The organism is Pseudomonas ficuserectae (assembly GCF_024584585.1).
Taxonomy (GTDB): Bacteria; Pseudomonadota; Gammaproteobacteria; order Pseudomonadales; family Pseudomonadaceae; genus Aquipseudomonas; species Aquipseudomonas amygdali.
The window spans coordinates 4,406,716-4,462,562 of sequence record NZ_CP085684.1 but is presented as its reverse complement, the minus strand read 5'-3'; the positions used below and the strand labels follow the sequence as shown (position 1 = coordinate 4,462,562).

Genomic DNA, 55,847 nt, shown 5'->3' with positions numbered 1-55,847 from the left:
CTGCTGCGCCACCACCTGAGAACCCGTCTGACCGAAGCGGGGCATGTGGTGGAAGCGGTGGCCAACGCTGAGGAAGCGTTGTATCAGGTCACGCAATTCAATCACGACCTGGCCGTGATCGATCTGGGCTTGCCGGGCATCGGTGGGCTGGACCTGATTCGGCAGTTGCGCACCGTGGGCAAGGCGTTTCCGATTCTGATCCTGACCGCGCGCGGCAATTGGCAGGACAAGGTCGAAGGGCTGGCGGCCGGCGCTGACGACTACGTGGTCAAACCCTTCCAGTTCGAAGAACTGGAAGCGCGGCTCAACGCCCTGTTGCGGCGTTCCAGCGGCTTCATTCAGTCCACCATCACGGCTGGCCCGCTGCTGCTGGACCTCAATCGCAAGCACGCCGCGCTGGCTGAACAACCGCTGGCGCTGACCGCCTACGAATACCGCATCCTCGAATACCTGATGCTCCATCACCAGCAAGTGGTGCCCAAAGAGCGCCTGATGGAGCAGCTGTATCCTGATGACGACGAGCGCGACCCAAACGTGATCGAAGTGCTGGTCGGCCGCCTGCGTCGCAAGCTGGACAGCAACGTGGCGTTCAAACCTATCGAAACCGTGCGCGGCATGGGCTATCTGTTCAATGAGCGCTGTACGTGATTCGTTCGCTTCGCCTGCGCCTGATGCTGGGTGCCGCCACTCTGGCGGTGATCTTCATGCTGCTGATGCTGCCTGCTTTGCAGGGGGCGTTCAGCCTGGCGCTGCGCGGGGCGATAGAGCAACGCCTGGCTTCCGACGTGACCACCATGATTTCGGCGGCGCGCGTCGAAGACGGTCATCTATTGATGCCGTCCGTACTGCCGGGCGAACAGTTCAACCTGCCGGGCAGCCGTCTGCTGGGCTACATCTATAACCGCCAGGGGCAGATGGTCTGGCGCTCACTGTCCACCGAAGGCGAGAACATCGACTACCGCCCGCAGTATGACGGGCAGGGCAGCGAGTTCACCAAGATCAAGGAAATCAACGGCGATGAGTATTTCGTCTATGACGTCGAGATCCGGCTGCTCGGCGGGCGCAATGCCGCGTTCAGTATCGTCGCCGTGCAGCCCTTGCGTGGCTATCAGGAAACTATCGACGGTTTGCGCCGCAAGCTCTATCTGGGCTTTGGCGCAGCACTGGCGGTGCTGCTCGGGTTGCTGTGGATGGGCCTGACCTGGGGGCTGCGTGCCTTGCGCGGCTTGAGCCAGGAACTGGATCAGGTGGAAGCCGGCGTGCGCGACAGCCTGAGCGAGGAGCATCCCAGCGAACTGCTGCGTCTGACCGACTCGCTCAACCGCCTGCTGCGCAGCGAACGTGAACAGCGGATTCGTTACCGCGATTCGCTGGATGACCTGGCCCACAGCCTGAAAACACCGCTGGCGGTCTTGCAGGGGGTCAGCGAAAACATCGCCAAGCGTCCCGAGGATGTCGAGCAGGCGTGGGTGCTGCAATCGCAGATCGAGCGCATGAGCCAACAGATCGGCTATCAACTGCAACGGGCCAGCCTGCGCAAGAGCGGTCTGGTGCGCCATCACGTCATGCTGCGGCCTGTGGTCGAAAGCCTGTGCAACACACTCGACAAGGTGTATCGCGACAAACAGGTCAAGGCCACGCTGGACCTGCCGGAGCATTGTCAGGTGCACATGGAAGAGGGCGCGTTGCTGGAAATGCTCGGCAACCTGCTGGAAAACGCCTATCGGCTGTGCCTGAGCGAAGTACGCGTGAGCTTTACCCGCTCAGCGGACGGCGATGAACTGTGCGTCGAAGACGACGGCCCCGGCGTTCCGCAAAGCCAGCGCGCGCGCATTCTCGAGCGTGGCGAACGCCTGGACCGCCAGAACCCTGGGCAAGGCATTGGTCTGGCGGTGGTCAAGGACATCATCGAAAGCTACGGCGCACAACTGACCCTGGGCGATTCCCCGCTGGGCGGCGCGGCGTTCAGGATTCATTTTCTGGCGCAGTAAGGGTGTGTTCACCCCAGTTTCAAGAGCGTCCAGAACGGCATGCCAACGCGGAGCATTGGCACGATAGTGTTATCACACCTGTCGTTCCTCACGCTCCAGCGTCGGAATGCCGTGCGTGACGCTCTGCGTCACACCTCTGCGCGTCACCGAGCACTCCTGTCACCACAGAAAAACGGCGGATACCCGCCACTGTGTGCCCATTTTTCCCACCATACGGCGGAAAACCGCCACGTCTTTTTCGGTTTGCGTCTACCGTTACCCGTCTGCGCCTTGTAATGCGGGGTTTTGATGGCTATTTGATTCTATGGCACGCCTATTGCTATCTACATGGCAGAGGCCTGCCTTGCGCAGCTCGACAAAACAAATCCCTCCAGTGCAGGAGGGTTAGCGCTTTATAGGCTCGCGTGCATCAGGTGAAGATGCCGACGACGCCCTTGAGGAAAACTGCAATGACGACTCGTCAGCCCATCTACAAATCCCTCTATTTTCAGGTAATCGTTGCGATTGTCATCGGTATCCTGATCGGTCACTTCTACCCGGACACCGGCAAGGCTCTAAAGCCGCTGGGTGACGGGTTTATCAAACTGATCAAGATGGTTATCGCGCCGATCATCTTCTGTACCGTCGTCAGCGGCATCGCCGGCATGCAGAACATGAAGTCGGTCGGCAAGACCGGCGGTTATGCGCTGCTGTACTTCGAGATCGTTTCGACCATCGCTCTGCTGATCGGTCTGATCGTCGTCAACGTGGTTCAGCCGGGTGCCGGCATGAACATCGACGTCAGCACGCTCGACGCATCCAAGATCGCGGCTTATGTGACTGCCGGTCAGGATCAGAGCATCGTCGGCTTCATCCTCAACGTGATTCCGAACACCATCGTCGGCGCGTTTGCCAACGGCGATATCCTGCAAGTCCTGATGTTCTCGGTGATCTTCGGCTTCGCCCTGCATCGTCTGGGTTCGTACGGCAAGCCGGTTCTGGACTTCATCGATCGCTTCGCCCACGTGATGTTCAACATCATCAACATGATCATGAAGCTGGCACCCATCGGTGCGTTTGGTGCCATGGCCTTCACCATCGGTGCCTACGGCGTTAGCTCGCTGGTGCAGTTGGGTCAGTTGATGATCTGCTTCTACATCACCTGCGCGCTGTTCGTGGTGCTGGTGCTGGGTGCCATCTGCCGCGCTCACGGTTTCAGCATCTTCAAGCTGGTTCGCTACATCCGTGAAGAGCTGTTGATCGTACTGGGTACTTCCTCGTCGGAATCGGCCCTGCCGCGCATGCTGATCAAGATGGAGCGTCTGGGCGCCAAAAAATCTGTCGTGGGTCTGGTTATCCCGACGGGTTACTCGTTCAACCTCGACGGTACGTCGATCTACCTGACCATGGCTGCCGTGTTCATCGCTCAGGCGACCAACACGCACATGGACATCACCCACCAGATCACTTTGTTGCTGGTGTTGCTGCTGTCCTCCAAGGGTGCTGCTGGCGTAACCGGTAGCGGCTTCATCGTTCTGGCTGCAACCCTGTCGGCTGTCGGCCACCTGCCGGTTGCCGGTCTGGCGCTGATTCTGGGTATCGACCGCTTCATGTCCGAAGCCCGCGCCCTGACCAACCTGGTCGGTAACGCTGTTGCCACCGTTGTGGTTGCCAAGTGGGTCGGCGAGCTGGACACCGACAAGCTGCAATCCGAGCTGGCTTCCGGTGGCAGTGCCATCCTGGAAACCCGTCCTGAAGACGACCTCGGCGTTGCCGAAGGCCCGACTCCGGCCAATGCGGTGAATACCACCAAAACCGTCTGATTAACCGTCAGGCCATAAAAAAACCCATCTTCGGATGGGTTTTTTTATGCCTGTCGTTTGCGCGGGGGTTATTCCGTGCGCGTCTCGCCGCTGAACACCAACGGCTCGCGGCAGCGGCGGCACAGGTAGCGCCGGCCCTTGCGAACCATGCTATGACGCTGGGCAGTGAACGGAAAGTCGCTGTCCGGGCAAGGGCAGCGGTAGATGTAACGGATCACGCTGCGTCGCTTGACGGCGTAGGTGTGGCAGCGGTTGGGTGGCAGTTCATAGACGCCGCGCATGATCAGTTGCCATTCTTCGCCATGTGGCTGGATGCTGCCGCCAAACAGCTGGTGGGCAATCAGGTGCGCGACTTCGTGCGGCACGGTCTGGCGCAGGAAGTCTTCGGCGTTTTCCTTGTAGAGCTGCGGATTGAAGCGCAGCAGGTTTTCGTGCAGGTGAGCGACACCTGCCTTCTGGCCGCGCAACTGGAAACTGACCACTGGGCGTTTGAAGGTGCGTTTGAAGAAGGTTTCGGCTTGTTGGTAACAGGTTTCAACGCGTGAATTGAGTTGGTCGGGCATGCTTTAGGATTCTCCAGTGCGCCAAGTATGCCGCAATGTGACTACGCTCTGAAAATGCTGGCCGCCCGGTGGTCGTTTTTGATCAAGGGCGATTGCCAGCCTGAACAGCACGCGCGCAGCATATTTAACCAAAGGTCGGTTATAGGTAAAATGCCCGGCTTTTCTCAAGCTACCGTCAGCGGATATTTCCATAAATGGGCACCCTTTCAGTCAATCAGAACAAACTGCAGAAACGTCTGCGTCGGCTGGCCGGCGAGGCCGTTGCCGACTTCAACATGATCGAAGAGGGTGACAAGGTCATGGTCTGTCTGTCCGGCGGCAAGGACAGTTACACCATGCTCGATGTGCTGATGCACTTGCAGAAAGTCGCGTCGATCAAATTCGACATCGTGGCCGTCAACATGGACCAGAAGCAGCCTGGCTTCCCCGAGCACGTGCTGCCTGCGTATCTGAAAGAGCTGGGTATCGAGTACCACATCGTCGAGAAAGACACCTATTCAGTGGTCAAGGAATTGATTCCTGAAGGCAAGACGACCTGTTCGCTGTGTTCACGGCTGCGTCGTGGCACGCTGTATACCTTCGCTGATGAAATAGGTGCTACCAAGATGGCACTGGGGCATCATCGAGACGATATCGTCGAGACGTTCTTCCTCAACATGTTTTTCAACGGCTCGCTCAAGGCCATGCCACCCAAGCTGCGTGCCGACGATGGCCGTAACGTGGTGATTCGTCCATTGGCGTATTGCCATGAAAAGGACATTCAGGCCTATTCGGACCTTAAACAGTTTCCGATCATCCCGTGCAACCTCTGCGGCTCTCAGGAGAACCTGCAACGTCAGGTGGTCAAGGACATGTTGATCGACTGGGAGCGCAAGACACCGGGTCGCACGGAAAGCATCTTCCGCGCCCTGCAGAACGTACAGCCCTCGCAACTGGCTGACCGCAACCTGTTCGACTTCAGCAACCTGCGCATCGACGAAACCGCTGCGTCGCGGTTCGTCAATGTGGTGAATATCTGAGGGTGCTCAGTGGTTGACGGTGAACGCCAGCATGGCTGACAGCTGGCACATCGGCCGACCGCTTTCTGCGTGCCATTGGTTGAACACGTCCTGCACAATCGCCTGATCGCGTTTGCTGGTGGGCACGCGGTCGACGATATCCTGCGCGTTCAGCGCGGCCACCACGTCCCAGGTCGGAATGAACGTGTCCTTGCCGATCATGCGCAGAAAGCGTGGCGCTGACAGTCCGCCCATCTGGTTGCCGTGTTTGGCAATGTACTGCCACAAGCCAGTGATGTTATCGACCGGCCACTCGGCGATGAATTTGCCGAAACTGCCGTGCTCCTGTTCGATGTCCAGAATCAGTTGCGCATTGCGCGGCACGCTCTTGAGTTTGCCCAAGTGACGGATGATGCGCGCATCCTGCATCAGCCGCTCCAGGTGATCAGCCCCCATCAGCACGACTTTTTCCGGGTCGAAGCGGAAGAAGACTTCTTCGAATGCCGGCCATTTAGAGTCCACCAGGCTGTGTTTCAGGCCTGCGCGAAACACGCGCAGGGCCATGGTCGACAGATAGCGGTCGGCGCTGATGGCTTGCAGTTGTTTCGGTGTCTTCGGGGTGGGCAGGTGGGCTTCCAGTGCTTTGGCGGAGCCGAATCGATTCAGGCAATACTCGTTCAGCCATTTGTAGTCTTGCATCGGTTCTCCAAAGAAATTCAACAGGCAGGTCAAGGGTTCAGACCGACCCTTGCGCTGCAAGTTTGCGATTTAACTGAAAGCGTCAGACCACGCCCTGCCGATTCAGCTGCGTGTTGTGTCCAGCTGCAAGGCAGTTTTGGCCAGGCGCTGGCCTAGTGCACGGCACAGGTCAGTCTCATGGCGGTCCAGCGCGCGCTTGCCATCGGCACCGGCGTGATGACTGGCACCATAAGGCGTGCCACCCCCGGCGGTTTCCAGCAGCGCCGATTCACTGTAGGGCAGACCCATGATCAGCATGCCGTGGTGCAACAACGGCAGCAGCATCGACATCAGCGTGGTTTCCTGGCCGCCGTGCAGGCTGGCAGTGGAAGTGAAGACGCCTGCGGGTTTGCCGACCAGTGCGCCGGTCAGCCAAAGGTTGCTGGTACCGTCGAGAAAGTATTTCAGCGGGGCGGCCATGTTGCCGAAGCGCGTCGGGCTACCCAGCGCCAGGCCTGAGCAGTTTTTCAGGTCGTCGAGGGTCGCGTACAGCGCGCCGTTTTCCGGGATCTCAGGGGCGGTCGCTTCGCAGTCGGCGGAAACGGCAGGAACGGTGCGCAGCCGAGCTTCCATGCCGCCCAGTTCGATGCCGCGGGCAACCTGCCGGGCCATTTCGCTGGTGGAACCGTTGCGGCTGTAATAGAGGACCAGAATGTAAGGTGTGCTCACGGCAGCAGCTCCAGGATGTTCTCGGGTGGGCGGCCAATCACAGCCTTGTCGCCTGCGACCAGAATTGGCCGCTCGATCAGTTTGGGGTGCGCGGCCATGGCGGCGATCAGTTGCTCGTCGCTCAGGCTCGGGTCGGCCAGGTTGAGTTGCTTGTAATCATCTTCGCCGGTACGCAGCAGTTGCCGGGCAGTGATGCCCAGCTTGCCGAGCAGATCGCGCAAACGCTCTGCGTCGGGCGGGGTTTCCAGGTACAGGGCGATATCGGGCGTCAGGCCGCGGGCCTGAAGCAGTTCCAGCGCGCCGCGGGATTTGCTGCAGCGCGGGTTGTGATACAGCGTCAGATCGGTCATTTGCACGTCGCATCTTGTGTGGGGTGGCGTATTCTAACCAGCGATGGCACTGTCCGACATATCGAATGGTCAATAGTCGTAGCCTGGATATAAGTGATTGCAGGTTGAACGGGGCGAGGAAGGAAACAAATGGCAAGGCGATTAACAGCAGCAGTGATACTTTTCGGCAGCTTGCTGCTCAGCGGATGTGGCGTGGACCTGGGCAATGACCAGAACGGCCAGAAGGTGGCCAGCGAGCGAATCAAGGGGCATTGGCTGGTGGTGAACTACTGGGCCGAATGGTGTGGCCCGTGCCGTACCGAGGTGCCGGAATTCAACGCATTGTCCGAACAGCTCAAGGACAAGAAGGTCACAGTGCTGGGTGTCAACTTTGACAATCTGCAGGGCGACGAGCTGAAAAACGCTGCCAACGCACTGGGTATCAAATTCACCGTGCTGGCTCAGGACCCAGCCGAGCAGTACAGCCTTCCGCCCTCCGAAGCGCTGCCGGTGACCTACATCATAGACGACAAGGGCAAGATGCGCGAGCAACTGCTCGGTGAGCAGTCAGCCGCGACCGTGATCCAGAAGCTCAAGGCATTGCGCGGGGAGGGGTGATCGGATCGATTTTCGACGCTCTGCGCCGCAGCGAGGACGCGGAGCGTCCAGAACGGCATGCGACGCGGAGCGTCGCACGATAGTGAAATGCGCGAGCAGTCGGCTGTGATCCAGGCGTTGCGCAGAACATCGCACGATAGTAGGGATTATCGTTCCCTGCGCTCCAGCGTGGGAATGCAGGTCGCGACGCTCTGCGCCGCAACGAGGACGCGGAGCATCGCACGATAGTGAAATGCGCGAGCAGTCGGCTGTGATCCAGGCGTTGCGCGGGGCGTCGCAGGATAGTGATCGTTCCCTACGCTCCAGCGTGGGAATGCAGTTCTAGACGCTCTGCGTCGCAAGTTACGCGGAGCTTCGGATCAGCTATCTTCCAGCCAGAAGCGCAGCGGCTTGCCTTGGGCTGGCCACAGGCGCAGTTGCTCGATGGGCGAGATGTCCCAGCGTTGCACGCTGCTGATGGCTTTGATGAAGCGTTGTTCCTGCTCCATCAGCGCGGGGGCGCACATTTTGCGGGTTTTGCCCACCGGACCGAAGCTGATGCTGTGGTCGTTCAGCGTATACGGCGCGAACCAGTGGTTGCAGCCTGCATTGCCATATGCGCGGCCATCGGCGCCCAGGGTCATGGTCAGGCGGCTGTTGTCGATGAGTGGACGTTCGCCAATCCATTCCATCACGTAGCTGTGGTCCTGACGGATCGGCAGCGGGTCAGCGGTACAACCGGCCAGCAGCGCGCCGCCGATCAGGCTCAGGAGCGCAAACTGTTTCATGCCGCTTTCTCCTGGCACTTCTTGCAGAGGTGCTTCTCGCCTTCGGTTTTCCAGCCCAGCTCCGCGATGCGCGCGATGGCGGCAGGTTTCTGCGCCTTGACGCCCAGCTTGCTCTCTACCATGAACTCGAAATTCAGTTCGGCGGCGCAGCTGTCGCAATTCACTTTCCACTGATGAATCGCCAACTCGTCGAACACCGGACCTTTGGCCACTGCAATCCATTGGCCCGGCGGGTTGATCAGGTGCCGGACTTTCTCGACGGTCAGGCGCATGTGCAGGCTTTTGCTGCCTTTGATCGTCACCAGCAACTGGTCGTTGTCGTGAATCGAGCCGCCGTTACCGGTGACCTGATAGCGACCGGGCGCCAAAGTGCGGCATTCGGTCAAGGTGTGCTGCGGGTTGAGCATGCTGTAGCGAAAATCGTGTTCGACCATGGGTCCTCCAAAATTGCGCGCATCCTATCATGCTCCACGCCTTCAGGACCGGACGCAGGGCACCCACAACGATAACGGCATTGCTGCGCTGAAGTGTGAGGAGCGAGCGTTACCATTACGCTGTCACCCGCGCCTCGGATTCCAGGCGAATGATGGCTTTGTCCAGATCGTCCAGAGCTTCTTCGGTGTGCGCGGCGTTCTGCTTGAGCAGGGTTTCAGCGCGTTGACAGGCGGTGCGCAGCTGCGGGACGCCGCAGTAGCGCGTTGCGCCGTGCAGACGGTGAATGCGTTCGATCAGCGCCTGTACATCCTGGTTGGCCCGCGCCGCACGGATGGCCTCGCGGTCGGCGGCCAGCGAGGCCAGCAGCATGGCCAGCATGTCGGCGGCGAGATCCGCCTTGCCCGCAGCCAGGCGCAGCCCTTCTTCATGATCGAGCACCAGCGGCCCGACGTGCCCTTCAGGTGCTTCGTTCTGGCGTTCTGGCGCAGGGTTGCGCAGTGCCAGCCCCGTCCACTTGAGGACCACCTGTGCCAGCTGCCGCTCGCTGATCGGTTTGGTCAGGTAGTCATCCATGCCACTTTGCAGCAGCGAGCGTTTTTCATTGGCCATCGCGTGGGCGGTAAGTGCCACGATCGGCAGTGAGCTCTGGTTGCGTTCAGCTTCCCAGGCCCGAATCGCCTCGGTGGCCTGGCGCCCGTCCATACCGGGCATCTGCACGTCCATCAACACTAGATCGAACGCTTCCTGCTGCACCGCGTTGACCGCTGCATAGCCGCCCTCGACGGCCACGACTTCTGCGCCCATGTCTTCGAGCAGGGTCTGCACCAGCAGCAGGTTGGCCGGGTTGTCATCCACGCACAGCACCCGCGGCGCGCGGCTAGACAACGGCGGACCAATATCGGCGCGGATCGCCCGCGGCGCGATCAGTTCGGACAGCGCTTTTTGCAGTTTGCGGGTACAGGCGGGCTTGGCCTGCAATTGCGTGTAGACATCGTGGACCGCCAACTGGAACAGCGCGTGCTCGGTGGTCGGACATAGCACCATGACCTTGCAGTTGAGGTTTTCCAGATCCCAGATGTGCTGGCGCAACCGTTCCGGGGAAATTTCCAGCGCCGTCACGCCGAGCACCGCCAGATCGATGGCCGACGGGGTCTCGTGCGCCGCCGTCACCCCGTTGAGCAGGTTTTCCAGGTTGTTGAACACGATGGTTTGCAGACCGCAGTCTTCCAGCTGATGCTCCAGCGCCTGCCGCGCCAGGTCATGGTGTTCAAGCACTGCTGCGCGCAGCCCTTCCAGCGGGATGTTGAACGATTCTTCCTTGTCTTCGCGGGCCTTGGGCAGTTTCAGGCTGATCCAGAACTCCGAACCTTCGCCCGGCGTGCTGTCGACACCGATTTCGCCGCCCATCTGTTCGATCAGGCGCTTGGAAATCACCAGGCCCAGACCCGTGCCGCCCGGCTGGCGCGATAGCGAATTGTCGGCCTGGCTGAAGGCCTGGAACAGCGCCCGCACATCCTGGCTGGACAGGCCGATGCCGGTGTCCTGCACGCTGATGCGCAATTGCGCGTGCTCTTCGGTTTCGTCTTCAAGCATGGCGCGGGCGACGATGGTGCCTTCGCGGGTGAACTTGATCGCGTTGCTAACCAGGTTGGTCAGAATCTGCCGCAGGCGCAACGGGTCGCCGGACAGCGCCAGTGGTGTATCGCGGTACACCAGACTGACCAGTTCCAGCTGTTTGGCATGCGCCGCCGGGGCGAGGATGGTCAAGGTGTCCTGCAGCAGATCGCGCAGGTTGAACGGGATGTTGTCGAGCACCAGCTTGCCAGCCTCGATCTTCGAAAAGTCGAGAATCTCGTTGATGATGCTCAACAGGTTGTCGGCCGACTTCTCGATGGTGCCCAGGTAGTCGAACTGACGCGGCGTCAGCTCGCTTTTTTGCAGCAAATGGGTGAAACCCAGAATGCCATTGAGCGGCGTGCGGATTTCGTGGCTCATGTTGGCCAGGAATTCGGACTTGATCCGGCTCGCTTCAAGGGCTTCCTTGCGAGCCAGGTCCAGCTCGATGTTCTGGATTTCGATGGTTTCCAGGTTCTGGCGTACATCCTCGGTCGCCTGATCGATGCTCAGTTGCAGCTCTTCCTGCGCGTTCTGCAAGGTCGCCGCCATGCGATTGATGCCTGACGCCAGTTCGTCCAGTTCCCGACTGCCCAGCGGCGGCAGGCGGGTTTCGAGGTTGCCGTCCTTGAGCTGCGATACCGCCTGCTTGATCTGGCTCATCGGCCCGTTGATGGTGCGGCTCATGCGTACTGCAAGAGTCGCGGTGCAGGCCAGTCCGGTCAGGATCAGCAGCAGGCTGGCAAACAGGCTTCGATAGCCGCGCAACAGCGTGCCGTTATGGGATATTTCAAGTTCGACCCAGCCCAGCAGGGTGTCGGCTTCGGCCGGAATGATCGGGCTGGTCAGGTGGCGTTGATTGCCGAATACCGGGAGCAAATAACGCGTGGCGTCGGTGCCGGTCGAATTGAGCAACTGCGAGCCGCTGCCAATGGGCGAAGGGCTGATCATCGTCGGTCCGGCGTGGGCCAGTGGCGTGCGATCGACGTCGAGAAACGACACGGCGCGCACGTCGGTCTGCTCCAGGGTCTGGGTCGCGATGCGGCTTAGCAGGACCTTGTCCTTGCGCCCCAATGCGTTGGCGGCCAATGGCGCCAGATCCTGTGCGATCATTTCGCCGCGTTGCAGCAATTGGCTTTGCAGTTCGCTCAACTGCATCCAGGTGAAATAACCACCAAGCATTGCGGCCATCAGGCTGGCAGGCAAAATAGTCAGTAGCAGCACACGGCCTTTTATACCCAGCTTGGTCAGCACGCTCGTTCTCCGGCAACACGTATCAGTCCGTCGATATCAGGCATCGGCTGCCTGGCTGTATCGGCACAAGGGGTTGAGTTTAGCCATTTACCGCCAGCATGGGCACCTAACTCTCTGTGGAGGACTAGGCCTCAGTGGAAAAAAAACAGTGTTTATTCTTTTTGGGAATAAGCAGCGCACTTTGCGTGATATGGGCTTTGGCCGTTTGCCGTTATGATAGGCACCCCCCGCAGTCTGGATTGCGAAGACGCCATGACCCTGCAGTATCAAACCATTGCCGATTGCGTCGGCAACACTCCGCTGGTGCGTCTGCAACGCATGGCGGGTAATACCAGCAATACCCTCCTGTTGAAGCTTGAAGGTAATAACCCCGCTGGCTCGGTAAAAGACCGTCCGGCCCTGTCGATGATCACCCGTGCCGAGTTGCGCGGCCAGATCCATCCGGGTGACACGCTGATCGAAGCGACTTCCGGCAATACCGGGATTGCACTGGCCATGGCCGCAGCGATAAAGGGTTACCGGATGATTCTGATCATGCCGGACAACTCAAGTGCCGAACGCAAGGCCGCAATGACCGCCTACGGTGCCGAGCTGATCTCGGTGAGCAAGGACGAGGGCATGGAAGGTGCCCGTGATCTGGCCGAGCGCATGCAGGCCGAAGGCCGCGGCAAGGTGCTCGATCAGTTCGCCAATGGCGACAATCCCGAGGCGCATTACACGTCCACCGGTCCGGAAATCTGGCGGCAGACGGGCGGTACCGTGACCCATTTCGTCAGCTCGATGGGCACCACCGGCACCATCATGGGCACCTCACGCTACCTCAAGGAGCAAAATCCCGAGGTGCAGATCGTCGGTCTGCAACCGATGGAGGGCGCTTCGATCCCCGGTATTCGCCGCTGGCCGCATGAATACCTGCCGAAGATTTACCAGTCGGACCGCGTCGATCGCATTATCGACATGGGCCAGACCGAGGCCGAAGACACCATGCGCCGACTGGCGCGCGAAGAAGGCATCTTCTGTGGCGTGTCGTCCGGCGGCTCGGTCGCTGGAGCACTGCGCATTTCCCGTGAAGTCGAAAATGCCGTGATTGTGGCGATCATCTGTGACCGAGGCGACCGCTACCTGTCGACTGGCATCTACGATTCGCCCAACTGATGGCCAAGCATGAACGAGGTCTGCGCTTTCAGCCCACGGGCGGCGTTAAGACCGTGCAGATTCCTGCCGGTAAAAAACAGCGGCTGACCATCGAGCGCCTGTCCGATGACGGTCGCGGTATCGCTTTTCTCGACGGCAAGACCTGGTTTGTCGCCGGCAGTCTGGCGGGCGAGGAGGTCGAGGCGCGGGTGCTCAATGCGCGCGGCAAGGTCGTCGAGGCGCGCACCGAGCGGGTCTTCAACGCCAGCACCATGCGTCGCGCTCCGGCCTGTGAGTATTTCGGTCGCTGCGGCGGCTGCAGTGTTCAGCATGTGCCCCACGAAGAACAGCTTGCCCTGAAACAGCGCATGCTCGCCGAGCAATTGTTGCGCGTGGCGAATGCTGTGCCGGATGAATGGGCGGCGCCGTTGAGCGGTGCCGAGCTGGCCTATCGTCGACGCGCGCGGGTCGCGGTTCGCTGGGATGCCAAGGCCAAAAGGCTGGACGTGGGGTTCCGCGCAGCCGCCAGTCAGGACATCGTCAGCATCGAACACTGTCCGGTGCTGGTACAGGCCTTGCAACCCATCATGAATGAGTTGCCTGGCATGCTGAAAAACTTCAGCAAACCGCAGGCGCTGGGTCACGTCGAGTTGTTCAGTGGGGTTGCGACTGCCGTGTTGTTGCGCCACACCGCGCCGCTTGCCGAGGCCGACCTGACGTTGTTGCAGGCGTTTTGCTCCAAGCACGGCGCGCAGCTGTGGCTGCACGGCGAGGGCGAGCCCCAACCGGCCAGCCCCGGCGATACGCTGGGTTACCGGCTGGAGCCGTGGAACCTGCAACTGGCCTGGCGACCGGGAGATTTCATTCAGGTCAACGCGGCGGTTAACACCGCGATGATCGAGCAGGCTCTGCAATGGCTGGCGCCTGCCAAAGATGAACGGGTAATGGACCTGTTTTGCGGTCTGGGCAATTTTGCCTTGCCACTGGCGGGTCCGGCGAAGGAAGTGGTGGCGGTCGAAGGCGTTGCGACCATGGTCGAGCGTGCAGCCGTCAACGCAATGAGTAATGATCTGCACAATGTGCAGTTTTTTCAGGCGGATCTTTCCCAGCCGCTGACACACGCCGACTGGGCGGCGGAAGGGTTTTCTGCGGTACTCTTGGACCCACCGCGTGACGGGGCCTTTGAAGTGGTTCGCCAGATCAGAAAAACGGGTGCCCGGCGACTGCTTTATGTTTCATGCAACCCGGCAACTTTGGCTCGTGACACGGTCGAACTGATCAGTCAGGGCTACCGATTAAAACGTGCCGGAATCCTCGATATGTTTCCACAGACGGCGCATGTCGAGGCGATGGCTTTATTTGAAATGAGTAAGTGAGCAGCGTTCACTGGATCGAGGTCGCTGCTGACAGGGAACCTCATTTAATCCGACTGGCCCGCGAATGCCGGTCCTTGCTTGCCCGGCAAGTGGCATTCGCTCAGAAGGCTGGCGACTGATGGCGCTATTCATCGCGCCGTAGGGAAGGTAAGCAGCATGGTACAGGTGAGAGCGAACCAGCCGATAAACACAGACGGCAGTATCAATCTCGACGCGTGGCTCGATCATATTGTCAGCGTCGACCTGGTCCTGGACCGGGAAGTCATGAAACAGGCCTGTGAGTTTGCCCGGCAAGCCGAGCAGAACGACAAGGCCCACAAGAATCACTGGGCAGAGGGCACCTCCAGTTTCCAGACCGGTCTGGAAATCGCGGAGATCCTGGCTGACCTCAAGCTGGATCAGGACTCGCTGGTTGCAGCGGTCATTTACCGCGGCGTGCGCGAAGGCGTCATCCCTTTGCCGGAGGTCGAGCAGCGTTTCGGCGCGACGGTCGCCAAACTGATCGACGGCGTGCTGCGCATGGCCGCGATCAGCGCCAGTCTCAGCCCTCGTCAATCTCTGGTGCTGGGCAGTCAGGCGCAGGTTGAAAACCTGCGCAAGATGCTCGTGGCGATGGTCGACGACGTTCGCGTTGCGCTGATCAAGCTGGCCGAGCGCACTTGCGCGATTCGTGCGGTAAAGAACGCCGACGACGAGAAACGCAACCGTGTGGCCCGGGAAGTCTTCGACATCTACGCGCCGCTGGCCCATCGTCTGGGTATCGGGCATATCAAGTGGGAGCTGGAAGACCTGTCTTTCCGCTACCTGGAGCCTGATCAGTACAAGCAGATCGCCAAGCTGCTGCACGAGCGCCGGCTGGACCGCGAGCGCTTCATCAGCGACGTCATGTCCCAGCTCGACAACGAACTGCAAGCCACCGGCGTGACGGCTGACATCAGTGGCCGAGCCAAGCATATCTACTCCATCTGGCGCAAAATGCAGCGCAAAGGCCTGGCATTCAGCCAGATCTATGACGTGCGCGCGTTGCGTGTACTGGTCCCGGAAATGCGCGATTGCTATACCGCGCTGGGCATTGTGCACACCTTGTGGCGGCATATTCCCAAAGAGTTCGACGATTACATTGCCAACCCCAAGGAAAATGGCTATCGCTCGCTGCACACAGCGGTCATCGGGCCGGAAGGCAAGGTCCTGGAAGTGCAGATACGCACCCACGCCATGCACGAAGAGGCCGAACTGGGCGTTTGCGCGCACTGGCGCTATAAAGGCACTGACGTCAAATCCGGCTCCAATCATTACGAAGAGAAAATTTCCTGGCTGCGTCAGGTACTTGAGTGGCATGAAGAGCTGGGTGACATCGGTGGCCTGGCAGATCAGCTGCGGGTTGATATCGAGCCTGACCGGGTCTACGTCTTCACCCCTGACGGCCATGCCATCGATCTGCCCAAGGGCGCAACACCGCTGGACTTTGCCTATCGGGTGCACACCGAAATCGGCCATAACTGCCGTGGTGCGAAGATCAACGGCCGCATCGTACCGCTCAACTACAGCCTGCAGACCGGCGAGCAGGTCGAGATCATCACCAGCAAGCACGGCACGCCGAGCCGTGACTGGCTGAACTCCAACCTCGGTTACATCACGACCTCGCGGGCGCGGGCGAAGATTGTTCACTGGTTCAAATTGCAGGCCCGCGACCAGAACGTTGCGGCCGGTAAAACCCTTATCGAACGCGAACTGGCGCGCCTGGCATTGCCGCAGGTCGACTTCGACAAGCTGGCGGACAAGGCCAACCACAAGACCGCCGACGACATGTTTGCCGCCCTGGGCGCGGGTGATCTGCGTCTGGCGCAACTGGTCAATCTGGCTCAGCAGCAGGTTGAACCTGATCGCGTCAATGAACAGCTGGAACTGATCCCGCGCAAAGCTACGGGCTATAAGCCTGGCAAGCGTGGCGATATTCAGATTCAGGGCGTTGGCAACCTGATGACACAGATGGCCGGTTGCTGCCAGCCGCTGCCGGGCGATGCGATTGTCGGTTACATCACCCAGGGCCGTGGCGTCAGCATTCACCGTCAGGATTGCGCTTCGGTGCTGCAACTGGGTGGTCGCGAGCCCGAGCGGATCATTCAGGTCAGCTGGGGGCCGGTGCCGGTGCTCACGTATCCGGTGGACATCATCATTCGCGCCTACGACCGTTCCGGCCTGCTGCGTGACGTCACCCAGGTGCTGCTCAACGAGCGTATCAACGTACTGGCGGTCAACACCCGCTCGAACAAGGAAGACAACACAGCGCTCATGTCGCTGACCATCGAGATTCCGGGCCTGGACGCACTGGGGCGGTTGCTGGGGCGTATTTCCCAGCTGCCGAACATCATTGAAACGCGCAGGAACAGGACGCCATAAGCCTTGCCTGCGCTCACAGGGAGCCCCATGTATACAGTTCAAGACCTGCTGAACCTCATGGCCCGGCTGCGTGATCCGCAGTCTGGTTGCCCGTGGGACCTGAAGCAGACCTACGCCAGCATCGTGCCGCATACGCTGGAAGAAGCCTACGAAGTGGCCGATGCCATCGAGCAGGGCGACCTCGACCATCTGAAGGGTGAGTTGGGTGACCTGCTGTTTCAGGTGGTCTTCTATGCCCAGTTGGCCAAGGAAGAAGGCCGGTTTGAATTCGACGACGTCATCGACGGCATTACCCGCAAGTTGCTGCGTCGCCATCCGCACGTGTTTCCGACCGGCGAGTTGTACGCGCCGGCGGAAACGCCGCGCCTGACCGACGAGCAGGTCAACCAGCGCTGGGACGAGATCAAGGCCGAGGAACGTGCCGAAAAGTCTGGCGCCCCCGAGCAGTTGTCGCTGCTCGACGACGTGCCGGTGGCCTTGCCTGCGTTGAGTCGTGCCGCCAAACTGCAGAAGCGCGCTTCGCAGGTCGGCTTCGATTGGCCTGCAGCGTTGCCGGTGGTCGACAAGGTACGCGAAGAACTCGATGAAATTCTCGAAGCCATGGTCGACAATGACGCCGAAGGCATTGCCGAGGAAGTCGGCGATTTGCTGTTCAGCGTCGTGAACCTGGCCCGGCACCTTAAAGTCGACCCGGAAACTGCGCTACGCTCGGCCAATAGCAAGTTTGACAGACGCTTCCGATTCATTGAACAGGCCTTGCGCCACATCCAGCGTCCTATCGAAGAGTGCTCGCTCGAAGAAATGGACGCATTGTGGGGCGAAGCCAAACGTCAGGAAAAGAGCACGCCCGGCTGCGGCTGAGTGTGCGGTAACGGTATAAGTGAGTAGACAATGAGCCTTTCCCTTCGCGATCAGTTGCTCAAGGCAGGTCTGGTCAACCAAAAGCAGGCCAAGCAGGTCGGCAAAGAAAAGCAGAAAGAGCAGCGTCTGGTGCACAAGGGTCAGGCCCAGGCCGACGACTCGCAAAAGCGCGCGGCTCAGGAAGCCATGGCCGAGAAGGCCAAGCGTGACCAGGAGCTCAACCGTCAGCAGCAGGAGAAGGTCGAGCAGAAGGCCCGTACTGCTCAGGTCAAACAACTGATCGAAGTGTCGCGTCTGCCCAAGCTGATTACCGAGGATTACTACAACTTCGTTGACGACAAGAAGGTCAAGCGGATCTCGGTCAACGCGCTGGTGCGCAACAAGCTCAGCAGTGGTTCGCTGGCCATCGTTCACCATGGCGGCGGTTACGAGATCATTCCGCGTGAGGCAGCGCTGAAGATCCAGGAGCGCGACCCGCGCCGTATCGTGTTGCTCAACACCCCGACCGAAGCGCCGGATGCCGACGATCCGTACGCTGCGTATCAGGTGCCTGACGACCTGATGTGGTAACGCGCTGACCCGTCAAAACAAAACCCGCATTCAGCGGGTTTTGTCGTTTATTGTTCTGGGTGGTTGCGGTTCAGGGAAGTTGCTTAGTGGTTGCCCTGGCTTTCCAGTGCTTCCAGCTCTTCCTTGTAGCGTAGAGCATCGGACTCTACGTGGAACATACCGACAAGTTGATCCTGTTGATGCACGTCCCAGATCTGGATGCCGTCGGCAACGGCTTCGTGAGAGAGGTGGGCGTCGTCGCGTTCAGTAACTCTGACAGTCATAGTAGTAAGCTCCTGACTTTGATGGCCTGAATGGTTAGGCCTCTGGATACTGCGGCGATGTGTCGCAGGACTCTTTTATAGAATTTGTTAGCTGCCTAAGTAAATAGCCTGTTCAGGTTCCCGAGTGAGCAAAAAATGGTCGTTTGCCTACAGCCCTTGCATGGCGAGGCTTGCAGCTTGGTTGCGGCAAAGTGAAGGATTTTTCATGTGCCTTTAGCGGTGCAAAAAGATGACGCGGAGCGTCAAGAACGGCATTCCCACGCGGAGCGTAGGGAACGATAGGTGTCCGTATAGCGCGAGGTTCGGCGTCGGGGCATTCCCACCCGGAGCGTAGGGCGCGCCAGGTGTCCGGGAGAGCACCGCCACTATCGTGCGACGCTCCGCGTCGGCATGCCGCTCTGGACGCGCTGCGTCCTCTTGTTTGCAGCCAATAAAAAGCCCCGCTAATAAGCGGGGCTCGGTGCTACGGGGGCGGTCAGGGCAATCAGCTGCCTTTGACGGCCTTGCCGTTCACGGTGCCGTCGAGCAGCACGATGTTGTATTCCTTACCGTCGGTTTCGACCTGTTGCAGGCGCACTAGCAGGTAATCCCAGTCCTTGGCGAACCACAGCACGGTGGTGCGCTTGCTTTGCGTCGGGTCACGCACGCGCTCGACCTTGATCGCATCGACCTGGCCAGTCTTGGTGGTAACCTTTTCCGAGCCCAGTACGCGGAAGTCGTAGGTGTCGACTTCATCACCGTCGACCACCTGGTAGCTCATGCTCTTCTTGCCATCAGCGATGTCGTGTTGCAACGCCAGCTGATACGTGGACTTGTCGAGGATGCCGCGGTTGAGTGGCAGCTTGATCGCATCGCCACGGTCGGTGCCGGTGACGAACTTGGTGTTCCAGTCGAACGCCAGATCAACCTTTTTGGATTTGCCCAGGCCGCTGCGTTCGAAGCTGTAGGTCTGTGGCAGCAAGGTTTCCTTGTCGACCTTCAGCGTGCTGACTTCAGTCAGGCTGGCAATCATCATCGATGCCTTGAAGCTCAGGGTCCAGGTGCCATTGGCACCGGCTTCCAGGCTGCGTTCAGCGGTGCCACTCATGGGCAGCTGTTTCCAGTCGGCGGTGTAGCTGGCGGAGAAAGGTTGAAGGTCTGCGGCCTGTACGGCAGGCAAGGCGAGCAGAGCGAAAGCGAAGAGCAGAGCGCGACGCATAGTATCTCCTAATGTCGAATCAGATGGCCGCTGGCCGGGAGTAACTGGCTATCGAGTAACGCACCTTGTTCACCAAGGCTCAGTCGGCCCTCGGCAAACCAGCGAATGGCCAGTGGGTAAATACGGTGCTCTTGAACATGAACCCGTTGCGCGAGCGTTGTGGGCGTGTCGTGCAACTGTACCGAAATAACTGCCTGTACGACCAGTGGGCCGCCATCGAGTTCCTCGGTGACGAAATGCACGCTGCAGCCATGCTCGGCGTCACCAGCCTCCAGCGCACGCTTGTGCGTGTGCAAGCCTTTGTAACGCGGCAGCAGGGAAGGGTGAATATTCAGAAGGCGACCATGGAAATGGCGCACGAAGCCTGCGCTGAGAATGCGCATGAACCCGGCCAGTACCACCAACTGTGGCTGGAAAGTGTCGATCAGTTCGATCAGCGCTGCATCGAAGGCTTCGCGGCCTTCATAAGCAGTGTGATCCAGCACGCAGGCTTCGATGCCTGCATCCCTGGCGCGTTGCAGGCCGAACGCATCGGCGCGGTTGGAAATCACCGCGCGGATGCGGACCGGGCTGGACCCGTCCTTGAAACTGTCGATCATCGCTTGCAGGTTGCCGCCGGTGCCGGACAGCAGCACCACGACATCGCAGGTGGCTGGCATCAATGCGCCTTGAGGTTTTTCAGCTCGACTTGTGCTGCACCTTCGGCAGCGGTAGCGATCTGACCGATCACCCATGGCTGCTCGCCAGCTTCGCGCAGAACCTTCAACGCGGCTTCAACGTGTTCCTGAGCAACGCAGATGACCATGCCCACGCCGCAGTTCAGCACGCGGTGCATTTCGTTTTCTGCGACGTTGCCTTGCTGCTGCAGCCAGTCGAACACGGCCGGACGCTGCCAGCTGGCAACATCGACCACCGCCTGAGCACCTTCCGGCAGAACACGCGGGATGTTGTCGAGCAGGCCGCCACCGGTGATGTGGGCCATGGCCTTGACCGCGCCGGTTTCCTTGATCAGCTTGAGCAGCGGCTTGACGTAGATGCGAGTTGGCGCCATCAGCAGCTCGGTCAATGGCTTGCCGTCCAGCTGGATGCTTTCGATATCGGCACCGGCCACTTCGATGATCTTGCGGATCAGCGAATAACCGTTGGAGTGCGGGCCGGACGATGGCAGGGCCAGCAGGGCATCACCGGCAGCGACTTTCGAACCGTCGATGATCTCGGCCTTTTCCACGATGCCGACGCAGAAGCCAGCCAGGTCGTAGTCTTCGCCTTCGTACATGCCCGGCATTTCAGCGGTTTCGCCGCCGACCAGCGAGCAGCCAGCCAGTTCGCAGCCAGCGCCGATGCCGGTGACGACCTGGGCAGCGGTGTCGACGTTCAGTTTGCCGGTGGCGTAGTAATCAAGGAAGAACAAAGGCTCTGCGCCGCAGATCACCAGATCGTTGACGCACATGGCGACCAGATCGATACCGATGGTGTCGTGCTTGTTCAGGTTCAGGGCCAGACGCAGCTTGGTGCCCACGCCGTCGGTGCCGGAAACCAGGACCGGTTGCTTGTAGCCGGCCGGGATTTCGCAGAGGGCGCCGAAGCCTCCCAGGCCGCCCATGACTTCCGGACGCTTGGTGCGCTTGGCGACGCTCTTGATGCGTTCGACCAATGCTTCACCGGCGTCGATGTCTACACCGGCGTCTTTATAGCTCAGGGAGGGTTGCTTGCTCATAAAAAATCCAGGCCTTTAGGGGGGATTCGGAGGTATCGACCGCTGCGTTGGGACCCGTTCAGCACCGCGCAGTCATGCGATGGTAATGTTGGGCCGTGGCGATTGCCGGTCTGCGAAGGCGCGCGATTTTATCAGGCTTGCTCCCCAGGGGCCATCCTTGCGCCGACAACAGGGCAGTGTTGCGCCAAATAAACCTGATCCGGCAGCTCCGGTCAGTGCGAGTGCCGCCGTTTAAGGTGTACTTTATGCGCAAATTGAATGATTGGTGGTTCAAGGCTGTCCCAGACTTGTACACCTCCTGAAACAGCTTCTTTTTATTTTTTCCGTTCGGGAACTGTCCATGCGTTTTTCCAGAGTTCTTCTAGTCGGCTGTCTGTCCCTGATCAGCCTCCCCTGCCTTGCCGAAACGGTCAGCAACCTTTATCAGGTCCGCGAGCCGGTGACTGGCCAGTCGCCCGATGAGCGCACCCGGGCCACCCAGGCCGCGGTCGAAACGCTGGTGCTGCGCCTGACCGGCGACGCCAAGGCCGCGCAGGGTTCGGCCATCCCCGCGCTGCGCAAAGACCCGCAACAAATCATCAGCCAGTACGGCTATGAGGCCGGTCCGCCGGAAACCCTGCTGGTGGACTTCGATCCAGCGACCACAGACCGTGCGTTGCGTGATGCCGGCCTGTCGATCTGGGGCAGCAATCGCCCGTCGATCCTCGGCTGGTGGCTGAACGACTCGGTCGAAGGCTCGAATCTGGTCGGTGACGGTCAGGCCGCTGCTGAACCACTGCGCCGGGCTGCGCAACACCGCGGTTTGCCGTTGCGTTTACCGCTGGCTGATTTGAGCGAGCAGGGCATCGGTAACGCCAAGACACTGGAAGGCACTGATGCTGCACCGCTCAAGGAAGCCTCCGAGCGTTACGGTGCTGACGCGATACTGGCGGTGCACGCCAAGGAAGACGCAGGCCAGTGGCAGGGCAAATGGCGCTTGTGGCTGGGCGATCAGCGTGAGCAGGGCACCGCGACCGGGGCTACTTCCGAAGCCTTGGCAGACGCTGTGCTGCTGTCGGTCAGCCAGCGTCTGGCCCTACGTTTCGTCGCCAAGCCCGGTGCCTCGACGGGCCTGTTGGTGCAGGTTCAGGGCATGACACTGGAGCGCTATGCACAACTGCTTCAGTTACTTGATCCGTTCGGCGTGCGTCTGAGTTCTGTTGACGGCGATAAGGTGGTGTTTGAGGTCAGTGGCAGCACCGATCAGCTACGCTCGCAGTTGTCGCTGGCCAAATTGCAGGAAGTGCCCGCAGCCGAGGCAGCAGCCGCCGCAACACCGCCTGCTGCGCCTGTCGATGCGACTGCGCCGGTTGCGCCAGCCAATGGAGCTGCTGCTGTTCCGGCACCTGCGTCCGCACCGATGATTGCTCCGGCGTCTGCACCACAGCTTTATTTCCGCTGGTAAACCGGCAAAGCGCTTTTCCATTGGGTTGAGGGATGTTGATGACTGATACACGGCGTTGGTTCTGGATCGGCGGCCTGGCCTTGCTGGTCGCATTCGTGGTGCTGTTGCACACGATCCTCACCCCTTTTCTGGTGGCACTGCTGCTGGCCTACATGGGCGATCCGCTGGTGGATCGTCTGGAGCGCGCCGGGCTGTCCAGAACCTTGAGCGTGGTGGCGGTGTTCGGTCTGTTCACGCTGGTGCTGATGGCCTTGCTGCTGGTGCTGGTGCCGATGCTGGCCAAGCAGTTGTTTCGTCTTTATGAGCTGGCCCCGCAGATCCTCGACTGGCTGCAACACTCGGCTTTGCCGTGGGTGCAGGCCAAGTTCGGGCTGGCAGACGGGTTCTGGAAGTTCGACAAGATCAAGGCAGCCATCTCCGAGCACATGGGGCAGGCTGGGGATATCGTCTCTGTGGTGCTGTCTCAGGCTACGGCGTCTAGCCTGGCGCTGATCGGCTGGCTGACCAATCTGGTGCTGATCCCGGTGGTGTGTTTCTACCTGTTGCGTGACTGGGACATCATGACCGGCAAGATCCGCGGTCTGCTGCCGCGTCAGCGTGAAGGTCAAATCGTCAAGCTGGCGGGCGAGTGCCATGAGGTGCTGGGCGCATTCATACGCGGGCAATTGCTGGTCATGGTCGGTCTCGGGGTGATCTACGCGGCCGGTCTGATGCTGGTCGGGCTGGAACTGGGCCTGTTGATCGGGGTGATCGCCGGTCTGGCTGCCATCGTGCCTTATATGGGCTTTGTGATCGGCATTGGTTCGGCGCTGGTCGCCGGGTTGTTCCAGTTTGGCGGCGACCTGTACCCGATGATGGGGATTGTTGCGGTGTTCATGATCGGTCAGGCCCTCGAAGGGATGGTTCTGACGCCATTGCTGGTAGGGGATCGCATCGGTCTGCACCCGGTGGCGGTGATCTTCGCGATTCTGGCGGGTGGCGAGCTGTTCGGTTTCACCGGCATTCTGCTGGCGTTGCCGGTCGCTGCAGTGATCATGGTGCTGGTGCGCCACATGCACGACGTTTATAAAGACTCGGAAATCTATGCAGGTGCGGAAGATCCCGAGCTGTAAGGGCATCGCACGCCTCTTCACTGCCCGGTGAAGAGGCCTGTGCAGGCAATGCATGCATCACCTCAAAACGCCCTTTCTCGACCCGCGCTTTACGCACCCTGACGCAAACCTTTGATTTTGCTTGAGGTCTGTCGCATTGTGCGACCCGCTACACGGGTATAAACTTTGCGCTCTTTACACAGAGGCCCTTGACGGTTTGCATGAGCCGTTAGTAAGCATGAAACCGATTCAGCTGCCCCTGAGTGTGCGTCTGCGTGATGACGCCACTTTCGTCAATTACTATCCAGGCGCCAATGCCGCTGCACTCGGCTATGTCGAGCGGCTGTGCGAAGCCGACGCTGGGTGGACGGAAAGCCTCATCTATCTGTGGGGCAAGGATGGAGTAGGGCGCACGCACCTGCTTCAGGCTGCGTGCCTGCGTTTCGAGCAGCTGGGCGAACCTGCGGTGTATCTGCCGCTTGCCGAAGTTATCGATGAAGGTATCGAGCTGTTCGACCATCTTGAACAGTACGAACTGGTGTGCCTGGATGACCTGCAAGCCATTGTCGGCAAGCCGGAGTGGGAAGAAGCCCTGTTTCACCTGTTCAACCGTTTGCGTGACAGCGGGCGTCGTCTGCTCATTGCAGCGTCCAAATCGCCCCGCGAACTGCCGGTCAAACTCCCCGATCTGAAATCCCGTCTGACCATGGCCCTGGTATTCCAGATGCGTGGCCTGTCCGACGAAGACAAGCTGCGTGCGCTGCAACTGCGTGCGTCACGGCGCGGCCTGCACCTCACCGATGAGGTAGGCCATTTCATTTTGACGCGTGGTACGCGCAGCATGAGCGCTCTGTTCGAATTGCTTGAGCGCCTCGATCAAGCGTCACTCCAGGAAAAGCGCAAGCTGACCATTCCCTTCCTTAAAGAGACGTTGGGGTGGTAGATCAGGCGCTGTTGATGCAAACGGCGGCAGCCTTGCGCCATGCACAACGGATTCTGGTGATCACCGGGGCAGGCCTGTCGGCTGATTCGGGCTTGCCGACCTATCGCGGCGTCGGCGGGCTGTACAACGGCAAGACCGACGACGGCCTGCCTATAGAGATGGCCTTGTCCGGGCCCATGCTGCGCCGTGACCCCGAGCTGTGCTGGAAGTACATCGCCGAGCTGGGCAAGGCCTGTCTGGGAGGTGAGCCCAACGTCGCGCATTACGCCATCGCCCAGTTGCAGCGCATCAAACCCGAGTGCTGGGTGCTGACCCAGAACGTCGACGGCTATCACCGCGCCGCTGGCAGCCCGCCGGAACGCCTGATCGAAATTCACGGGCAGCTCTCGCCACTGTTTTGCCAATCCTGTGGCGCTGAAGATCCGCAATTGAGTGAGCACTTGCAGCGTCCTTTGCCCCCTTTATGCCCGGCATGTAGTGGCGTTATGCGACCGCCCGTCGTTCTTTTTCAGGAAATGCTCCCTGAAAAGGCATTGGAAACACTGTATGAACAACTGGCTAAAGGCTATGACGCAGTCCTGAGTATCGGTACCACGGCAAGCTTCCCCTATATTCACGAACCTGTCATTCGCACCAGAGTTTCCGGGGGTTTTACGGCGGAAATCAATCCGCAGCCGACCGATCACAGCGCGCAGATGGACGTCTTTTTGCAGTGCCGGGCAGCACATGTCATGGCGGAACTCATAAGTCACATCTAGTTCGATTGAATTTGCAAATCACCTTCATAAAAGGCATAGTCTCGCCATCTTAACTAGTCAGCCACGGTTGTGCCCATGCAGGTTGTTCGCTTCGCACCCCTCGTGCCTCTCGCACTCGTTACATTTCTCTTCGGTTGCTCGGCCAATATGCCGGTCGCACAGCAAGAACAGGCTCAGCCCGTTGCGCGTTATCAGAGCGCGGCAAACGCTCAGTCCGCAGCACGTCGCGCCGACGCCGCGGCCTTGCAGGACGAGATTGCCACCGAAGACGAACTCGCTCATTTCGCTGACAATACGTCCTACCAGCTGCCGGTTCTGGCCGACAGCATCCTTGAACGTGGCAAATCCCTGATCGGCACGCGTTACAAGTTCGGCGGCACGTCGACTTCCTCGGGTTTCGATTGCAGCGGTTTCATTGGTTACCTGTTTCGCGAAGAGGCTGGCATGAGCCTGCCGCGCTCCACGCGTGAAATGATTAACGTTGACGCACCGCTGGTATCGCGCAAAAACCTTCAGCGTGGCGATGTGCTGTTCTTCAGTACCCGTGGCCGTGGTCGCGTAAGCCATGCAGCAATCTATGCCGGTAATCAGCAGTTCATTCACTCCAGCAGCCGTCGCAGTGGCGGTGTACGCATCGACAGCCTCGATGACGCCTACTGGAGCAAGACCTTTATCGAGGCCAAGCGGCCTCTGGCAATGGCGTCAGGTAGAGTCGCTGTGAAGTCGACGCCTGATGCCACGCAGACAACGGCGATGACTTCGACTACAGTCAAGACCGCGCCAAAGCGGCGTAAATAAAATAGAACGCGCAGAACAAGACCTTCGGGTCTTTCTGCGTTTTTGAGCTTCTCGGCAGCGTAAGCCGCATCCGGATAGGTTGTTGTGGTTATGTCGATTGCGTTGCGCCTGATAGTCATCTCTGTTGCTGCGTTGCTGGCTGCTTGCGCCAGTGCGCCGCCACCGCCCAAAGCTCCCCGGGTCGTTCAGCGTCCGGTGGTCACTGCTCCCCCTCAGATTCTTTCTCCGGCTGCCGAAGACGTGCTGTTTCGTGCGTTGGGGCTGGTTGGCACGCCTTATCGCTGGGGTGGCAACACGCCTGACTCCGGTTTTGATTGCAGCGGTCTTATAGGTTATGTCTATCGTGATGCCGCGGGCATTTCCCTGCCGCGTTCCACGCGCGAGATGATCGTGATGGGCGCGCCGAATATCCGTCGCGAGCAATTGCAGTCAGGAGATGTGGTGTTCTTCGCCACCTCGGGCGGCTCGCAGGTGTCCCACGCGGGCATCTACGTCGGCGAAGGCCGCTTCGTACATGCCCCGGCCAGCGGCGGCACGGTCAAGCTCGACAGCCTCGACAAGCCTTACTGGCAGAAAGCCTACCTCAACGCCAAGCGCGTCATTCAGCCGTCCAGTCTGGCGCAGATTCGGCCGTAGCGCGTCGCCTGCTCGCGGTCTGACCAGAAATTATCGTGCGACGCGGAGCGTCGCATGCCTTTCCGGACGCTCCGCGTCCTCTTGCGACGCGGAGCGTCGAGAACTGCATTCCCACGCTGGAGCGTAGGGAACGATCATCTCAACTGCCGTACGGCGCTCTGCGTCGACATATCGATCCGGACGTGCGGAACGATCATCGCAATTATCGTGCGACGCTCCGCGTCGCATGCCGTTCCGGACGCTCCGCGTCCTCTTGTGACGCGGAGCGTCGAGAACTGCATTCCCACGCTGGAGCGTGCGGAACGATAACTCAACTAACGTACGACGCTCTGCGTCAACCCTCTACGCTCGGCATTACTGAGCAGTCTTGGCCGAGGTCACGCGCCAGATCTTGTTGCCGACATCATCTGCCACCAGCAAGCCGCCGCGCTGATCATTGACCACGCCAACCGGGCGGCCCATGGCTTTTTCGTCTTTGTTGAGGAAACCGGTCAGCACATCGACTGGAGCGCCGTTGGGCTTGCCGCCGCTGAAGGGCACGAACACCACCTTATAGCCGCTGTGCGGTTTGCGGTTCCATGAGCCGTGCTGGCCAATGAACAGGCCTTCGTTGAACGGTGCAGCCAGTGTCTTGCCGTCGGCGAACACCAGGCCCAGCGAAGCGGTGTGCGGACCGACTGCGTAATCCGGTGCGATGGCCTTGGCGACCAGTGCCGGGTTCTGAGGTTTGACGCGCTCGTCGACATGCTGGCCGTAGTAGCTGTAGGGCCATCCGTAGAAAGCGCCATCCTGCACCGAGGTCACGTAGTCTGGCACCAGGTCGCTGCCGATTTCGTCACGCTCGTTGACCGCCGTCCACAGCTTGCCGGTTTTAGGCTCCCAGTCCATGCCGTTGGGGTTGCGAAGGCCCGAGGCGAAAATGCGGTGATTGCCGGTGGCAGCGTCGACTTCCCAAATGGCTGCACGACCTTCTTCCTTGTCCATGCCGTTCTCGGCCACGTTGCTGTTGGAGCCTACTGTGACGTACAGCTTGCTGCCATCCTTGCTGGCAATGACGTTTTTGGTCCAGTGGTGGTTGAGCGTGCCGCCCGGCAGATCGACCACTTTGGTCGGCTGCGCGCTGATCGAGGTCTGGCCGGCTTCATACGGAAAGCTGATCAGGCGGTCTGTGTCGGCGACATAGAGCTTGTTGCCCACTAGCGTCATGCCAAACGGCGAATTGAGGTTTTGCAGGAACACGGTGCGGGTCTCTGCGACGCCGTCCTTGTCCACGTCGCGCAGCAGAGTAATGCGATTGGCGCTTGGCACGCCCGCACCGGCGCGGCCCATGACTTTTTCCATTACCCAGCCGCGAATACCCTTGGAATCATCCGGTTTGGCCGGCGAATTGGTTTCCGCCACCAGCACGTCGCCATTGGGCAATACATACAGCCAGCGCGGGTGGTCGAGGTTTTCGGCGAACGCTGCCACCTGTGTGCCCGGCGCGGCGACCGGTTTTGCGCCTTTTTCCCAGCCTACGGCAGGGGCGATGTTGACGGTCGGGATCAGCGTCTTGTTAGGCTCCGGCAGTTTGGGCGAGGGGCCTGTTCCATCCGAGACTTGCAGGGTCGAAGACTCGCCGCAGGCAGCGAGGCCACCGGCAACCAGAAGCAACACTGCGTAGTGGGGTCTGAGTCTGAACATGGTGAATCTCCATAAGCAAGGGCGTGGTCCGATAATTGATAGAGGCACTGCGAACCGTCTGGGTTCAATCACGTTTCACAGCGTCGGTGTCGATTGACGCTCCCAGCCCAACCCTCTACCCTTCGCGGTTTGTTTCAGGTGCTCTGCAATCCTTGATTGGCAGGGTGAAACAGGGAAGCCGGTGTGGATCAATCGATCCGATCCCGGCGCTGCCCCCGCAACGGTAAATGAGTCAAGGCTGTGCCTGACGCCACTGTGTTTCGACATGGGAAGGCGCGCAGCCGGGGTAACCCGCTCATGAGCCCGGAGACCGGCCTGAACCACTCAATGGCATCACGGAGGGTGATGCTCTGTGCAGGGCGTTGCCGTGCTGTCCAGTGCTGTCCTTCCGTCTGTTGTCGACTGCCACGAGCGGAGAACCCGGATGAACGAATCCCCCGAACGCGACGAACGCCATCTGGCGCGCATGCTGCGCAAGAAAGCCGTGATGGACGAGCGCATTGCCAGCTCACCCAACGAGTGCGGCCTGCTGCTGGTCTTGACCGGCAACGGCAAAGGCAAGAGCAGCTCGGCATTCGGCATGCTTGCCAGGGCCATGGGCCACGACATGCAGTGCGGCGTGGTGCAGTTCATCAAGGGCCGCAACAGCACTGGCGAAGAAATGTTTTTCCGCCGTTTCCCCGAGCAGGTGCGCTATCACGTGATGGGCGAGGGCTTCACCTGGGAAACCCAGGATCGCCAGCGTGACATTGCCGCTGCCGAAGCCGCCTGGGCCGTGTCTCGGGAAATGCTTCGCGACCCGGCCATTGGTCTGGTGGTGCTCGACGAACTGAACATTGCCCTCAAGCATGGTTATCTCGACCTTGAACAGGTGCTGAGTGACCTGCAGGCCCGCCCACCGATGCAGCATGTACTGGTGACCGGCCGCGGTGCCAAACCCGAATTGATCGACCTGGCTGATACGGTTTCCGATATCGGCGTGGTCAAGCATGCGTTCCAGGCCGGTATCCGGGCGCAGAAAGGTATCGAGCTGTGAATAATCCTTTATTGGGCGCACTGCAATGAGAGCTCCGCGCGATTGCCCGGCGGTTTTGATCGCCGCGCCTGCCTCCGGGCAAGGCAAGACTACCGTCACCGCGGCACTGGCACGTTTGCACCGCAACCAGGGCCGCAAGGTCCGGGTGTTCAAGTGCGGGCCGGATTTTCTCGACCCGATGATTCTTGAGCGGGCCAGCGGCGCACCGGTCTACCAGCTGGATATGTGGATGGTGGGTGCCGACGAAAGCCGTCGCCTGTTGTGGGAAGCCGCAGATGAGGCGGACCTGATCCTGATCGAAGGCGTCATGGGGTTGTTCGACGGCACACCGTCCAGCGCTGATCTGGCCCGCCACTTTGGCGTACCGGTGTTGGGGGTGATCGACGGCACGGCGATGGCGCAGACGTTTGGCGCGCTGGCGCTCGGGCTGGCGCGTTATCAGCCGGATCTGCCGTTTGCCGGCGTGCTGGCCAATCGGGTTGGCACGGTACGCCACGCGCAGTTGCTGGAAAACAGTCTGACCGAAGGCCTGCGATGGTATGGCGCACTGTCCCGGGAAGTCGGTTTCGAATTGCCCAGCCGCCATCTGGGGCTGGTCCAGGCCAGCGAACTCAATGATCTGGATGTGCGGCTGGACATGGCTGCCGCCGCGCTGGCCAGCACCTGCGAAGTGGCCTTGCCGCCAGCCGTAACCTTTACCGCGCCCGACCCGGTTCAGGTCGAGCCGTTGCTCAGCGGTGTGCGCATCGCCATTGCCCGCGACGAGGCCTTTGCCTTTCTGTACGGCGCAAGCCTGGACCTGCTGCGAAACATGGGCGCAGAGCTGAGTTTCTTCTCGCCGATCCATGACCGCGAGCTGCCCGACGCCGACAGCCTGTACCTGCCGGGTGGCTACCCGGAGTTGCACCACGTTGCGTTGGCGGAAAACCTGACGATGCAGGCATCGATCAGGGCTCACCATATCGCTGGCAAGCCGATTCTGGCCGAGTGCGGCGGCATGCTTTATTTACTCGAAGCCCTGACCGATGTGGAGGGCGTGCGCGCCGAACTGGTCGGCTTGCTGTCCGGTGAGGCGGTCATGCAGAAGCGTCTGGCGGCTCTGGCCTTGCAAGCGGTTGAGCTGCCCGAGGGTACGTTGCACGGTCACACGTATCACCATTCGCTGACCAGCACCGAGTTGCAGCTGATTGCCCGTGGCGTCAGCCCCAACGGCGGGCGTGGCGCAGAGGCAGTCTATCGCCTGGGTCGTCTGACCGCTTCCTACGTGCATTTCTATTTCCCTTCCTGCCCTCAGGCGATTGCGGCGCTGTTCAAACCATGACCGAACAAGCGTTCAGCCCTGAAGAGCGGGCTGCGGTGTACCGGGCCATCGCCGAGCGTCGCGACATGCGCCACTTCGTCGGCGGCACGGTGGCGCCCGAGTTGCTGGCGCGCTTGCTGGAAGCCGCACACCAGGCACCCAGTGTCGGGCTGATGCAGCCGTGGCGCTTCATTCGCATCAGCGATCCGGCGTTGCGCGGAAAAATGCAGGCGCAGGTAGAAGATGAACGTATCCGCACTGCCCAGGCACTGGGCGAGCGCACCGACGAGTTCATGAAACTCAAGGTCGAAGGAATCAATGACTGCGCAGAGGTGTTGGTCGCCGCACTGATGGAAGGCCGTGAACAGCATATTATCGGCCGCCGCACCTTGCCGGAAATGGACATGGCATCGCTGTCCTGCGCGATCCAGAACCTGTGGCTGGCATCGCGTGCAGAAGGCCTGGGCATGGGCTGGGTGTCGCTGTTCGACCCCGAGGCATTGGCCGAACTGCTGGGCATGCCTGACGGCGCGAAGCCGCTGGCGATCATTTGCCTGGGGCCGGTCAAGGAATTCTATCCTGCGCCAATGCTGGTGATGGAAGGCTGGGCGCAGGCGCGTCCGCTGCACGAGCTGCTGTACGAGAATCAATGGGGAGTGAATCAATGAGTGTGGCGCTGTTGAGCGTCGCCGGGGTCGCGCTGGATGCGCTGCTCGGTGAGCCAAAACGATGGCATCCGCTGGTGGCGTTCGGCAACTTCGCCAATCGGGTCGAGCAGCGTTTCAACAGTGGCGGCCGTGGCTGGCGCAGTCACGGCGTTACCGCCTGGGTCATCACCGTTGTGCCGCTGACGCTGCTGGCCACGCTGCTGAGCTGGTTGCCTGGCGTGGGCTGGCTGTTCGAGATTCTGGCGCTGTATGGCGCGCTGGGCATGCGCAGCCTGGGCGAACATGTTCAGCCGGTGGCGCAAGCGTTGCGCAGTGACGATCTGGTCGAGGCACGCCAGCGGGTCGGTTATCTGGTCAGTCGCCAGACCAGCGAACTGGATGCCACCGAAGTGGCTCGCGCGGCTACCGAATCAGTGCTGGAGAACGGCAGTGATGCGGTGTTCGCCGCGCTGTTCTGGTTTGTCGTGGCCGGTGCGCCCGGCGTGGTGCTGTACCGGCTGAGCAACACGCTGGACGCCATGTGGGGCTACCGCAACGAGCGCTTCGAGCGTTTTGGCTGGGCTGCGGCGAAGATCGACGATCTGCTCAACTATATTCCCGCACGTCTTGTGGCATTGACTTACGCCTTGTTGGGCAAGACCCGACTGGCGCTGCGTTGCTGGCGTACGCAGGCCCCGGCCTGGGACAGTCCGAATGCAGGTCCGGTGATGGCCGCTGGCGCGGGTGCGCTGGGTGTCGAACTGGGCGGGGCGGCGATCTACCACGGCGAGCTGCATCAGCGTCCGCAATTGGGTGAAGGTGCACCTGCCGATGCAGACTCCATTGATCGCGGCTGGCAACTGGTGCAGCGCGGCGTCTGGTTGTGGTTGCTGGTCATATGCGTGGTAGCTGAATTCTATGCTTGAGCACGGCGGTCGGTTGCGCGCCGCAGCGCAGCATTACGGTATCGAACTGGCTGACTGGCTGGACCTGTCCACGGGCATTGCACCCTGGTCGTGGCCCATCCCGGAGATTCCGACGCGTGCCTGGGCGCGTTTGCCCGAGACCGATGATGGCCTGGAAGCAGCGGCCTGCCGCTATTACGGCGTACCTCGCTTATTGCCGGTGTCCGGCTCGCAGGCCGCGATTCAAGCGTTGCCGCGGGTACGCAGCGGAGGTCGGGTTGGCGTGCTGTCGCCCTGCTACGCCGAGCATGCACATGCATGGCGCAAGAACGGCTTCGTGGTCCGCGAGGTAGGCGAGCAGGAGGTCGAATACTTTCTCGACTCTCTTGATGTGCTGGTGGTGGTCAATCCGAACAATCCGACCGGCCTGCACCTGAGCGCCGAGCGCCTGCTGGAATGGCATGCACGACTGGCCGAGCGCGGTGGCTGGCTGGTCGTCGATGAAGCGTTTATGGATAACACGCCGGGCCTGAGCCTGGCTGCCGAAACGTGGCGCACCGGGCTGATTGTGCTGCGCTCGTTCGGCAAGTTTTTTGGCCTGGCCGGTGTCAGGCTCGGTTTTGTCATGGCCGAGCCGGTATTGCTGAGGATGCTGGCGCAGGAAATCGGCCCATGGTCGGTCAGCGGGCCAACACGAATCATCGGTCAGGTGTGCCTCAATGATCAGGAAGGGCAGACGCGTCAACGTGAGCGCTGTGACCAGGCCCGCGACCGGCTGGTGGCGTTGCTCGACCGCTACGCCCTGACCCCGCAAGGCGGCTGTGCGCTGTTCCAATGGCTGGTGACCCCTGAGGCGCAGACGCTCTATGAGTTTTGTGCGCGGCGCGGCGTGCTGCTGCGTCTGTTCAAGGGTGACACCTCCGAGTCGTCCAGTCTGCGTTTCGGTCTGCCCCGCGACGAGGCCGACTGGCTGCGTTTGCACACTGTTCTGCTTGAATACCGCAAGGAATACCCATGACCACGCTGATGGTACAAGGCACCACCTCCGACGCCGGCAAAAGCACACTGGTGACGGCACTGTGCCGCTGGCTGACCCGACAGGGCGTCAAGGTCGTGCCATTCAAACCGCAGAACATGGCGCTCAACAGCGCTGTAACGGCGGACGGCGGCGAAATCGGCCGCGCCCAGGCGGTGCAGGCGCAGGCGTGCTTTCTGGAGCCGCACACCGACATGAACCCGGTGCTGCTCAAGCCCAACAGTGATACCGGTGCGCAGGTGATCATTCACGGTCGCGCCGTCACCACCATGAACGCGGTGGCGTACCACGGCTACAAAGAGATCGCCATGCAGGCGGTGCTGGAGTCGCATCGGCGGCTGGGCGAGAGCTATCCGGTGATCATGGTAGAAGGCGCGGGCTCTCCGGCCGAGATCAACCTGCGCGCCAACGATATCGCCAACATGGGCTTTGCCGAGGCGGTCGACTGCCCGGTGTTGCTGATTGCCGATATCAATCGTGGCGGGGTGTTTGCCCATCTGGTCGGCACGCTGGAGTTGCTGTCGCCCAGCGAACAGGCGCGGGTCAAGGGGTTCATCATCAATCGTTTTCGCGGTGACATCGCCTTGTTGCAGCCGGGCCTGGACTGGCTGGAAGCACGCACCGGCAAGCCGGTGGTTGGCGTGCTGCCCTACGTGATGGACCTGCACCTGGAAGCCGAAGACGGCCTGGACCAGCGTCAGACCGACAAGGTCGAGCATGTGCTGAACGTGGTGGTCCCGGTGCTGCCTCACATCAGTAATCACACTGATTTCGACCCGCTGCGCCTGCACCCTCAGGTCAATCTGCAGTTCATCGGTCCCGGCCAGGCGATTCCTCCTGCGGACCTGATCATTCTGCCCGGCTCGAAAAGCGTGCGCAGCGATCTGAACTACCTGCGCAACAGTGGCTGGGACACTGCCATCGAGCGGCATTTGCGTTATGGCGGCAAGCTGATGGGGATCTGCGGCGGCCTGCAAATGCTCGGTGAGCAGGTGCACGATCCTCTCGGGCTGGAAGGCGCAGCCGGGTCCAGCGCCGGGTTTGGCCTACTGGCAATGAGCACGGTGCTGGAAGCGGAAAAGCAACTGCGCAATGTGCGCGGTCGTCTGACCCTGGAAGACGCCGAGGTCAGCGGCTACGAAATTCATGCCGGGGTAACGACAGGGCCGGCGCTGGAGCAGGCTGCCGTGCAACTGGACGACGGGCGTTGCGATGGCGCGCAGAGTGTCGACGGGCAGGTGCTCGGGACTTACCTGCACGGCCTGTTCGAATCACCTGCGGCCTGTAGCGCGTTACTGCGCTGGGCGGGATTGGCGAACGTGCAGTCCGTCGACTATCACGCCCTGCGCGAGTGCGACATCGAACGTCTGGCGGACCTGGTGGAAAAACACCTGGACGGCCCATTGCTTCGCGAACTGTGTGGCCTGGAGGCGAACTGAATGCTGCAGTTGATCCTCGGCGGCGCGCGTTCCGGCAAGAGTCGCCTGGCGGAAAAACTGGCCGCCGACAGCACGCTGAAGGTGACCTACATCGCCACCAGTCAGCCTCTGGACGGCGAAATGAATCAGCGCGTGGCCAGCCATCGCGCCCGTCGCCCCGAACACTGGGGGTTGGTCGAAGAGCCGATCGAGCTGGCGCGGGTGCTGCGCGAAAATGCGGCGCCCGATTGCTGCCTGCTAGTCGATTGCCTGACCCTCTGGCTGACCAATCTGCTGATGCTCGACAACCCCGAGCGCCTGCTTCAAGAACGTGAATCCCTGCTCGACAGCCTTGCCGGGCTGCCGGGTGAAATCATTTTTGTCAGCAACGAAACCGGGCTTGGCGTCGTGCCGCTCGGCGAACTGACCCGTCGCTATGTCGATGAAGCCGGCCTGTTGCATCAGGCGCTGGCCGAGCGTTGCCAGCGTGTCGTGTTGACCGTTGCCGGCTTGCCCCTGACGTTGAAAGGAACCGCGCTATGAGTAATTCCTGGTGGCTCAAGCCTGCACAGGCTATTGATGTACCAATGCGCGAGGCGGCACTGGCCCGTCAGCAACAGTTGACCAAGCCGGCGGGTTCGCTGGCACAACTGGAGCGTCTGGCGGTACAGCTTGCCGGCCTGCAAGGGCGCGAGCGTCCGGCTGCCGACAAATTGTGGATCGCGATCTTTGCCAGCGATCATGGTGTGGTGGCCGAAGGTGTATCGGCCTATCCACAGGAAGTCACCGGCCAGATGCTGCATAACTTCGTCAACGGTGGCGCAGCGATCAGCGTGCTGGCGCGCCAGCTCTCGGCGCAGCTGGACGTGGTGGATCTGGGTACCGTGGCGCCTCTGGATTTGCCGGGCGTGCGTCATTTGCGCATCGGCGCGGGCACCGCCAATTTCTCCCACGGGCCAGCCATGAGCGCCGAACAGGGGCTTGCTGCTCTACAGGCCGGGCGCGACAGCGTGTTGCGCGCCAAGGCGGTCGGCACCGAGCTGTTTATCGGTGGCGAGATGGGCATCGGCAATACCACGGCGGCCAGCGCCGTCGCCTGCTCGGTGCTGGAATGTGCCGCGCCGTTGCTGGTCGGTCCCGGCACCGGGCTGAACGCCGAGGGCATCGAGCACAAGACTCGTGTCATCGAACGCGCACTGGCGCTGCATGCCGAGCAGGCGGGCGACCCGCTGCATAGCCTGTTCTGCCTGGGTGGTTTCGAGATTGCCGCGCTGACCGGCGCTTATCTGGCCTGTGCGCAGGAAGGCATCGTGGCGCTGGTCGACGGTTTCATTTGCAGCGTGGCCGCGTTGGTGGCGGTGCGCCTGAATCCGTCTTGCCGCAACTGGCTGTTGTTCGGCCACCGTGGCGCCGAACCGGGCCACCGGCACTTGCTGGAAACGCTACAGGCCGAACCGCTGCTGGACCTCGGCTTGCGTCTGGGCGAGGGCAGTGGCGCAGCGTTGGCGGTGCCGTTGGTGCGTCTGGCCTGTGAGTTGCACAACGGCATGGCAACGTTTGCCGAAGCGGCAGTGGCGGATCGCCCCGCATGACCTTGCGTCTGGACTTGCTGCGTCATGGCGAAACAGAGCTGGGCGGTGGTCTGCGCGGCAGCCTCGACGATGCTCTGACCGAACTCGGCTGGCAGCAGATGCGTGCGGCAGTGGCCGATGGCGGTCCCTGGGAACGGATTGTCAGCTCGCCATTGCAGCGCTGTGCACGTTTTTCCGAAGAGCTGGCGCAGCGCCTGTCGCTGCCCATGCAACTGGAGCCGGGTTTGCAGGAGCTGCATTTCGGCGACTGGGAAGGCCACAGCCCTGCGCAGCTCATGGAAACCGATGCCGAAGGCTTGGGCCTGTTCTGGGCCGATCCCTACGCCTTCACGCCGCCCAATGGCGAGCCAGTGATCGATTTTTCGACACGGGTGCTGAATGCGGTGGCGCGTCTGCATAAGGCGTATGCCGATGAACGTGTGTTGCTGGTCAGTCACGGCGGTGTAATGCGCCTGCTGCTGGCGCAGGCGCGCGGTCTGCCGCGTGAGCAATTGTTGCAGGTAGTGGTCGGCCATGGCGCACTGCTGTCGATTCAGGTCGCAGCTGATGGCGTAATCACGGAGGTCTGAGATGCTGCCGTTCTGGATCGCCCTGCAATTTCTCGGTAGCCTGCCGATTCGTCTGCCCGGCATGCCGCGCCCGGAAGAGCTTGGGCGTTCGTTGTTGTTCTACCCGCTGGTAGGCGTGGTGTTCGGCATGCTGCTGCTGGGTTTCAGCGCGCTACTCAGTGGTACGCCGCTCATGCTGCATGCCGCGTTGGTACTCAGCGCCTGGGTGCTGCTCAGTGGCGGCTTGCATCTGGACGGTCTGGCCGACAGTGCCGACGCCTGGCTGGGCGGTTTTGGTGATCGCGAACGTACCTTGCAGATCATGAAGGACCCGCGTAGCGGGCCGATTGCCGTGGTCACGCTGGTGCTGGTGCTGCTGCTCAAATTTGCAGCGATTCTGGCGCTGATCGAAAGTCACAGCAGTATCGGGCTGCTGTTGGCGCCGCTGATCGGACGCGCTGCCATGCTTGGGCTGTTTCTGGGAACGCCATATGTGCGTTCCGGGGGATTGGGGCAGGCGCTCGCCGATCACCTGCCGCGTGGCCCTGGACGCAGGGTTTTGGCCGCCACTGCCATTGCGTGCGTGCTGCTCGCCGGCTGGTCAGGGGTAGCTGTATTGCTGGTCTGCGCCGTTTGTTTCTTCTGGCTGCGGCAGTTGATGATGCGCCGTCTGGGCGGCTGCACGGGCGACACCGCCGGGGCGCTGCTCGAACTGTTGGAGCTGGCAGTCCTGCTGACGCTGGCGCTGCTTTAACAGCCCTGCCAATGCTTTGTTGACAGCTTTTACCGGCAGCGCGTAGCTTCGCGATTCGCAGGTAAAACCATGTAACAAAGTGCAGGGAGCTTAACCATGACATCGATCTGGCGTACCAGCGGCTGGGTTCTGCTGGGCAGTGCGTTGATCCTTGCGCTTTCGCTGGGCACGCGGCACGGTTTCGGCCTGTTTCTGGCGCCCATGAGCGCGGATTTTGGCTGGGGGCGTGAGGTCTTTGCCTTTGCCATCGCCTTGCAGAACCTTATGTGGGGTCTGGCGCAGCCGTTCGCCGGGGCGCTGGCAGATCGATTTGGCGCGGCCAAAGTCGTCTTCGTTGGCGGTGTGCTGTATGCGGCAGGGCTGTTGTGCATGAGTATGGCTGATTCGTCTCTCAGTCTTTCCCTTAGTGCTGGTTTGCTGATCGGTATTGGTCTGTCCGGCACGTCTTTTTCGGTCATTCTGGGTGTCGTCGGGCGCGCGCTGCCTGCGGAAAAACGCAGCATGGGCATGGGGATCGCCAGCGCGGCGGGTTCATTCGGCCAGTTCGCCATGTTGCCCGGCACACTGGGCTTGATCAGCTGGTTGGGCTGGTCCGGTGCCTTGCTGGTGCTGGGCTTGATGGTGGCGCTGATCCTGCCCTTGGTAGGCATGCTCAAGGATACGCCGAGCGTGTCTACCGGCATCGAGCTGACGCTGGGCGAGGCGCTGCGTGAAGCCTGCTCGCATTCGGGGTTCTGGCTGCTGGCACTGGGTTTCTTCGTCTGTGGCTTTCAAGTGGTGTTCATCGGCGTGCACCTGCCAGCCTATCTGGTGGATCAACACTTGCCCGCCAAGGTCGGTACAACGGTGCTGGCCTTGATCGGGTTGTTCAATATCTTTGGCACTTACACCGCTGGCTGGCTGGGCGGGCGCATGTCCAAACCTCGACTGTTGACCGCGCTTTATCTATTGCGCGCGGTGGTGATCGTCTTGTTTCTCTGGGTCCCGCTGAGCCAGACCACTGCCTATCTGTTCGGCGTAGCAATGGGCCTGCTGTGGCTGTCGACTGTGCCGCTGACCAACGGCACGGTAGCGACACTGTTTGGTGTGCGTAACCTGTCGATGCTGGGCGGTATCGTCTTTCTGTTTCACCAGTTAGGCGCATTCCTCGGCGGCTGGCTGGGCGGGCTGGTGTATGACCGTACCGGCAACTACGACCTCGTCTGGCAAGTCTCGATACTGCTGAGTCTGCTGGCCGCCGCGTTGAACTGGCCGGTGCGTGAGCTCCCGGTGGCCAGGTTGCAGGCGCAGGGTAGCCTGGCATGAGCCGCCGCTGGCCTCTACTGGCGGCGGTGCTCGCAGGCGCGGTGGTGTTGGGGCTGGTGTGGTGGGCCTGGCAGCACGTTGGACTGGCTGCGTTGCAACTGGGAATGGGCGCTTGCTAGGCAGACAGCCTGGCATGGGGTAGCGTGTCGACAAACGACAACATTATCCAGGGCCGCCATGATGAACATTCGCTTTGTTTCGATTCCTCTTCTGCTGCTGGCCATGAGTGGCGCTGCAATGGCTGCCGACTGTCCGCCGCTGCTGCAGGGCGAGTTGCCCAAGCTGCGCGCCAAGGAAAACATCGACCTGTGCAAACGCTTTGCCGGCAAGCCGCTGGTGGTGGTCAACACCGCCAGTTTCTGTGGCTTTGCCCCGCAGTTCAAAGGGCTTGAAGAGCTGAGTCAGCGCTACAAGGGGCAGGGGCTTGAGGTGTTGGGCGTGCCGTCCAATGACTTCAAACAGGAAGCCAAGGATGGTGAGGAGACCGCCAAGGTTTGCTATGTCAATTACGGCGTGACTTTCACCATGACCGAGCCGCAGGCCGTACGCGGCGATGATGCGACTCATTTGTTCAAGGTGCTGGCCGAGCAAAGCAGTGCGCCGCGCTGGAATTTCTACAAGTACGTGGTTGATCGCCAGGGTAAAGTCATTGCCAACTTCTCCAGCATGACCAAGCCGGATGATCCTGAGCTGATCGCAGCCATTGAAAAGGCGATTGCGTCGAAGCCTTAGGGCGGGCTTGAGTGTTGTCTGAATCTGCCTGACATCGCAGAAGCCTTGTGTGACGCGGAGCGCCACAACGAGGACGCAGAGCGTCCAGAACTGCATGCCGACGCGGAGCGTCGGCACGATAGTCAGTCATGAGGCGGAGCATCTGTACGGTAGCCCGTCAATGACGCGGAGTATCTGTACGGCAGTCAATCAATGCGGATCTGAGCGCATCAGGCACGCAATAAAAAGCCCGCAACCATTACTGGTTGCGGGCTTTTTTCAGCCTGGCAGTTGCTATCAGAAGCGATAGGTAACCGAAGTGCCCAGGCCGTGAGCGGTGTTGCGGTAGTCAGCGCTGTACGAACCTTTGGTCGCGCTGGAGTCGCGGATCTTGGTTTCGTCTTCACGCAGGTACGAGTACGCCACGTCGATGGTCAGGTCGTCGGTCGGGCTCCAGCCTGCACCGAAACTGATGATCTTGCGATCGCCAGTCGGGATGCGTGGGGAGCGGTTGACGTTGTTGGTCGGCGACTGATCAACGGAGAAACCTGTGCGCAGGGTCCACTCTTTATTGACCTTGTACGAGGCACCGATGGCGTGCGCCCAGGTGTCGTGCCAGTTCTGTTCTTCGGTGATAGTGCCGATTGGGCCGGCAGAACCGCCCAGCAGAGCAGGGACGCCATCGTTGTTGACGGTGATGTCTTGCAGGCGGCTCCAGCGAGTCCAGGTACTGCCTGCGTAAACAGTCCAGTTCTCGTCGAGTTGCTGGGTGATAGAGAAGTCCACCGACTCAGGCGTGGAGATGTCCAGCGAAGCATCGTACTTCTGGCCGCCGAACGGGCCGAAGCCCGAGCCTTCGATCTTGGTCTTGCCCTTGAGCTTGTAATCGACCTTGGAGTGGTAAGTCAGGCCCAGACGAGTGGTGTCGATAGCCTGCACCAGAATGCCGGCATTGAAGCCGATTGCGGTGTCATCGCCTTCGATCTTCACCTTGCCGTCATTACGGCCAGGTGTTGCGGCGTTCAATGTTGCCGAGGTCAGTTCACCGTCGATGCGGTTGATGGTCGGGCCGAAACCGATGGAAACCTTGTCATTGAATGCATAGCTGACGGTTGGCTGGAAGGTCACGACCTGCACGTGACTCTTGTCGCCCCAGTAGCGGCCGGCGAAGCCTTTTTCGTAATCAGTGACCAGGCCGAACGGGACGTACACGCCCAGACCAAATGCCCAGTGATCATCGATAGGTTTGACGTAATAGCCCATTGGCACGCCGACCACCGGAACCATGTCACCGTCGTTGCTGCCGCCGAATGTGCCGCGACCGTTGTCGATGTCGGTCTTGGCAATCACGGCTGCGGCGCCGACGCTGATTTGTTCGCGTTTGATTCGGGACATGCCGGCAGGGTTGGCGAATACGGTGCTTGCATCATCGGCTGACGAGGAGCGACCTGCAAAGCCTGTGCCCATGCCGCTGATGCTTTGTTCGTTTAGGGCAAAACCGGCTGCAAGCAGTTGAGAAGAAGCCAGACCCAGGGCGAGTCCAAGTGTTGTCCGGTTCAGTGTTTTTGTCATTATTTTCATTATTAGAACTCCTTGTTGTTCACCGGTCGAAAATTACCAACATTTTCGATGGCGCGCTATAGGCTGAGGAGCCCGATTTAGAGCTATTCTTGTAGGACAATCTTGATAAAGCCGTGGGAATTGCAATTTAGACGAAGTCCCAGTGCTGCACATTGGTTAATGTCGTCAATTCAATATAGAGCGGGCATAAAAAAGCCCCGCTTTGCAGGGCGGGGCTTTTGGCGAGCGGTGAATCGTTTGCGTCAGGCGATGAGTGCTTGACGAGTACGCTCGATCACGGCTTGCAGCGGTTCGGCGCTTGCGTACTGATCGGGGTACAGGCGTTCGCTGTGACGGGCGATGCCGTGTTCGTTGACGATTGTAAAACTGAAACAGCCTTTGCGAGCGGCCATGATCAGGCAGTTCATCGGGGCAAAAGCATTGGTCAATGTGTGAATTGCGTGTTGGGTTTGAGTATTCATATTCAAGGTGTTTCCTGAAACAACACGGAACAATACCGTGCATAAATAAAGATTCCAGTAAACGCGGGCCGACATTTGATACAAAAGCCTGGCTGGGCGGAGAACCTGACTGGAACAAAGACAGGCAGTTGAAGCGCGCTTTATCGTATGGCGCTCTGGCTGACCGGTAGGTACTTAGGAGGGCAGGCAACACAACAGGAGCAAAGGTTCTACGCTCCGGGTGAAGATCCTGATCAATTGCAGGCTGGTTGAAGCAGACCATGAAAGCCATGACTGCACTGTCACCCCAAATGGTGCATCAGCGCGAAAGGTTCATGTCTGGAAACCATCGAGGTGGTCGATCCCTTGTTGCCAACATTCTCGTCGCATGGAGGAGTGTCTGTCGGGGGACTTGTCGACCGGAATTGATTTTCAGCTTGGTACTAACGGCGGTGATGCTACCCGCCATTTCGAAGTATTGCAAGCGTCGGTAAATAAAATTCACCAGTGCCCGACCATACGGAAGATCAGCACGGTCACGGATGCGACCATCGAGCAGCCGAGCAGGTAGGCAGCGATGGTCAGCCGCAGGGACTTGCGGCCTTCGATGGCGCGCATGATGTCGCCTGTCTTGTTGATACGTCCATTGCTCAGGTCGCTGCAGATGATCAGTAGCAGCACAATTGCAGACAACAGCACGCTGTAGGCGAAGCCGCCGCCGTCCGGTGGTGGCAGGACAATACTGGTGGCCAGGGCGACGATGCAGACGGCCATCAGCAGCAGGAAGAACTTCACTATCTCCCTCATGGGGCCTTCACTGAATCCTTGGTGGCTGATATTTGGTCTTTTTTGGCAGTGCTTGGACCGCGAGATGCACGATTTGTCGCCTGCATTGTTTTCAAGGCGTCTGGTGAGGTGTGGATTGCGTCGGCGACAGGTCGATCCCAGTGGTTGAAAGGCTGCTGAAAGCCACGTATTCATTGAGAATAAGATGCAATCGAGCAACAATCATATGATGCCCGAAATGGCTGAAAAGAGCCCCGGCAAGGAGTTGTGCACATTAGCTGAACAAGCTGCCATATCACTGTCACAAGCGTTGCTAAGGGTTTGATTTATGATGGTGAATTATTAAGTCAATGAAAAACATCGTTTTTTTTAGCTGGTGAAAAAATCGTCAGTTTGAGCGCAGGCCGCATCCTGCTTGCGTTTGCGGAAGTTAAAGGGGGGTTGTCCACTGAGTTATCCACAGCTTCTGTGGATTGTCCCGGCTGAAATGTCCCCGAAATGGGGGCTGTGCACGTTGCTGAAAGCGCGTACAATCCGTTCCCCCGATTTGCCCCCGCCTGTTGATCTTGCCTCGCCCTAGACGACGTTTCTGCTGCACTATCACGCGCTTACCCACACTGCCGCTGGCGATGATTCAGCCTGCATGGAGTCTTTATGGCACTGGACCTGAACAGCCTGTTACTGGGGCTTGCTGCAGCTGCTGTGCCCTTGTTGGCATTGCTCTGGCAGTTGCAGCGTCGTCTGGCACTTCGTCAGGCCGAGAGCGCGCTGCTGGACGAGCGCCTGAGCATGGCGCAGATGGCGCAGGAAGGCTTCAATGCGCAACTGGATGCCTGCCGCGACGAGGTGAGTGACCTCAGCCAGGCCAATGCGGCCAAACAGGCCGACCTTGCAGCGCTGCGGCGCGAGGTCGAGTTGCTGCGTCAGGAAGGCGATAGCGCTCGCGAAACGGCGCATGCCTGGAATCATGAGCGTGCCGGCAGAGAAGCCGAGTTGCGTCGTCTGGATGCGCAGTGCGCGGCATTGAATGCCGAGTTGCGTGAACAGCAGGACAGCCATCAGCAGCGCCTGAATGATCTGCAGGGTTCCCGGGATGAGCTGCGCGCGCAGTTCGCCGAGTTGGCAGGCAAGATCTTTGATGAGCGTGAGCAGCGTTTTGCCGAAACCAGCCAGCAGCAACTGGGGCAATTGCTCACACCGCTCAAGGAGCGCATCCAGTCGTTCGAAAAGCGCGTCGAGGAAAGTTATCAGAACGAAGCCCGCGAACGTTTTTCGCTGGCGAAGGAGCTAGAGCGTCTGCAGCAGTTGAATCAACGTTTGAGCGATGAAGCCACCAACCTGACGCGCGCCTTGAAAGGGCAGAAGACCCAGGGTAACTGGGGTGAACTGATTCTTGAGCGGGTGCTGGAGCATGCCGGGCTTGAAAAGGGCCGTGAATACCAGACGCAAATAAGCCTCAAGGGGCCGGATGGCGAGCGCTTTCAGCCTGATGTGCTGATCATGCTGCCCGGTGACAAACAAGTGGTGGTCGATGCCAAGGTCAGCCTGACGGCTTATCAGCAGTACGTATCGGCTGATGACGACGTTATCGGTCAGGCTGCGCTCAAGCAACATGTGCTGTCGCTGCGCAATCACGTCAAAGGCCTCTCGGGCAAGGATTACAAGCGTCTTGAGGGGCTTCACAGTCTGGATTTCGTTCTACTCTTCGTGCCTATCGAAGCGGCTTTTTCTGCAGCCTTGCAGGCGGAGCCGAATCTGTTTCAGGAAGCTTTTGATCGCAACATCGTGATTGTCAGCCCCACCACACTGCTGGCCACCTTGCGGGTCATCGACAGCCTGTGGAAGCAGGAACGTCAGAGCCAGAACGCGCGCGAGATTGCCGAGCGGGCAGGCTGGCTGTACGACAAGTTTGTGTTGTTCATTCAGGACCTGGACGAGGTAGGCAACCGTCTGCAGCAACTGGACAAGGCCTACTCGGCGGCGCGCAACAAGCTGACGGAGGGGCGCGGCAACCTGATAAGCCGTAGCGAGCAACTCAAGCTGCTGGGTGCGCGTGCCAGCAAGAGTCTGCCCGCAGACTTGCTCGAACGGGCTATGACTGACAATGACGGCCTGATCAGTCCGCCTGAATGATCAGTTTGGCTCGTCGGCGCAACGTTCAGTAACAGGCCGTCCGTCGCAAAGACTAGAAGCGAACCTGTACAAATGTCACATTGGCTCTATCGGAAAATTGTTTTCCGTAGCACTCGGCTAACGGTTCATTTGCTTCTATGATCTCTAGTGAGTGATGTGTACAGATTGACTGCCGGGTATTTCCCTCAAGGGGGCTCTATGAATAGCAAACTGCAAGAATGGCTCCATGACGCAGGCGTTGCATTGGGTCTTATAGAACGACCAAAACTGCAGCCCATTCCGGTTCGTGCCGATGATGATCGTCGTCGCCAACGCCGGTAAACCTCTCGCCTGACCCTCTTCGCTGGGCAGAGCGCATATTGAATCTGGTCGGGACGCACAGGAGTGTCCCGATACAAGGGCTGGCATTCAATGCCGATGTTCAGGTTTTCCCTTGGTTTTGTTGCCTTCGCTTCCCATTAACAGAATTAGCTCGATGATCATGTGCAGGGAAAAGTCCTCGGGCTTTGTGATGGCCTGTTCCTTGATCTGGTCAGGAAACGCGAAGTTGAAGACGTCCCCCAGCGCCGCGAACAGGCACTCTATGTCATCGTCCTCAAAAGCCAGGTCGATGAAGGTGGCACCTTCGTGAATCATGCTTTTATCCACTAGAATGATGCCTAGCGCGTCAAACACCTTCTGTTTGATTTCTTCGCGATTCATGAAAGCCCCTGAGGTTGATCTTGTCAGATTCAGCAGGCGTACTTCATTTCACCAGCCCAGACCTCAAGGCTAGCTCAAATCGCTGTTGCAGCTACGGTTTACCCCCGCGCAATGGGGGCTATCCGGTTAAACTGCGCCGCAGTTCGACAGGCGGTTGTGATGAGCTCAAGGTCATGGCGCAGCGCGGCATGTTTTAACCCTTTTGGATTGTCCGAGTAAGAACCGATGCCCCGCGCCCGCTGTAAACGTTGCCTGCGTCCCGTCCCGCACTGTCTCTGCGCCTTGATTCCGCAATTGGACAGCCGCACGCGAGTGTTGATCCTGCAGCATCCCGATGAAGCCGGCCATGCGTTGAATACGGCGCGACTGGCCGCACTGGGTCTGGTCAATGCGCAGTTGCGGGTGGGGGAAGTGTTCGATGATCTGCAAACGCTTTTGAACCCGACCGGCTACCAGGCGCGGTTGCTGTTTCCGGGTGACGCTGCCGAGACGTTGCTGCCCTATGTGCAGAACTCGCTGCCCATGTTGCTGGTCGTGCCGGATGGCACCTGGCGCAAGGCGCGCAAACTGCTGCACCTCAACCCCTTGTTGGCGGGCCTGCCAAGGGTCACACCAGGCATTGTGCCGGTTTCGCGTTATCGCTTGCGCAAAGCGCCGGGTCCGGATGCCTTATCGACGCTTGAGGCTATCGTTCATACGTTGCAGACGCTGGAAGCGCCACGCTCTTTCGAGGCGCTGCTGAAGCCTTTCGACGCCTTGATCGAAGGTCAGATTCAGGCAATGGGCAGCGAGACGTATCAGCGCAATCACGGCGGTCAGGGGTAAAGAACACAATTGGCGGCGTTAACTGCGCCCAGCTGTAACTGTTGCTTTGCAGATCAGCGCCTAGAATGAGCAACTGGTTCTATCTCTTGCGGAAGGTTCAATGCACATCTCGTCTGGTCGCTGGGTCTATGGCCTTTGTCTGTCGTTGTTGACTGCGTTGCTCTGGGGCATTCTGCCAATCAAGCTCAAGCAGGTTCTGCAGGTGATGGACCCTGTCACTGTGACCTGGTTTCGCCTGGCTGTTTCCGGCGCGCTGTTGTTCATCTGGCTGGCGTCGGTCAAGCGCCTGCCCAGCTTCAAGGTGCTGGGACGCAAGGGTCAGGTACTGGTGGGGCTGGCGGTATTCGGCCTAGTCGGCAACTACGTGCTGTACCTCATCGGCTTGCGGCTGCTAAGCCCCGGTACCACGCAATTACTGGTTCAGGTCGGCCCGATCTTCCTGTTGATCAGCAGTATCTTTTTGTTCAAGGAACGTTTCAGTCTGGGGCAGGGCATTGGTCTGGCCGTCTTGCTGATAGGTTTCGGCTTCTTTTTCAATCAGCGTCTGGTGGAGCTGTTCACCTCGTTGGGCGATTACACCCTTGGTGTGCTGGTGGTGCTCCTGGCCTCGACCATCTGGACGTTCTATGGATTGAGCCAGAAGCAGCTCCTGACCGTGTGGAATTCGCTTCAGGTGATGATGGTGATTTACCTGTTCTGTGCGCTGTTGCTAACGCCCTGGGCGCACCCCGCCGAGGCGTTATTGTTGAGCCCGTTGCAGGGCTGGCTGCTACTCGCCTGCTGTCTGAATACACTGGTGGCCTATGGTGCTTTCGCTGAGGCGCTCGCGCATTGGGAGGCATCACGGGTTAGCGCGACGCTTGCGTTGACGCCGCTGGTTACGCTGACCGCCGTGGCTGCCGCAGCGTGGCTATGGCCTGATTATGTGCAGGCAGAGGAATTGAACGTGATAGGTTATGGCGGCGCGCTGCTGGTCGTGACGGGGTCGGCGCTGACCGCGCTTGGCCCTTCACTGGTCGCTGGCCTCAGAGCGCGCAAGGCAAGGCTCGCACAGGCCTGAATTCACCGCCCGGACAGATCAGCGCTTGCCCAGTGCCTGTGCCTGGAGAATCCATTCCTGGCGTTGCTGTTCGCTGGCACTGTGCACCGGGGCAAATTCGGTAAGGCGTTTGGTTTTTATCCCGCAAAAGCCCAATATCGTCCGCACCATCTGCCGGTGAGCCGGCGCGCCGTAAATCCATTGAAAATAGCGTGGCGGCGTGTCCATGGCGACCAGCAGCTCCGCAGTGCGGCCTCGGAGCAGCTCATTGGAGGAATGCTTGCGGCCGTGGGTCTTGAACGCAAAACCTGGCGTCAGTACCCGGTCGAAAAAGCCCGTCAGTAGCGCCGGCAAGCCACCTCACCAGACGGGATAGACGAATACCAGATGCTCGGCCCAGTGAATCTGGCGCTGGGCGTCGAGCAGGTCCGGTTCAAGTGTCTGGGTTTGATCGTAGCCGTTGTGCAGAATAGGATCGAAATCCAGCTCGCCCAGCTTGAGTTCCCGCACCACATGCCCTTTACTGCGCGCAGCCTGTGCATAGGCTTCGCCAAGGGCATGGCAGAGGCTGATGGCTTTCGGCGTACCGTAAACCATCAGAATCCGTTTGCCGTTACCTTCCAGTGGCGTTGCGCCGCTTCTGGCATCAGCCATTACTGCCTGCCTCGAGCATTTTGTCCGGACGCACCCAGGCGTCGAACTCCTCATCGGTCAGATAACCCAGCGCCAATGCGGCTTCACGCAGGGTCAGGCCTTCGGTGTAAGCCTTCTTGGCAATCTGCGCCGATTTGTCATAACCGATATGCGGATTGAGTGCAGTAACCAGCATCAGTCCGCGCTCCAGGTGCTCAGCCATTTTTTCAGCATCCGGCTGCATGCCTGCAATGCAGTGTTCATTGAAATTGCTGCAGCCATCGGCCAGCAAGCGGATCGATTGCAGCACATTGTGGATGATCACCGGCTTGTAGACGTTCAGTTGCAGGTGGCCCTGGCTGGCGGCGAAGCCGATGGTCACGTCGTTGCCCATGACCTGGCAGGCGAGCATCGACAAGGCCTCGCACTGGGTCGGGTTGACCTTGCCGGGCATGATCGAACTGCCGGGCTCATTGGCTGGCAGCCTGACTTCGGCCAGCCCGGCACGCGGGCCGGAACCCAGCAGGCGCAGGTCGTTGGCGATTTTCATCAGGGTTCCGGCCAAGGTCTTCAATGCGCCGGAAAGTGCTGCAAGCGGCTCGTGACCGGCCAGTGCGGCGAACTTGTTGGGCGCAGTGACGAACGGCAGCCCGGACAGTGCAGCCAGCTCTGCTGCGATGGCCTCGGCGAAGCCTTTCGGCGAGTTGAGCCCGGTACCGACCGCAGTACCGCCCTGAGCCAGCTCATAGACGGCGGGAAGCGCAGCGCGAATGGCCTTTTCTGCGTAATCCAGTTGCGCGACAAACCCCGACAGCTCCTGGCCAAAGGTGATAGGCGTCGCGTCCATCATGTGCGTGCGCCCGGTCTTGACCAGTTTCATGTGCCGCGCAGCCTGTTCGGCAAGCCCGCTGGAAAGCTCGGCGATGGCGGGCAGCAGCTGTTCCTTGACCGCTTGGGCAGTGGCGATGTGCATGGCTGTCGGGAAGCAATCGTTGGAGCTTTGCGAGCGGTTGACGTGATCGTTGGGGTGAACTGGTGATTTACCGCCACGGCCCTGACCTGCCAGTTCGTTAGCTCGGCCTGCGATCACTTCGTTGACGTTCATGTTGCTTTGCGTGCCGCTGCCGGTCTGCCAGACCACCAGCGGGAATTGCGCGTCGTGCTGACCGTCGAGCACCTCATCGGCGGCCTGTTCGATCAGGCGGGCAATGTCGGCGGGCAGATCGCCGTTACGGTCGTTGACGCGTGCCGCGGCTTTCTTGATCAGGGTCAGCGCGTGCAGAACGGGCAGTGGCATACGCTGATCGCCAATCGCAAAATTGATCAGTGAGCGTTGGGTCTGCGCGCCCCAGTAGGCATCTTCGGGGACTTCGATCGGGCCAATGCTGTCGGTTTCGGTGCGGCTCACTGTTCTTACTCCTTTAAGTGCGTTGCAGGGTTAGGTGTCCATATGCCTACAGGGTTCCCGCGCAGTGCTTTTTAACCGCTGGGTGAACCGGGGGTTGAGCCAAAAGCCCAGATAAGCGCAGAATGGTCGGCCCTGGGGTAATGCCTCGTTTGCTAGATAAGGAAACTCGATGACCCGTCTTCGTGCCATTTGTACCGCGGTAGCCCTGGTCTGTGCCAGCGGCCAGGTCTTCGCCGACACCGCCAGTCACAACGCGAGCGCCGAAACGTTCCTGAAGCTTGCCAACGCCGATCGCCTGGGCGCTCCGGTCTATGCACAGGTTCAACAGATGTTCGCCCAGCGTTTTGCTGAAACCAAGGCACCTGCATCGAAAAAAGCCCTGCTTGAAACCTATCAGGCCAAGGCCAACACCGCTCTGGACCAGGCTATTGGCTGGAACAAGCTCAAGCCTGAGATGGTCAAGCTGTACACTGCCAACTTCACCGAAAGCGAGCTGAAGGACCTGGTTGCGTTCTACCAGTCTCCGCTGGGCAAGAAAGTGATGACCAAAATGCCTGAGCTGGCTCAGCAATCGGCCCAACTGACCCAAAGCAAACTGGAAAGCGCAGTGCCGGTCGTCAACAAGCTTCTGGCTGACATGACTGCCGAACTGGAACCTGCCAAGGCAGCCGCTCCAGCTCCTGCCAAAAAGCCCTGACAGGCGATTGCTGCCATGACCATGCAACAACGAATCGAGTCGGCGCTTGCGCTGCTGCAACCGCACCATCTGCAAGTGCTCGACGAGAGCCACATGCACAGTCGTGGTCAGCAGACCCATTACAAGGCTGTTCTGGTCAGTGATCAGTTTCAGGGCCTGAATTCGGTCAAGCGGCACCAGAAGGTTTACGCCACGCTGGGTGCCCTGATGGGCGAGTTTCATGCGCTGGCGTTGCACACTTACACGCCTGAAGAATGGTCGAAGGTCGGTGCAGCACCTGCTTCACCGACCTGCGCTGGCGGTCACTGATCAGGGTTTTTGGCTGATTTGCGCCCTTTTACCGGGGCTATTGATCCGCTGACCTGCCTGCGGCACTCCGGTTTTTGCTAGAATCCGCACCGCGCCGCCTGGCCGGTGCGTTTTTTTGTCCGCACATTTTTACCCGGTAGGCCCTTTGCGAGGGTCGCCACTGGAGAGACACATGACTCAAGAGCCGATGACTCAGCCGATCGTCGTGGCCGCGCTGTACAAGTTCGTCACCCTCAGCGATTACGTGGAACTGCGCGAGCCCCTGTTGCAGGCGATGGTCGACAACGGCATCAAGGGCACGCTGTTGATCGCCGATGAAGGCATCAACGGTACGGTGTCCGGCAGCCGCGAAGGCATTGACGGCCTGATGGCTTGGTTGAAGAGCGATCCGCGTCTGATCGACATCGACCACAAGGAATCCTACTGCGACGAGCAGCCGTTCTATCGCACCAAGGTCAAGCTCAAGAAAGAGATCGTGACCCTGGGCGTAGAGGGTGTCGACCCCAACAAGAGCGTCGGTACGTACGTCGAGCCCAAGGATTGGAACGAGCTGATCACTGACCCTGAAGTGCTGTTGATCGATACCCGCAACGACTACGAAGTCTCGATTGGCACCTTCGAGGGCGCCATAGATCCGAAGACCACGTCTTTTCGCGAGTTTCCGGAGTACATCAAGGCGCATTTCGACCCGGCGGTGCACAAGAAGGTCGCCATGTTCTGTACCGGTGGCATTCGCTGCGAAAAAGCCTCCAGTTACATGCTGGGCGAAGGTTTTGAAGAGGTCTATCACCTCAAGGGCGGGATTCTCAAATATCTGGAAGAAGTCCCCGAGCAGGAAAGTCAGTGGCGCGGCGAGTGTTTCGTGTTCGACAACCGGGTTACGGTGCGCCACGACCTGACCGAAGGCGATTATGATCAATGCCATGCCTGCCGCACGCCGATCAGTGCCGAGGATCGTGCCAGCGAGCATTACTCACCGGGTGTCAGTTGCCCGCATTGTTGGGATTCGCTGAGCGAGAAGACTCGTCGCAGCGCCATCGACCGACAAAAACAGATCGAACTGGCCAAGGCACGTAACCAGCCCCATCCGATTGGTCGCAACTATCGTTTGCCCTCCGAGGCCTGAGCCATGTCTGCCCGCCTGATCTATGTCATGGACCCTATGTGCTCCTGGTGCTGGGGCTTCGCTCCAGTTGCCGACGCGTTGGTGCAACAGGCTCGGGCAGCGGGCGTGCCGCTGCATCTGGTCATGGGCGGTCTGCGCTCTGAGGGTGCAGCGCTGGAGCCGGCCAAGCGTCGTTACATTCTCGAGCACTGGCAGGCGGTCGAAGAGGCCACCGGCCAGCCGTTTCTTCGCTACGGTGCGCTGCCGGAAGGTTTTGTCTACGACACCACGCCTGCCTGTCTGGCCGTCACTGCGGCACGGCAGTTGGACCCGGACCGCGCCTGGGAACTGGTAGGGCTGATTCAGCGGGCTTTCTATAGCGAAGGTCGTGACGTAACACGCCCTTCATTGCTGGTCGAACTGGCCGAGCAGGCGGGGCTGTCGCGTCAGGCATTTGCCGATGAATTCGAGAGTAAGGAGCGGCAAGCTGCCACGGCAGCTGATTTCGCCTGGGCGCAGGATCTGGGCATCGCCGGTTTTCCGACCCTGCTTGCCGAGCGTAACGGCCAGTTGGCGCTGTTGACCAACGGTTATCAGCCGTTGAGCAGCCTTTCGCCCTTGCTGGGTCGATGGCTGGAGCGTGCAGCCAGTGCGTGATGAATCGCCCGATGCCGCCCGGCAGTCGCAAGCCAAGCATGGCGATGCGTTGAGTTGGGCCGAGATCCGGCGTCTTGCGTTGCGTCATAAAAAAGCCCTGTGGCTGGCCAATGGTGTCGCGGTTCTGGCGACACTGTGCAGCGTGCCGATCCCGTTGTTGCTGCCGTTGCTGGTTGACGAAGTGCTGTTGGGGCGCGGCGATGCGGCACTGAAAGTCATGAATCACTTGCTGCCTGACGGCCTGCAAAAGGCGGCGGGCTACATCGGCCTGATGCTCTTGCTGACTCTGGTACTGCGTGTCGGAGCGCTGGTGTTCAACGTTCTGCAGGCGCGGCTGTTTGCCGGGCTGGCCAAGGATATCGTCTACCGTATCCGGCTACGTTTGATCGAACGGCTCAAGCGCATTTCCCTGCGTGAGTACGAAAGCCTGGGCAGCGGCACGGTGACTACGCATCTGGTGACCGACCTGGACACGCTGGACAAGTTTGTCGGCGAAACCCTCAGCCGACTGCTGGTAGCCACGCTGACCCTGGCAGGCACGGCGGGCATTCTGATGTGGATGCACTGGAAGCTGGCGCTGCTGATTATGCTGTTCAACCCGCTGGTGATTCTGCTCACGGTAAAGCTGGGCAAGCGGGTCAAGCATCTCAAGAAGCTGGAAAACGACAGCACGTCGCGTTTTACCCAGGCGCTGAGTGAAACACTGGATGCGATTCAGGAAGTCAGGGCGGGTAATCGACAGGGTTTCTTCCTTGGTCGGCTGGGCGTGCGGGCGCAGGAAGTGCGTGATTACGCCATCAATTCGCAATGGAAAAGCGACGCCTCGGGACGTGCCAGCGGGCTGCTGTTCCAGTTCGGTATCGATATCTTTCGTGCCGCCGCAATGCTCACGGTGTTGTTCTCGGACCTGTCGATCGGGCAGATGCTCGCGGTGTTCAGCTACCTGTGGTTCATGATGACGCCGGTTGAGCAACTGTTGAATCTGCAATACGCCTATTACGCGGCGGGTGGTGCTCTGACGCGTATCAACGAGCTGCTGGCGCGTGCCGATGAGCCGCAATATGTCGGCGGCACTGACCCTTTCGCAGGGCGCGAGACCGTGGGGGTCGAGGTGCGTGGCCTGAGTTTCGGTTATGGCGAAGACTTGGTGCTGGATCAGTTGAACCTGAGCATCGCGCCGGGTGAAAAAGTCGCCATCGTCGGTGCCAGTGGTGGCGGCAAGAGCACCTTGGTGCAGTTGCTGCTGGGCTTGTACACGGCCCGCACCGGAGTGATCCGTTTTGGCGGCGTCAGTCAGCAGGATATCGGTCTGGACACTGTGCGCGAGAACGTTGCCGTGGTACTGCAGCATCCCGCCCTGTTCAATGACACGGTGCGCGCCAACCTGACCATGGGTCGTGACTGCAGCGACGAAGCCTGCTGGCGTGCGCTGGAAGTTGCGCAACTCGATTCTGCGATCCGCGATCTGCCACAAGGTCTGGACAGCGTGGTAGGGCGCTCCGGGGTCAGAATGTCGGGTGGCCAGCGTCAGCGCATGGCCATCGCACGTATGGTATTGTCCGACCCTAAAGTGGTTATTCTCGATGAAGCTACCTCGGCGCTGGACGCGGCTACCGAGTACAACCTGCATCAGGCCCTCGCACGTTTTCTGCGTAGTCGCACAACGCTGATCATCGCGCACCGCCTGTCGGCCGTGAAGCAGGCTGACCGGGTGCTGGTGTTTGATGGCGGGCGGATTGTCGAAGACGGCGGACACCAACAGTTGATTGCCGATGGAGGTCTTTACGCAAAGCTGTACGGACACTTGCAACAAATCTGATGTGCGATGCCTCGATCAGCGCACAGGTTGGCTCGATTGCGGGAGAATCACCTGCCATCATTTATGAATTTAGCCTAGTCTCTGCGCTAGACGTTTATTCAGGCATGTGGTGAGGTGAAACCCATGAATCAACCATGGACCTTCTCCAAGCCCCGTCTGTTGGGCATCGTATGGCCATTCATTGCCGTCGCGCTGTTTCAGGCGTTGCTGGGGTGTGTCAGTCTCTACACCATGTCTGCGGTGCGCAGCTATGTGGCGGGCGAGAGTCTCTGGTCCAAGGGCCAGAAAGACGCCATCCATTACCTGAGCCTATACGCCATCACGCATGATGAGCGTGACTATCTGAAGTATCAAAACGCATTTTCCGTCCCTCAGGGCGGCCACGCCTTGCGCAAGGCGCTCGATCAGCCTATTCCGTCCATGGCGGATGCCAGGGCCGGGATCATTCAGGGCGGCAATCACCCCGATGACGCGAACGGCATCATCTGGATGTACCTGAACTTCCATAACTTCAGCTTCATGAAGCAGGCCATTCACTTTTGGGAGGTGGGTGATGGCTACCTCATGCAGCTCAATGAACTTGCGCGGAATATTCACGACCGGGTCGGTGAGGGTGAGGTGACTGCCGCCGAGGTCAATCAGTGGCGAGTGCAGATCAATGTCATCAATGAAGGGGTAACACCCGCAGCGCGGGCGTTCAGTGATGCGCTGGGCGAGGGGGCCCGGTTCATCCTCAACCTGCTGATTGCGGTCAATCTGGTCACTGCCGTTTTACTGATTCTTCTGGCGCTGCTGCGTGTGCGTCGTCTGATTGTCCAGCGGCGCGTGTTTGCTGATGCCCTGCAACTTGAGAAAGAGCGCGCCCAGATTACCCTGGAGTCCATCGGCGACGGAGTGATCACCATCGACGTGGCCGGGGCCATTGTCTACATGAACCCCGCAGCCGAGGGCCTGACGCACTGGAAAAGCACCTAGGCCAGCGGGCTTCCGCTGACAGCGCTGTTCAATCTGCTGGATGAAAACGATCAGAAGGACACCTCGACGCTGGTCGAACAGATCGTCACCGGCAAGCTCAAGGGCGGCAGCGCCAACAGCAAGCTTATCCAGCGGCTGGATGGCAGTACGGTCTCGGTAGCACTGGTCGGTACGCCGATCTACAACGAGGGGGTGGTCAGCGGGGCGGTGCTGGTACTGCATGACATGACACAGGAGCGTCAGTACATCGCCGATCTGTCATGGCAGGCCGCCCATGATCCGCTGACCGGGCTGGTCAATCGCAGTGAATTCGAGCATCGCCTGCAGCGGGTACTGGATGGTATTGACGATCAGGCGAGCAGCCACTGCCTTATGTTTCTTGACCTGGATCAGTTCAAACTGGTCAATGACACCGGTGGTCATGCGGCGGGCGATGAGCTGCTGCGCCAGCTTTGCCGGGCACTGCCGCAGGGCTTGCGCGACGGTGACACACTGGCCCGGTTGGGAGGTGACGAGTTCGGCGTGTTGCTGGTCGATTGTCCTGCCGACACGGCCCTCGATATAGCCGAGGGGTTGCGCGAGATCGTGCAGACCCTGCATTTCATGTGTAAAGGTCGGCCATTCATGACTACCGTAAGTATCGGTCTGGTGCAGCTCGGCGATACACCCGCCAAGCTTGAAGGGTCGTTGTCTGCTGCCGACATGGCCTGTTATATGGCCAAGGAGAGAGGCCGCAACCGGGTTCAGGTCTACAGTGTTGACGACCTGACTCTGTCGATGCGGTTCGGCGAGATGGCCTGGATACAACGTCTGCACATGGCAATGGATGAAAATCG

The 55,847-nt window shown here is 60.0% G+C and carries 55 protein-coding genes, 2 pseudogenes and 1 riboswitch (2 of these 58 only partly in view); of the genes and pseudogenes, 39 read left to right on the top strand and 18 right to left on the bottom strand.

Translation table 11 applies throughout. The features are described 5' to 3' along the window. From LJU29_RS19705 to LJU29_RS19695, 3 genes are all read left to right on the top strand, one after another. A protein-coding gene (locus LJU29_RS19705) for a response regulator (RefSeq protein ID WP_002554629.1) crosses the window boundary here: on the top strand, window positions 1-648 show its 3' portion. Its footprint begins 30 nt before the window's first position; 648 of the gene's 678 nt are visible here — the last part of the coding sequence; its start codon lies off the left edge, out of view; the stop codon is at window positions 646-648. Beyond that, on the top strand, window positions 645-1,991 hold the full coding sequence (locus tag LJU29_RS19700; RefSeq protein WP_004665996.1) for an ATP-binding protein: 1,347 nt from the start codon (window positions 645-647) through the stop codon (window positions 1,989-1,991). Before LJU29_RS19705 ends, LJU29_RS19700 begins: the two co-directional genes overlap by 4 nt. Before the next feature lie 449 nt (window positions 1,992-2,440). Beyond that, a complete protein-coding gene (locus LJU29_RS19695) occupies window positions 2,441-3,793 on the top strand; it encodes a dicarboxylate/amino acid:cation symporter (protein ID WP_004657180.1) in 1,353 nt (450 codons plus the stop codon). A gap of 68 nt (window positions 3,794-3,861) precedes the next feature. Here the strand turns inward: LJU29_RS19695 and LJU29_RS19690 are convergent, their stop codons facing one another. After that, the gene (locus LJU29_RS19690; protein ID WP_002554626.1) at window positions 3,862-4,356 is read right to left on the bottom strand and encodes a SprT family zinc-dependent metalloprotease; all 495 of its coding nucleotides are present in this window, start codon (window positions 4,354-4,356) and stop codon (window positions 3,862-3,864) included. Between the two features lie 194 nt (window positions 4,357-4,550). On the opposite strand from LJU29_RS19690, the gene ttcA reads away from it, so the two are divergent. Beyond that, entirely contained in the window at window positions 4,551-5,375 is an 825-nt protein-coding gene (gene ttcA / locus LJU29_RS19685; protein ID WP_257111088.1) for a tRNA 2-thiocytidine(32) synthetase TtcA, read from the top strand. Between the two features lie 6 nt (window positions 5,376-5,381). Here ttcA and LJU29_RS19680 read toward each other — a convergent pair whose 3' ends face one another. The 3 genes from LJU29_RS19680 to arsC form a co-directional block, all read right to left on the bottom strand. Then, window positions 5,382-6,053 carry a DNA-3-methyladenine glycosylase I gene (locus tag LJU29_RS19680; RefSeq protein ID WP_004657183.1) on the bottom strand — a complete coding sequence of 224 codons (672 nt, stop codon included), beginning with the start codon at window positions 6,051-6,053 and terminating at the stop codon, window positions 5,382-5,384. 102 nt (window positions 6,054-6,155) lie between these two features. Further along, on the bottom strand, window positions 6,156-6,761 hold the full coding sequence (gene wrbA, locus LJU29_RS19675) for an NAD(P)H:quinone oxidoreductase (RefSeq protein WP_257111087.1): 606 nt from the start codon (window positions 6,759-6,761) through the stop codon (window positions 6,156-6,158). Next, window positions 6,758-7,111 (bottom strand): arsenate reductase (glutaredoxin), encoded by a 354-nt coding sequence (gene arsC / locus LJU29_RS19670; protein ID WP_257112796.1) that lies wholly within the window; start codon window positions 7,109-7,111, stop codon window positions 6,758-6,760. Before arsC ends, wrbA begins: the two co-directional genes overlap by 4 nt. Window positions 7,112-7,240: 129 nt before the next feature. On the opposite strand from arsC, the gene LJU29_RS19665 reads away from it, so the two are divergent. Beyond that, window positions 7,241-7,708: a TlpA disulfide reductase family protein gene (locus LJU29_RS19665; protein WP_011169249.1), complete on the top strand. Its 468-nt coding sequence runs from the start codon at window positions 7,241-7,243 to the stop codon at window positions 7,706-7,708. Window positions 7,709-8,067: 359 nt separating this feature from the next. Here LJU29_RS19665 and LJU29_RS19660 read toward each other — a convergent pair whose 3' ends face one another. From LJU29_RS19660 to LJU29_RS19650, 3 genes are all read right to left on the bottom strand, one after another. Continuing rightward, entirely contained in the window at window positions 8,068-8,475 is a 408-nt protein-coding gene (locus LJU29_RS19660; protein ID WP_044319347.1) for an META domain-containing protein, read from the bottom strand. Beyond that, a complete protein-coding gene (locus tag LJU29_RS19655) occupies window positions 8,472-8,909 on the bottom strand; it encodes a hypothetical protein (protein ID WP_002554619.1) in 438 nt (145 codons plus the stop codon). Before LJU29_RS19655 ends, LJU29_RS19660 begins: the two co-directional genes overlap by 4 nt. Before the next feature lie 115 nt (window positions 8,910-9,024). Next, window positions 9,025-11,778: a response regulator gene (locus LJU29_RS19650; RefSeq protein WP_057404434.1), complete on the bottom strand. Its 2,754-nt coding sequence runs from the start codon at window positions 11,776-11,778 to the stop codon at window positions 9,025-9,027. 252 nt (window positions 11,779-12,030) lie between these two features. Here LJU29_RS19650 and cysM point away from each other — a divergent pair, with 252 nt between their 5' ends. From cysM to LJU29_RS19625, 5 genes are all read left to right on the top strand, one after another. Next, window positions 12,031-12,933 (top strand): cysteine synthase CysM, encoded by a 903-nt coding sequence (cysM, locus tag LJU29_RS19645; protein WP_002554618.1) that lies wholly within the window; start codon window positions 12,031-12,033, stop codon window positions 12,931-12,933. Further along, window positions 12,933-14,288: a 23S rRNA (uracil(1939)-C(5))-methyltransferase RlmD gene (gene rlmD / locus LJU29_RS19640; RefSeq protein ID WP_257111086.1), complete on the top strand. Its 1,356-nt coding sequence runs from the start codon at window positions 12,933-12,935 to the stop codon at window positions 14,286-14,288. Before cysM ends, rlmD begins: the two co-directional genes overlap by 1 nt. A gap of 156 nt (window positions 14,289-14,444) precedes the next feature. Further along, complete coding sequence (relA, locus tag LJU29_RS19635; RefSeq protein WP_004657204.1) at window positions 14,445-16,688, top strand: GTP diphosphokinase; 2,244 nt, start codon at window positions 14,445-14,447, stop codon at window positions 16,686-16,688. A gap of 27 nt (window positions 16,689-16,715) precedes the next feature. Next, window positions 16,716-17,549: a nucleoside triphosphate pyrophosphohydrolase gene (gene mazG, locus LJU29_RS19630; RefSeq protein WP_257111085.1), complete on the top strand. Its 834-nt coding sequence runs from the start codon at window positions 16,716-16,718 to the stop codon at window positions 17,547-17,549. A gap of 30 nt (window positions 17,550-17,579) precedes the next feature. Beyond that, complete coding sequence (locus tag LJU29_RS19625) at window positions 17,580-18,119, top strand: DUF2058 domain-containing protein (RefSeq protein WP_005744739.1); 540 nt, start codon at window positions 17,580-17,582, stop codon at window positions 18,117-18,119. A gap of 83 nt (window positions 18,120-18,202) precedes the next feature. Here LJU29_RS19625 and LJU29_RS19620 read toward each other — a convergent pair whose 3' ends face one another. The 4 genes from LJU29_RS19620 to purM all read right to left on the bottom strand — a co-directional run bounded on the left by LJU29_RS19620 (window position 18,203) and on the right by purM (window position 21,297). After that, the gene (locus LJU29_RS19620; RefSeq protein WP_002554613.1) at window positions 18,203-18,382 is read right to left on the bottom strand and encodes a hypothetical protein; all 180 of its coding nucleotides are present in this window, start codon (window positions 18,380-18,382) and stop codon (window positions 18,203-18,205) included. Between the two features lie 484 nt (window positions 18,383-18,866). Beyond that, window positions 18,867-19,580 (bottom strand): DUF3108 domain-containing protein, encoded by a 714-nt coding sequence (locus tag LJU29_RS19615; protein ID WP_004665988.1) that lies wholly within the window; start codon window positions 19,578-19,580, stop codon window positions 18,867-18,869. An 8-nt stretch (window positions 19,581-19,588) separates the two neighbouring features. Next, window positions 19,589-20,239: a phosphoribosylglycinamide formyltransferase gene (gene purN / locus LJU29_RS19610; RefSeq protein WP_005783262.1), complete on the bottom strand. Its 651-nt coding sequence runs from the start codon at window positions 20,237-20,239 to the stop codon at window positions 19,589-19,591. Continuing rightward, window positions 20,239-21,297 (bottom strand): phosphoribosylformylglycinamidine cyclo-ligase, encoded by a 1,059-nt coding sequence (gene purM, locus LJU29_RS19605; protein WP_257111084.1) that lies wholly within the window; start codon window positions 21,295-21,297, stop codon window positions 20,239-20,241. Before purM ends, purN begins: the two co-directional genes overlap by 1 nt. 340 nt (window positions 21,298-21,637) lie before the next feature. Here purM and LJU29_RS19600 point away from each other — a divergent pair, with 340 nt between their 5' ends. The 6 genes from LJU29_RS19600 to LJU29_RS19575 all read left to right on the top strand — a co-directional run bounded on the left by LJU29_RS19600 (window position 21,638) and on the right by LJU29_RS19575 (window position 26,967). Further along, window positions 21,638-22,741: a DUF2066 domain-containing protein gene (locus LJU29_RS19600; RefSeq protein ID WP_257111083.1), complete on the top strand. Its 1,104-nt coding sequence runs from the start codon at window positions 21,638-21,640 to the stop codon at window positions 22,739-22,741. Window positions 22,742-22,779: 38 nt separating this feature from the next. Continuing rightward, window positions 22,780-23,853 (top strand): AI-2E family transporter, encoded by a 1,074-nt coding sequence (locus LJU29_RS19595; protein ID WP_002554608.1) that lies wholly within the window; start codon window positions 22,780-22,782, stop codon window positions 23,851-23,853. Window positions 23,854-24,070: 217 nt separating this feature from the next. Next, a complete protein-coding gene (gene hda / locus LJU29_RS19590) occupies window positions 24,071-24,775 on the top strand; it encodes a DnaA regulatory inactivator Hda (protein WP_002554607.1) in 705 nt (234 codons plus the stop codon). Then, entirely contained in the window at window positions 24,769-25,533 is a 765-nt protein-coding gene (locus tag LJU29_RS19585) for an NAD-dependent deacylase (protein ID WP_057405662.1), read from the top strand. Before hda ends, LJU29_RS19585 begins: the two co-directional genes overlap by 7 nt. 75 nt (window positions 25,534-25,608) lie before the next feature. Continuing rightward, a complete protein-coding gene (locus tag LJU29_RS19580; RefSeq protein WP_057423523.1) occupies window positions 25,609-26,331 on the top strand; it encodes a C40 family peptidase in 723 nt (240 codons plus the stop codon). 90 nt (window positions 26,332-26,421) lie between these two features. Further along, the gene (locus tag LJU29_RS19575) at window positions 26,422-26,967 is read left to right on the top strand and encodes a C40 family peptidase (protein ID WP_057423524.1); all 546 of its coding nucleotides are present in this window, start codon (window positions 26,422-26,424) and stop codon (window positions 26,965-26,967) included. 354 nt (window positions 26,968-27,321) lie between these two features. Here LJU29_RS19575 and LJU29_RS19570 read toward each other — a convergent pair whose 3' ends face one another. After that, window positions 27,322-28,650, bottom strand: a complete 1,329-nt coding sequence (locus LJU29_RS19570) for a PQQ-dependent sugar dehydrogenase (RefSeq protein WP_004657227.1) — start codon at window positions 28,648-28,650, stop codon at window positions 27,322-27,324. 119 nt (window positions 28,651-28,769) lie between these two features. Further along, window positions 28,770-28,983: riboswitch (cobalamin riboswitch) on the top strand. 91 nt (window positions 28,984-29,074) lie between these two features. Here LJU29_RS19570 and cobO point away from each other — a divergent pair. The 13 genes from cobO to LJU29_RS19505 all read left to right on the top strand — a co-directional run bounded on the left by cobO (window position 29,075) and on the right by LJU29_RS19505 (window position 39,923). Further along, entirely contained in the window at window positions 29,075-29,686 is a 612-nt protein-coding gene (gene cobO, locus LJU29_RS19565) for a cob(I)yrinic acid a,c-diamide adenosyltransferase (protein WP_002554602.1), read from the top strand. A 25-nt stretch (window positions 29,687-29,711) separates the two neighbouring features. After that, on the top strand, window positions 29,712-31,007 hold the full coding sequence (locus tag LJU29_RS19560; RefSeq protein WP_005755203.1) for a cobyrinic acid a,c-diamide synthase CobB: 1,296 nt from the start codon (window positions 29,712-29,714) through the stop codon (window positions 31,005-31,007). Beyond that, window positions 31,004-31,654, top strand: coding sequence for a 5,6-dimethylbenzimidazole synthase (gene bluB, locus LJU29_RS19555; protein WP_257111082.1), 651 nt, complete (start codon window positions 31,004-31,006; stop codon window positions 31,652-31,654). The genes LJU29_RS19560 and bluB overlap by 4 nt, the downstream gene beginning before the upstream one ends. Continuing rightward, window positions 31,651-32,559, top strand: coding sequence for an adenosylcobinamide-phosphate synthase CbiB (gene cbiB / locus LJU29_RS19550; RefSeq protein ID WP_057452638.1), 909 nt, complete (start codon window positions 31,651-31,653; stop codon window positions 32,557-32,559). Before bluB ends, cbiB begins: the two co-directional genes overlap by 4 nt. Next, the gene (cobD, locus tag LJU29_RS19545) at window positions 32,552-33,556 is read left to right on the top strand and encodes a threonine-phosphate decarboxylase CobD (RefSeq protein WP_057452639.1); all 1,005 of its coding nucleotides are present in this window, start codon (window positions 32,552-32,554) and stop codon (window positions 33,554-33,556) included. The genes cbiB and cobD overlap by 8 nt, the downstream gene beginning before the upstream one ends. After that, entirely contained in the window at window positions 33,553-35,013 is a 1,461-nt protein-coding gene (locus tag LJU29_RS19540; RefSeq protein WP_257111081.1) for a cobyric acid synthase, read from the top strand. Before cobD ends, LJU29_RS19540 begins: the two co-directional genes overlap by 4 nt. Beyond that, complete coding sequence (cobU, locus tag LJU29_RS19535; protein ID WP_003369657.1) at window positions 35,014-35,535, top strand: bifunctional adenosylcobinamide kinase/adenosylcobinamide-phosphate guanylyltransferase; 522 nt, start codon at window positions 35,014-35,016, stop codon at window positions 35,533-35,535. It begins immediately after the preceding gene. Further along, window positions 35,532-36,584, top strand: coding sequence for a nicotinate-nucleotide--dimethylbenzimidazole phosphoribosyltransferase (cobT, locus tag LJU29_RS19530; RefSeq protein ID WP_257111080.1), 1,053 nt, complete (start codon window positions 35,532-35,534; stop codon window positions 36,582-36,584). The genes cobU and cobT overlap by 4 nt, the downstream gene beginning before the upstream one ends. Then, window positions 36,581-37,153 carry an alpha-ribazole phosphatase family protein gene (cobC, locus tag LJU29_RS19525; protein ID WP_044320851.1) on the top strand — a complete coding sequence of 191 codons (573 nt, stop codon included), beginning with the start codon at window positions 36,581-36,583 and terminating at the stop codon, window positions 37,151-37,153. The genes cobT and cobC overlap by 4 nt, the downstream gene beginning before the upstream one ends. A gap of 1 nt (window position 37,154) precedes the next feature. Continuing rightward, complete coding sequence (locus LJU29_RS19520) at window positions 37,155-37,886, top strand: adenosylcobinamide-GDP ribazoletransferase (RefSeq protein ID WP_060407143.1); 732 nt, start codon at window positions 37,155-37,157, stop codon at window positions 37,884-37,886. A 96-nt stretch (window positions 37,887-37,982) separates the two neighbouring features. After that, window positions 37,983-39,191 carry an MFS transporter gene (locus LJU29_RS19515; protein ID WP_054995321.1) on the top strand — a complete coding sequence of 403 codons (1,209 nt, stop codon included), beginning with the start codon at window positions 37,983-37,985 and terminating at the stop codon, window positions 39,189-39,191. Continuing rightward, window positions 39,188-39,310, top strand: coding sequence for a hypothetical protein (locus LJU29_RS19510; protein WP_002554591.1), 123 nt, complete (start codon window positions 39,188-39,190; stop codon window positions 39,308-39,310). The genes LJU29_RS19515 and LJU29_RS19510 overlap by 4 nt, the downstream gene beginning before the upstream one ends. A 61-nt stretch (window positions 39,311-39,371) precedes the next feature. Continuing rightward, window positions 39,372-39,923 (top strand): glutathione peroxidase, encoded by a 552-nt coding sequence (locus LJU29_RS19505; protein WP_002554590.1) that lies wholly within the window; start codon window positions 39,372-39,374, stop codon window positions 39,921-39,923. A gap of 276 nt (window positions 39,924-40,199) precedes the next feature. Here the strand turns inward: LJU29_RS19505 and LJU29_RS19500 are convergent, their stop codons facing one another. The 3 genes from LJU29_RS19500 to LJU29_RS19490 form a co-directional block, all read right to left on the bottom strand. Then, a complete protein-coding gene (locus LJU29_RS19500) occupies window positions 40,200-41,483 on the bottom strand; it encodes an OmpP1/FadL family transporter (RefSeq protein WP_371321894.1) in 1,284 nt (427 codons plus the stop codon). A gap of 242 nt (window positions 41,484-41,725) precedes the next feature. Then, window positions 41,726-41,944 carry a hypothetical protein gene (locus LJU29_RS19495; RefSeq protein WP_002554588.1) on the bottom strand — a complete coding sequence of 73 codons (219 nt, stop codon included), beginning with the start codon at window positions 41,942-41,944 and terminating at the stop codon, window positions 41,726-41,728. Between the two features lie 480 nt (window positions 41,945-42,424). Continuing rightward, on the bottom strand, window positions 42,425-42,730 hold the full coding sequence (locus LJU29_RS19490) for a hypothetical protein (protein WP_257111079.1): 306 nt from the start codon (window positions 42,728-42,730) through the stop codon (window positions 42,425-42,427). Window positions 42,731-43,477: 747 nt separating this feature from the next. Here LJU29_RS19490 and LJU29_RS19485 point away from each other — a divergent pair. Next, window positions 43,478-44,842, top strand: coding sequence for a DNA recombination protein RmuC (locus LJU29_RS19485; RefSeq protein ID WP_183135646.1), 1,365 nt, complete (start codon window positions 43,478-43,480; stop codon window positions 44,840-44,842). Window positions 44,843-45,040: 198 nt separating this feature from the next. Next, entirely contained in the window at window positions 45,041-45,163 is a 123-nt protein-coding gene (locus LJU29_RS29360; RefSeq protein ID WP_101165338.1) for a PA1414 family protein, read from the top strand. An 87-nt stretch (window positions 45,164-45,250) separates the two neighbouring features. Here the strand turns inward: LJU29_RS29360 and LJU29_RS19480 are convergent, their stop codons facing one another. Next, on the bottom strand, window positions 45,251-45,544 hold the full coding sequence (locus LJU29_RS19480) for a hypothetical protein (RefSeq protein ID WP_005755183.1): 294 nt from the start codon (window positions 45,542-45,544) through the stop codon (window positions 45,251-45,253). A 225-nt stretch (window positions 45,545-45,769) separates the two neighbouring features. Between LJU29_RS19480 and LJU29_RS19475 the strand changes: the two genes are divergently transcribed. Both LJU29_RS19475 and LJU29_RS19470 read left to right on the top strand, forming a co-directional pair. Next, a complete protein-coding gene (locus tag LJU29_RS19475) occupies window positions 45,770-46,369 on the top strand; it encodes a tRNA-uridine aminocarboxypropyltransferase (protein WP_257111078.1) in 600 nt (199 codons plus the stop codon). A 100-nt stretch (window positions 46,370-46,469) separates the two neighbouring features. Next, window positions 46,470-47,429 (top strand): DMT family transporter, encoded by a 960-nt coding sequence (locus LJU29_RS19470; protein ID WP_257111077.1) that lies wholly within the window; start codon window positions 46,470-46,472, stop codon window positions 47,427-47,429. Between the two features lie 18 nt (window positions 47,430-47,447). On the opposite strand, the pseudogene LJU29_RS19465 reads toward LJU29_RS19470, so the two are convergent. Next, window positions 47,448-48,062, bottom strand: a pseudogene (locus LJU29_RS19465) (NAD(P)H-dependent oxidoreductase). Then, the gene (locus tag LJU29_RS19460; RefSeq protein WP_002554581.1) at window positions 48,055-49,449 is read right to left on the bottom strand and encodes a class II fumarate hydratase; all 1,395 of its coding nucleotides are present in this window, start codon (window positions 49,447-49,449) and stop codon (window positions 48,055-48,057) included. The pseudogene LJU29_RS19465 and the gene LJU29_RS19460 overlap by 8 nt, the downstream one beginning before the upstream one ends. A gap of 169 nt (window positions 49,450-49,618) precedes the next feature. Between LJU29_RS19460 and LJU29_RS19455 the strand changes: the two genes are divergently transcribed. The 6 genes and pseudogenes from LJU29_RS19455 to LJU29_RS19430 form a co-directional block, all read left to right on the top strand. Then, a complete protein-coding gene (locus LJU29_RS19455; protein ID WP_003314637.1) occupies window positions 49,619-50,146 on the top strand; it encodes a DUF2059 domain-containing protein in 528 nt (175 codons plus the stop codon). 15 nt (window positions 50,147-50,161) lie between these two features. Next, a complete protein-coding gene (locus LJU29_RS19450) occupies window positions 50,162-50,455 on the top strand; it encodes a BolA family protein (protein ID WP_002554579.1) in 294 nt (97 codons plus the stop codon). A 187-nt stretch (window positions 50,456-50,642) separates the two neighbouring features. Then, complete coding sequence (gene trhO, locus LJU29_RS19445) at window positions 50,643-51,581, top strand: oxygen-dependent tRNA uridine(34) hydroxylase TrhO (protein ID WP_032637872.1); 939 nt, start codon at window positions 50,643-50,645, stop codon at window positions 51,579-51,581. A gap of 3 nt (window positions 51,582-51,584) precedes the next feature. Next, window positions 51,585-52,217, top strand: a complete 633-nt coding sequence (locus tag LJU29_RS19440) for a DsbA family protein (protein WP_257111076.1) — start codon at window positions 51,585-51,587, stop codon at window positions 52,215-52,217. Then, on the top strand, window positions 52,210-54,036 hold the full coding sequence (locus LJU29_RS19435) for an ABC transporter ATP-binding protein (RefSeq protein WP_057404791.1): 1,827 nt from the start codon (window positions 52,210-52,212) through the stop codon (window positions 54,034-54,036). The genes LJU29_RS19440 and LJU29_RS19435 overlap by 8 nt, the downstream gene beginning before the upstream one ends. A 123-nt stretch (window positions 54,037-54,159) precedes the next feature. Next, window positions 54,160-55,847: pseudogene (locus tag LJU29_RS19430) on the top strand (EAL domain-containing protein) (it continues 775 nt past the right edge of the window).

Coding starts and splice junctions, on each gene's coding strand:
- LJU29_RS19695 (WP_004657180.1), top strand. CDS start 2,441: ATGACGACTCGTCAGCCCATCTACAAATCCCTCTATTTTCAGGTAATC.
- LJU29_RS19690 (WP_002554626.1), bottom strand. CDS start 4,356: ATGCCCGACCAACTCAATTCACGCGTTGAAACCTGTTACCAACAAGCC.
- ttcA (WP_257111088.1), top strand. CDS start 4,551: ATGGGCACCCTTTCAGTCAATCAGAACAAACTGCAGAAACGTCTGCGT.
- LJU29_RS19680 (WP_004657183.1), bottom strand. CDS start 6,053: ATGCAAGACTACAAATGGCTGAACGAGTATTGCCTGAATCGATTCGGC.
- arsC (WP_257112796.1), bottom strand. CDS start 7,111: ATGACCGATCTGACGCTGTATCACAACCCGCGCTGCAGCAAATCCCGC.
- LJU29_RS19665 (WP_011169249.1), top strand. CDS start 7,241: ATGGCAAGGCGATTAACAGCAGCAGTGATACTTTTCGGCAGCTTGCTG.
- LJU29_RS19660 (WP_044319347.1), bottom strand. CDS start 8,475: ATGAAACAGTTTGCGCTCCTGAGCCTGATCGGCGGCGCGCTGCTGGCC.
- LJU29_RS19655 (WP_002554619.1), bottom strand. CDS start 8,909: ATGGTCGAACACGATTTTCGCTACAGCATGCTCAACCCGCAGCACACC.
- cysM (WP_002554618.1), top strand. CDS start 12,031: ATGACCCTGCAGTATCAAACCATTGCCGATTGCGTCGGCAACACTCCG.
- rlmD (WP_257111086.1), top strand. CDS start 12,933: ATGGCCAAGCATGAACGAGGTCTGCGCTTTCAGCCCACGGGCGGCGTT.
- relA (WP_004657204.1), top strand. CDS start 14,445: ATGGTACAGGTGAGAGCGAACCAGCCGATAAACACAGACGGCAGTATC.
- mazG (WP_257111085.1), top strand. CDS start 16,716: ATGTATACAGTTCAAGACCTGCTGAACCTCATGGCCCGGCTGCGTGAT.
- LJU29_RS19625 (WP_005744739.1), top strand. CDS start 17,580: ATGAGCCTTTCCCTTCGCGATCAGTTGCTCAAGGCAGGTCTGGTCAAC.
- LJU29_RS19620 (WP_002554613.1), bottom strand. CDS start 18,382: ATGACTGTCAGAGTTACTGAACGCGACGACGCCCACCTCTCTCACGAA.
- LJU29_RS19615 (WP_004665988.1), bottom strand. CDS start 19,580: ATGCGTCGCGCTCTGCTCTTCGCTTTCGCTCTGCTCGCCTTGCCTGCC.
- purN (WP_005783262.1), bottom strand. CDS start 20,239: ATGCCAGCCACCTGCGATGTCGTGGTGCTGCTGTCCGGCACCGGCGGC.
- purM (WP_257111084.1), bottom strand. CDS start 21,297: ATGAGCAAGCAACCCTCCCTGAGCTATAAAGACGCCGGTGTAGACATC.
- LJU29_RS19600 (WP_257111083.1), top strand. CDS start 21,638: ATGCGTTTTTCCAGAGTTCTTCTAGTCGGCTGTCTGTCCCTGATCAGC.
- LJU29_RS19595 (WP_002554608.1), top strand. CDS start 22,780: ATGACTGATACACGGCGTTGGTTCTGGATCGGCGGCCTGGCCTTGCTG.
- hda (WP_002554607.1), top strand. CDS start 24,071: ATGAAACCGATTCAGCTGCCCCTGAGTGTGCGTCTGCGTGATGACGCC.
- LJU29_RS19580 (WP_057423523.1), top strand. CDS start 25,609: ATGCAGGTTGTTCGCTTCGCACCCCTCGTGCCTCTCGCACTCGTTACA.
- LJU29_RS19575 (WP_057423524.1), top strand. CDS start 26,422: ATGTCGATTGCGTTGCGCCTGATAGTCATCTCTGTTGCTGCGTTGCTG.
- LJU29_RS19570 (WP_004657227.1), bottom strand. CDS start 28,650: ATGTTCAGACTCAGACCCCACTACGCAGTGTTGCTTCTGGTTGCCGGT.
- cobO (WP_002554602.1), top strand. CDS start 29,075: ATGAACGAATCCCCCGAACGCGACGAACGCCATCTGGCGCGCATGCTG.
- LJU29_RS19560 (WP_005755203.1), top strand. CDS start 29,712: ATGAGAGCTCCGCGCGATTGCCCGGCGGTTTTGATCGCCGCGCCTGCC.
- bluB (WP_257111082.1), top strand. CDS start 31,004: ATGACCGAACAAGCGTTCAGCCCTGAAGAGCGGGCTGCGGTGTACCGG.
- cbiB (WP_057452638.1), top strand. CDS start 31,651: ATGAGTGTGGCGCTGTTGAGCGTCGCCGGGGTCGCGCTGGATGCGCTG.
- cobD (WP_057452639.1), top strand. CDS start 32,552: ATGCTTGAGCACGGCGGTCGGTTGCGCGCCGCAGCGCAGCATTACGGT.
- LJU29_RS19540 (WP_257111081.1), top strand. CDS start 33,553: ATGACCACGCTGATGGTACAAGGCACCACCTCCGACGCCGGCAAAAGC.
- cobU (WP_003369657.1), top strand. CDS start 35,014: ATGCTGCAGTTGATCCTCGGCGGCGCGCGTTCCGGCAAGAGTCGCCTG.
- cobT (WP_257111080.1), top strand. CDS start 35,532: ATGAGTAATTCCTGGTGGCTCAAGCCTGCACAGGCTATTGATGTACCA.
- cobC (WP_044320851.1), top strand. CDS start 36,581: ATGACCTTGCGTCTGGACTTGCTGCGTCATGGCGAAACAGAGCTGGGC.
- LJU29_RS19520 (WP_060407143.1), top strand. CDS start 37,155: ATGCTGCCGTTCTGGATCGCCCTGCAATTTCTCGGTAGCCTGCCGATT.
- LJU29_RS19515 (WP_054995321.1), top strand. CDS start 37,983: ATGACATCGATCTGGCGTACCAGCGGCTGGGTTCTGCTGGGCAGTGCG.
- LJU29_RS19510 (WP_002554591.1), top strand. CDS start 39,188: ATGAGCCGCCGCTGGCCTCTACTGGCGGCGGTGCTCGCAGGCGCGGTG.
- LJU29_RS19505 (WP_002554590.1), top strand. CDS start 39,372: ATGAACATTCGCTTTGTTTCGATTCCTCTTCTGCTGCTGGCCATGAGT.
- LJU29_RS19500 (WP_371321894.1), bottom strand. CDS start 41,483: ATGAAAATAATGACAAAAACACTGAACCGGACAACACTTGGACTCGCC.
- LJU29_RS19495 (WP_002554588.1), bottom strand. CDS start 41,944: ATGAATACTCAAACCCAACACGCAATTCACACATTGACCAATGCTTTT.
- LJU29_RS19490 (WP_257111079.1), bottom strand. CDS start 42,730: ATGAGGGAGATAGTGAAGTTCTTCCTGCTGCTGATGGCCGTCTGCATC.
- LJU29_RS29360 (WP_101165338.1), top strand. CDS start 45,041: ATGAATAGCAAACTGCAAGAATGGCTCCATGACGCAGGCGTTGCATTG.
- LJU29_RS19480 (WP_005755183.1), bottom strand. CDS start 45,544: ATGAATCGCGAAGAAATCAAACAGAAGGTGTTTGACGCGCTAGGCATC.
- LJU29_RS19475 (WP_257111078.1), top strand. CDS start 45,770: ATGCCCCGCGCCCGCTGTAAACGTTGCCTGCGTCCCGTCCCGCACTGT.
- LJU29_RS19470 (WP_257111077.1), top strand. CDS start 46,470: ATGCACATCTCGTCTGGTCGCTGGGTCTATGGCCTTTGTCTGTCGTTG.
- LJU29_RS19455 (WP_003314637.1), top strand. CDS start 49,619: ATGACCCGTCTTCGTGCCATTTGTACCGCGGTAGCCCTGGTCTGTGCC.
- LJU29_RS19450 (WP_002554579.1), top strand. CDS start 50,162: ATGACCATGCAACAACGAATCGAGTCGGCGCTTGCGCTGCTGCAACCG.
- trhO (WP_032637872.1), top strand. CDS start 50,643: ATGACTCAGCCGATCGTCGTGGCCGCGCTGTACAAGTTCGTCACCCTC.
- LJU29_RS19440 (WP_257111076.1), top strand. CDS start 51,585: ATGTCTGCCCGCCTGATCTATGTCATGGACCCTATGTGCTCCTGGTGC.